50 protein-coding genes, 2 riboswitches and 2 other annotated features (1 of these 54 only partly in view) are annotated in these 57,671 nt (G+C 35.9%); of the genes, 35 read left to right on the top strand and 15 right to left on the bottom strand.

What is annotated here, in order from left to right:
* Positions 1-480, top strand: partial view of a DUF6241 domain-containing protein gene (locus HP569_RS09015; protein WP_182200843.1) — the 3' portion only. Its footprint begins 63 nt before the window's first position; 480 of the gene's 543 nt are visible here — the last part of the coding sequence; the start codon falls outside the window, past its left edge; it ends in the stop codon at positions 478-480.
* Positions 481-515: 35 nt separating this feature from the next.
* On the opposite strand, the gene HP569_RS09010 is transcribed toward HP569_RS09015, so the two are convergent.
* Entirely contained in the window at positions 516-1,736 is a 1,221-nt protein-coding gene (locus HP569_RS09010; protein ID WP_425501856.1) for an MFS transporter, read from the bottom strand.
* Positions 1,737-1,991: 255 nt separating this feature from the next.
* Here HP569_RS09010 and HP569_RS09005 point away from each other — a divergent pair, with 255 nt between their 5' ends.
* From HP569_RS09005 to HP569_RS08970, 8 genes are all read left to right on the top strand, one after another.
* Positions 1,992-2,516, top strand: coding sequence for a hypothetical protein (locus HP569_RS09005; protein WP_182200842.1), 525 nt, complete (start codon positions 1,992-1,994; stop codon positions 2,514-2,516).
* 236 nt (positions 2,517-2,752) lie between these two features.
* Positions 2,753-5,104, top strand: coding sequence for an RNA polymerase recycling motor HelD (gene helD, locus HP569_RS09000; RefSeq protein WP_182200841.1), 2,352 nt, complete (start codon positions 2,753-2,755; stop codon positions 5,102-5,104).
* A gap of 92 nt (positions 5,105-5,196) precedes the next feature.
* Positions 5,197-6,036, top strand: a complete 840-nt coding sequence (locus tag HP569_RS08995; RefSeq protein ID WP_182200840.1) for an aldo/keto reductase — start codon at positions 5,197-5,199, stop codon at positions 6,034-6,036.
* A 69-nt stretch (positions 6,037-6,105) separates the two neighbouring features.
* Positions 6,106-6,573, top strand: coding sequence for an NUDIX hydrolase (locus tag HP569_RS08990; RefSeq protein ID WP_182200839.1), 468 nt, complete (start codon positions 6,106-6,108; stop codon positions 6,571-6,573).
* A gap of 120 nt (positions 6,574-6,693) precedes the next feature.
* A complete protein-coding gene (locus tag HP569_RS08985) occupies positions 6,694-7,551 on the top strand; it encodes an HAD family hydrolase (RefSeq protein ID WP_246367047.1) in 858 nt (285 codons plus the stop codon).
* A gap of 43 nt (positions 7,552-7,594) precedes the next feature.
* Positions 7,595-7,695: riboswitch (purine riboswitch) on the top strand.
* Between the two features lie 114 nt (positions 7,696-7,809).
* Positions 7,810-9,594 (top strand): adenine deaminase, encoded by a 1,785-nt coding sequence (gene ade / locus HP569_RS08980; protein ID WP_182200837.1) that lies wholly within the window; start codon positions 7,810-7,812, stop codon positions 9,592-9,594.
* A gap of 445 nt (positions 9,595-10,039) precedes the next feature.
* Entirely contained in the window at positions 10,040-11,023 is a 984-nt protein-coding gene (locus HP569_RS08975; protein WP_182200836.1) for an aldo/keto reductase, read from the top strand.
* 129 nt (positions 11,024-11,152) lie between these two features.
* Positions 11,153-12,355, top strand: coding sequence for an ROK family transcriptional regulator (locus tag HP569_RS08970; RefSeq protein WP_182200835.1), 1,203 nt, complete (start codon positions 11,153-11,155; stop codon positions 12,353-12,355).
* Between the two features lie 54 nt (positions 12,356-12,409).
* Here the strand turns inward: HP569_RS08970 and HP569_RS08965 are convergent, their stop codons facing one another.
* Genes HP569_RS08965 through HP569_RS08950 form a run of 4 tightly spaced genes read right to left on the bottom strand, consistent with a single transcriptional unit; the run spans position 12,410 to position 17,163 of the window.
* Positions 12,410-13,459, bottom strand: coding sequence for an aldose epimerase family protein (locus HP569_RS08965; RefSeq protein WP_182200834.1), 1,050 nt, complete (start codon positions 13,457-13,459; stop codon positions 12,410-12,412).
* Between the two features lie 22 nt (positions 13,460-13,481).
* Positions 13,482-14,981, bottom strand: a complete 1,500-nt coding sequence (galT, locus tag HP569_RS08960) for a UDP-glucose--hexose-1-phosphate uridylyltransferase (RefSeq protein ID WP_182200833.1) — start codon at positions 14,979-14,981, stop codon at positions 13,482-13,484.
* A 1-nt stretch (position 14,982) separates the two neighbouring features.
* A complete protein-coding gene (gene galE, locus HP569_RS08955) occupies positions 14,983-15,978 on the bottom strand; it encodes a UDP-glucose 4-epimerase GalE (protein WP_182200832.1) in 996 nt (331 codons plus the stop codon).
* Between the two features lie 12 nt (positions 15,979-15,990).
* Positions 15,991-17,163: a galactokinase gene (locus tag HP569_RS08950; protein ID WP_425501855.1), complete on the bottom strand. Its 1,173-nt coding sequence runs from the start codon at positions 17,161-17,163 to the stop codon at positions 15,991-15,993.
* 210 nt (positions 17,164-17,373) lie between these two features.
* Here HP569_RS08950 and HP569_RS08945 point away from each other — a divergent pair, with 210 nt between their 5' ends.
* Positions 17,374-17,931: a nitroreductase family protein gene (locus HP569_RS08945; protein ID WP_182200830.1), complete on the top strand. Its 558-nt coding sequence runs from the start codon at positions 17,374-17,376 to the stop codon at positions 17,929-17,931.
* 716 nt (positions 17,932-18,647) lie between these two features.
* Positions 18,648-20,096 carry a glycoside hydrolase family 1 protein gene (locus HP569_RS08940; RefSeq protein ID WP_182200829.1) on the top strand — a complete coding sequence of 483 codons (1,449 nt, stop codon included), beginning with the start codon at positions 18,648-18,650 and terminating at the stop codon, positions 20,094-20,096.
* 55 nt (positions 20,097-20,151) lie between these two features.
* Here HP569_RS08940 and HP569_RS08935 read toward each other — a convergent pair whose 3' ends face one another.
* On the bottom strand, positions 20,152-20,883 hold the full coding sequence (locus HP569_RS08935) for a MurR/RpiR family transcriptional regulator (protein ID WP_182200828.1): 732 nt from the start codon (positions 20,881-20,883) through the stop codon (positions 20,152-20,154).
* Between the two features lie 284 nt (positions 20,884-21,167).
* On the opposite strand from HP569_RS08935, the gene HP569_RS08930 reads away from it, so the two are divergent.
* Positions 21,168-21,932 carry a LysM peptidoglycan-binding and 3D domain-containing protein gene (locus HP569_RS08930; RefSeq protein WP_182200827.1) on the top strand — a complete coding sequence of 255 codons (765 nt, stop codon included), beginning with the start codon at positions 21,168-21,170 and terminating at the stop codon, positions 21,930-21,932.
* 135 nt (positions 21,933-22,067) lie between these two features.
* Here the strand turns inward: HP569_RS08930 and HP569_RS14545 are convergent, their stop codons facing one another.
* Positions 22,068-22,196, bottom strand: a complete 129-nt coding sequence (locus HP569_RS14545) for a hypothetical protein (RefSeq protein WP_281366449.1) — start codon at positions 22,194-22,196, stop codon at positions 22,068-22,070.
* 108 nt (positions 22,197-22,304) lie between these two features.
* On the opposite strand from HP569_RS14545, the gene HP569_RS08925 reads away from it, so the two are divergent.
* The 8 genes from HP569_RS08925 (at position 22,305) to trpA (ending at position 29,884) form a co-directional block, all read left to right on the top strand.
* Positions 22,305-22,853 (top strand): 3-dehydroquinate synthase II domain-containing protein, encoded by a 549-nt coding sequence (locus tag HP569_RS08925; protein WP_182200826.1) that lies wholly within the window; start codon positions 22,305-22,307, stop codon positions 22,851-22,853.
* 94 nt (positions 22,854-22,947) lie between these two features.
* Positions 22,948-23,199: a binding site (T-box leader), on the top strand.
* 30 nt (positions 23,200-23,229) lie between these two features.
* Positions 23,230-23,452 (top strand) — a binding site (T-box leader).
* An 86-nt stretch (positions 23,453-23,538) separates the two neighbouring features.
* Entirely contained in the window at positions 23,539-24,909 is a 1,371-nt protein-coding gene (gene trpE / locus HP569_RS08920; protein WP_182200852.1) for an anthranilate synthase component I, read from the top strand.
* Between the two features lies 1 nt (position 24,910).
* On the top strand, positions 24,911-25,510 hold the full coding sequence (locus tag HP569_RS08915; RefSeq protein WP_182200825.1) for an anthranilate synthase component II: 600 nt from the start codon (positions 24,911-24,913) through the stop codon (positions 25,508-25,510).
* Positions 25,494-26,510, top strand: coding sequence for an anthranilate phosphoribosyltransferase (trpD, locus tag HP569_RS08910; RefSeq protein WP_182200824.1), 1,017 nt, complete (start codon positions 25,494-25,496; stop codon positions 26,508-26,510). Before HP569_RS08915 ends, trpD begins: the two co-directional genes overlap by 17 nt.
* A gap of 2 nt (positions 26,511-26,512) precedes the next feature.
* The gene (gene trpC, locus HP569_RS14465; protein WP_246367045.1) at positions 26,513-27,286 is read left to right on the top strand and encodes an indole-3-glycerol phosphate synthase TrpC; all 774 of its coding nucleotides are present in this window, start codon (positions 26,513-26,515) and stop codon (positions 27,284-27,286) included.
* A gap of 12 nt (positions 27,287-27,298) precedes the next feature.
* Positions 27,299-27,913 carry a phosphoribosylanthranilate isomerase gene (locus tag HP569_RS14460; RefSeq protein ID WP_246367042.1) on the top strand — a complete coding sequence of 205 codons (615 nt, stop codon included), beginning with the start codon at positions 27,299-27,301 and terminating at the stop codon, positions 27,911-27,913.
* Positions 27,913-29,115: a tryptophan synthase subunit beta gene (trpB, locus tag HP569_RS08900; protein ID WP_182200823.1), complete on the top strand. Its 1,203-nt coding sequence runs from the start codon at positions 27,913-27,915 to the stop codon at positions 29,113-29,115. Before HP569_RS14460 ends, trpB begins: the two co-directional genes overlap by 1 nt.
* The gene (trpA, locus tag HP569_RS08895) at positions 29,108-29,884 is read left to right on the top strand and encodes a tryptophan synthase subunit alpha (protein WP_182200822.1); all 777 of its coding nucleotides are present in this window, start codon (positions 29,108-29,110) and stop codon (positions 29,882-29,884) included. Before trpB ends, trpA begins: the two co-directional genes overlap by 8 nt.
* 272 nt (positions 29,885-30,156) lie before the next feature.
* On the opposite strand, the gene HP569_RS08890 is transcribed toward trpA, so the two are convergent.
* Complete coding sequence (locus tag HP569_RS08890; protein WP_182200821.1) at positions 30,157-31,497, bottom strand: FAD-dependent oxidoreductase; 1,341 nt, start codon at positions 31,495-31,497, stop codon at positions 30,157-30,159.
* A 245-nt stretch (positions 31,498-31,742) separates the two neighbouring features.
* Positions 31,743-33,362: an ABC-F family ATP-binding cassette domain-containing protein gene (locus HP569_RS08885; protein WP_182200820.1), complete on the bottom strand. Its 1,620-nt coding sequence runs from the start codon at positions 33,360-33,362 to the stop codon at positions 31,743-31,745.
* A gap of 241 nt (positions 33,363-33,603) precedes the next feature.
* On the opposite strand from HP569_RS08885, the gene HP569_RS08880 reads away from it, so the two are divergent.
* Entirely contained in the window at positions 33,604-34,887 is a 1,284-nt protein-coding gene (locus HP569_RS08880) for a helix-turn-helix domain-containing protein (RefSeq protein WP_182200819.1), read from the top strand.
* 93 nt (positions 34,888-34,980) lie between these two features.
* Here the strand turns inward: HP569_RS08880 and HP569_RS08875 are convergent, their stop codons facing one another.
* Positions 34,981-35,778 carry a TIGR00266 family protein gene (locus HP569_RS08875; RefSeq protein WP_182200818.1) on the bottom strand — a complete coding sequence of 266 codons (798 nt, stop codon included), beginning with the start codon at positions 35,776-35,778 and terminating at the stop codon, positions 34,981-34,983.
* A gap of 61 nt (positions 35,779-35,839) precedes the next feature.
* On the bottom strand, positions 35,840-37,177 hold the full coding sequence (locus HP569_RS08870) for a metallophosphoesterase (protein WP_182200817.1): 1,338 nt from the start codon (positions 37,175-37,177) through the stop codon (positions 35,840-35,842).
* A 166-nt stretch (positions 37,178-37,343) separates the two neighbouring features.
* Between HP569_RS08870 and HP569_RS08865 the strand changes: the two genes are divergently transcribed.
* The 9 genes from HP569_RS08865 to HP569_RS08825 all read left to right on the top strand — a co-directional run bounded on the left by HP569_RS08865 (position 37,344) and on the right by HP569_RS08825 (position 45,462).
* Positions 37,344-39,518, top strand: a complete 2,175-nt coding sequence (locus HP569_RS08865) for a DNA topoisomerase III (RefSeq protein WP_182200816.1) — start codon at positions 37,344-37,346, stop codon at positions 39,516-39,518.
* A gap of 296 nt (positions 39,519-39,814) precedes the next feature.
* Positions 39,815-40,402 carry a hypothetical protein gene (locus HP569_RS08860; protein WP_182200815.1) on the top strand — a complete coding sequence of 196 codons (588 nt, stop codon included), beginning with the start codon at positions 39,815-39,817 and terminating at the stop codon, positions 40,400-40,402.
* A 142-nt stretch (positions 40,403-40,544) separates the two neighbouring features.
* Complete coding sequence (locus HP569_RS08855) at positions 40,545-40,856, top strand: lmo0954 family membrane protein (RefSeq protein WP_182200814.1); 312 nt, start codon at positions 40,545-40,547, stop codon at positions 40,854-40,856.
* Between the two features lie 39 nt (positions 40,857-40,895).
* Positions 40,896-41,525 (top strand): PspA/IM30 family protein, encoded by a 630-nt coding sequence (locus tag HP569_RS08850; protein WP_182200813.1) that lies wholly within the window; start codon positions 40,896-40,898, stop codon positions 41,523-41,525.
* Positions 41,526-41,624: 99 nt separating this feature from the next.
* Complete coding sequence (gene liaF / locus HP569_RS08845; protein WP_182200812.1) at positions 41,625-42,341, top strand: cell wall-active antibiotics response protein LiaF; 717 nt, start codon at positions 41,625-41,627, stop codon at positions 42,339-42,341.
* Positions 42,338-43,390, top strand: coding sequence for a sensor histidine kinase (locus HP569_RS08840; RefSeq protein ID WP_182200811.1), 1,053 nt, complete (start codon positions 42,338-42,340; stop codon positions 43,388-43,390). The genes liaF and HP569_RS08840 overlap by 4 nt, the downstream gene beginning before the upstream one ends.
* A complete protein-coding gene (locus tag HP569_RS08835; RefSeq protein ID WP_182200810.1) occupies positions 43,383-44,021 on the top strand; it encodes a response regulator in 639 nt (212 codons plus the stop codon). The genes HP569_RS08840 and HP569_RS08835 overlap by 8 nt, the downstream gene beginning before the upstream one ends.
* A gap of 2 nt (positions 44,022-44,023) precedes the next feature.
* On the top strand, positions 44,024-44,605 hold the full coding sequence (locus HP569_RS08830) for a DUF1700 domain-containing protein (protein ID WP_182200809.1): 582 nt from the start codon (positions 44,024-44,026) through the stop codon (positions 44,603-44,605).
* Between the two features lie 5 nt (positions 44,606-44,610).
* A complete protein-coding gene (locus HP569_RS08825) occupies positions 44,611-45,462 on the top strand; it encodes a DUF4097 family beta strand repeat-containing protein (protein WP_182200808.1) in 852 nt (283 codons plus the stop codon).
* 80 nt (positions 45,463-45,542) lie between these two features.
* On the opposite strand, the gene HP569_RS08820 is transcribed toward HP569_RS08825, so the two are convergent.
* From HP569_RS08820 to HP569_RS08810, 3 genes are all read right to left on the bottom strand, one after another.
* Positions 45,543-46,148: a YpmS family protein gene (locus tag HP569_RS08820; protein WP_182200807.1), complete on the bottom strand. Its 606-nt coding sequence runs from the start codon at positions 46,146-46,148 to the stop codon at positions 45,543-45,545.
* Positions 46,149-46,178: 30 nt separating this feature from the next.
* The gene (locus tag HP569_RS08815) at positions 46,179-47,105 is read right to left on the bottom strand and encodes an SGNH/GDSL hydrolase family protein (RefSeq protein ID WP_182200806.1); all 927 of its coding nucleotides are present in this window, start codon (positions 47,103-47,105) and stop codon (positions 46,179-46,181) included.
* Between the two features lie 376 nt (positions 47,106-47,481).
* Entirely contained in the window at positions 47,482-49,131 is a 1,650-nt protein-coding gene (locus HP569_RS08810; protein WP_182200805.1) for an O-acetylhomoserine aminocarboxypropyltransferase/cysteine synthase family protein, read from the bottom strand.
* A 104-nt stretch (positions 49,132-49,235) separates the two neighbouring features.
* Positions 49,236-49,344: riboswitch (SAM riboswitch) on the bottom strand.
* Between the two features lie 156 nt (positions 49,345-49,500).
* Between HP569_RS08810 and HP569_RS08805 the strand changes: the two genes are divergently transcribed.
* From HP569_RS08805 to HP569_RS08785, 5 genes are all read left to right on the top strand, one after another.
* Positions 49,501-49,965, top strand: coding sequence for an Hsp20/alpha crystallin family protein (locus tag HP569_RS08805; protein WP_182200804.1), 465 nt, complete (start codon positions 49,501-49,503; stop codon positions 49,963-49,965).
* A gap of 103 nt (positions 49,966-50,068) precedes the next feature.
* The gene (gene cls / locus HP569_RS08800) at positions 50,069-51,508 is read left to right on the top strand and encodes a cardiolipin synthase (RefSeq protein WP_425501853.1); all 1,440 of its coding nucleotides are present in this window, start codon (positions 50,069-50,071) and stop codon (positions 51,506-51,508) included.
* 20 nt (positions 51,509-51,528) lie between these two features.
* The gene (locus tag HP569_RS08795; protein ID WP_182200803.1) at positions 51,529-52,059 is read left to right on the top strand and encodes an acyl-CoA thioesterase; all 531 of its coding nucleotides are present in this window, start codon (positions 51,529-51,531) and stop codon (positions 52,057-52,059) included.
* A gap of 106 nt (positions 52,060-52,165) precedes the next feature.
* Positions 52,166-54,058 carry an ABC-F family ATP-binding cassette domain-containing protein gene (locus tag HP569_RS08790; protein ID WP_182200802.1) on the top strand — a complete coding sequence of 631 codons (1,893 nt, stop codon included), beginning with the start codon at positions 52,166-52,168 and terminating at the stop codon, positions 54,056-54,058.
* A gap of 79 nt (positions 54,059-54,137) precedes the next feature.
* Positions 54,138-55,367 (top strand): aminopeptidase, encoded by a 1,230-nt coding sequence (locus HP569_RS08785; protein WP_182200801.1) that lies wholly within the window; start codon positions 54,138-54,140, stop codon positions 55,365-55,367.
* A 76-nt stretch (positions 55,368-55,443) separates the two neighbouring features.
* On the opposite strand, the gene recQ is transcribed toward HP569_RS08785, so the two are convergent.
* A complete protein-coding gene (gene recQ / locus HP569_RS08780; RefSeq protein ID WP_182200800.1) occupies positions 55,444-57,543 on the bottom strand; it encodes a DNA helicase RecQ in 2,100 nt (699 codons plus the stop codon).
* Positions 57,544-57,671 lie beyond the last annotated feature (128 nt).

The raw sequence follows: 57,671 nt of genomic DNA, 5'->3' as shown, positions 1-57,671 counted from the left end.
TTTGGTTTTCAAGTTTATCAGGATTTCTATCAAAATTCAGATTTGGCTAATGAAGAAGAAAGTAATAACGAAGAAGAACAACAAGTAAAGGAATTATCAGAAGAAAAATTTGAAAAGAATGATGACGAGGACTTAAACCCTTTTGGTGATAGTACGCCGCATACCAATCTTACAAATAACGATTATCAAGAATACATTCATCAAATGTCTCATCAAAAAGTAGAAGCGGAAGAAAAGTGGGGTTTTTATCTCATTACAGCAGAACGAATAAAGTGGTTATTAGATGGGTTGAATAAGGTTGATCTAGGTGAAAAAGAAACAACCTATCAATCAATTCTAGAACGATGGAATAATAATGACTACTCCCGTGTAGATAAAGATCATAATGCCATATGGCGTATGCAAGGCGGAACAATAGGAAGAGCGACAGATATATTAAGTGAATCAGAAGAAGAAGCCTTCATTAATAGTAAAGAATAAAAATTGCAGATCGCTTTGATCTGCAATTTTATTAATTAATGTGAATAAGTATTTTCTGGCTGTGGATGTCGTTTGTTTGCTAAGAACAGCGCAATTCCGCAGGCTAGTAATAATAAGCTTGTTACAATAAAAACAGCAGTGTAACCAAAGCCACCAGCTAATGTCCCGCCAAGTATTGGACCAATTATATTTCCGAAAAACCGAATGCTAGTATTATAGCCCAACACCTCTCCTTGCATGGCCAAAGGCGCCTCTTGACGAATGTATGCAATTCGAACAGGTATAATCCCACCTATAGTGATTCCAAGTAAAAACCGTAAAATAACAAGCTGCCAAATATTCGCCACAAAGCCACCTGGTAAATAAAAAACCGCAGCGAGGAATAATAACATAATCAAGATTTTGATATAACCCACACGATCAGCAATTTTGCCCCATCTTCTTGCCATCATTAAGTTACCAAGTCCAGCAGCCGAAAAAGCAATACCAGAAAAAAACGCAATATTTTCTGGTCCATGCAACTCATTAACATATAGGGAAAGAATCGGTTGAATGCTAAAATGGGCAATTTGAATAAACATAGATACGAGCATAACCATTAACAGCATAGGGTGCTTCATAATATGCAGAAGTACTTCTTTGCTTGAATAGCTTGTAGGCTGTCCCTCTTCAGTTTGTATTCTTGTTTCTTTTATACCGAAAAGTACAAGAAAACCGGAAAGAAACAAGATAATCGAAAGCCACTTAAAACTAGTTGCATAGCCGATAGTATCAGCGATGATTCCTCCGAGTAATGGTCCCATTAATGTACCAGTAACACTCCCAGTTTGCAATGTTCCGAGTACTCGCCCTGCAATGTGTTTCGGAGTTTGCGTAGAAATTAATGCTTGAGACATGGAAATAAAACCAGTGAATACTCCCATGAACAATCGCAAGAAAAAAAGCTGCCAAACGGAAGTGACAAATCCCATAAGAAACACACAAAGTCCTAAACCAAATGCAGAGAAAACGAGGATAGGTTTTCTTCCATAATGGTCACCAATTTTCCCCCATATAGGTGAAAAAATAAACGCAGCTACAAAAGTTACTCCGAATGTTAGCCCCGACCAATTTTGTACATAGGTACTTGAGAAATCGCCCAATGATTCTATATAAAGTGACAGAAATGGCAATACCATTGTTATGCTACCTGCAATAAAAAAGTTTGCAAACCACATGATATAGAGATTTTTATTGATTAAATGATTTTCATTCACGTTTACCACTACTTTCAACGCGTATATATTTCGCTACCCTAAATATATATCATAGCTTACTTACAGGGGTTTTTAAAGTGATCCGCAAAACAATAGCTATGCCGACGTTATCATAATAGCTAACAAAAAACATAAAATGTATTATGAAACGAATTACATTTATTTCCTTTAATGATAGAATGAATGTAAGGCAATAAAGAGGACTTATGAGAAGGATTTATTATTTTTTTATGAACGAGAGGAGACTTTCATCACATGAAAAAGCATACTTTAAAGATCTTAACCGTTATTTTACTTGCGGGACTTATGTTCTTTACTGGTTGTTCTGCATTCGAAGATTCAAATCAAGACAATAACATTGAAATAATTAAGAAAGTCTTAACAAATACATTTACAGGACCAAATGAAGAATTAATTAAATCGTATAAAAGCGCGGAAGATGGGAATCACGAATTATCAACAACTGAGAGTCAATCATACTATCAAGATCATTTTCAAGCATATTTTACTGAGGAATATTATGAGACTGTAGCAAAGATAGGGCTAGTATCTGAATTTCATATAAATGCATATCGTAATGATGTCCAAATGAAAATAAAGGACATACGTGTTGAACAAAATGAAGGAGCGGATACTTCATACAAATTCGTGGTAAGAGTACAAGTTGGTCAAAAAGAAAAAGATGTAACAGGAAGACTTGGTATAAATGAAGACGGTAAAATATTTAACATGATGTATCTTGATGGTTATGAGTTAGTACGAATGATGGAATTAAAGTAATAGTCTTATTAATAAAAGTAAGCTATCAATGGATGGTGTATCCCCCAAACAGTTGAAATACATGTTTATGTTATTTCAACTGTTTGTTTTTATGTTACATATATAATCGTGTAAAAAAATTGCTAAGATCCTGTTGGTTGTGGCAAGATAATAATTACTATATGATAAATGCATTGATTTAAAATGTTAAAATACACTTATAATGTTGTGTGGTTTTTTAAGTGGAGGTTGATACCATGGATGAACAAAATAAAGATTGGAAAATAGAAAAAGATCGTGTCAATAGAGTAAAGGCACTTATAGGTCGAAAAATAGAAAAACTAGGTGAACATATTAAAATATTAAAAGATCGAGTTATTGATATACGTAAAAACTTTTGGGATGACGTGACAGTGAACTTGGATGAAATGGATGATGTGATTGAAACGCAAGCCAGTTTAAAACAACAAGCAGAGTTTTTATCTGAACGAGAACGTAGTCACGGGCAATTATCAAAAGAAGCAGATACATTAGAGCGTTTGTATCAATCGCCATATTTTGGTCGCATTGATTTTTTAGAAGAAGGTGAGGCAACTGCTGAACCTATTTATGTTGGTATGGCGTCACTAATGGATGAACAAGAAGAGGACTTCCTCATCTATGATTGGCGGGCACCTATTTCAAGTATGTATTATGATTATCCTCCAGGAAAAGCGGCTTATCGAGCGATAGATGAAACCGTGCATGGAGAAATCACATTAAAACGCCAATACCTTATACGACAAGGGGAATTAAAAGGAATGTTTGATACTGGTCTGACTATAGGAGACCGTTTACTTCAATCCGTATTAGGTGGAAATGCTTCTACACAAATGAAAAGTATCGTCGCTACGATTCAGCAGGAGCAAAATCAGATTATCCGTAATGAGAAAAGTAAAGTGCTTGTGGTACAAGGTGTGGCCGGCAGTGGGAAAACATCAGCTGCATTACAACGTGTAGCTTATTTATTATATCGTTATCGTGAGGAGTTATCCTCAAAAAATATGATTCTGTTCTCTCCTAACCCTTTATTTAATAGTTATGTTTCTACGGTGCTGCCTGAGCTAGGAGAAGATAATATTAAGCAAACGACTTTTTATCAGTATATAGACGCACAATTAGGCTATCAATTTAAAGTAGAAACCCCATTTGAACAAATGGAGTATTATTTGCGGGCAAACAAAGAAGATCCACCAGTTAGGATAGAAGCAATGCGCTATAAAGCGAGTACGTCTTTTAAAAAAATAATCGATCGCTTTTTAACCGATTTATTGGATGATGGTTTGCAATTCCGTAATATTCGCTTTCGTGGAAAAATTGTTGTATCTAAAAAGCAGATGGATAAATTCTTTTATTCCTTATCATCAAGTTCATCACTCCCTCTTCGTATGGAAAAGCTAAAGGACTGGTTATTAGATAAAATCGATACGCTGGAATCAACTGAAGCGAACAAAGATTGGGTATTAGAAGAAACAGAACTGCTAGAAAAAGATGATTACTTAGAAGTTCATCAGAAATTAGAAGAACAATCCAACGATTCAGAGGCGTTGTTTATGGATCATGCAAGTGAAGAAGCCTTATTGCGTAAAAAAGTAATAAAGATGAAACTAAGAGCCTTGCGTGAAAAAATCAAGAAGTTTCATTTTATTGATATGCTCCAAACCTATATGCAACTATTTGGTGAACAAGAGACCTTAGATACATCTACTCTGCCAGAACAATGGGAAAAAATTTGTGAAGATACACAAGAAAATCTTAAAAAGAATGTTTTGACATGGGAGGATGCGACGCCATACCTGTATTTCAAAAGTTGTTTAATCGGTTTTCAGACGAATCAAGCAATAAAGCATGTCATTGTAGATGAAGCACAAGATTATACGTCTTTTCAGTTCGCTTACATCAGACGAATCTTTCCAAATAGTCGTATGACTTTATTAGGGGATATGAATCAAGCGATTTATGTTCATGCATTAGAAGAAAATATATTAGAAGATCGAAAGAGAAAAGGTTTAGAAAGAGTGGAATTAACAAGAAGCTATCGATCAACGAAACCAATTGTAGAGTTTACTAAAGCATGGATGCCTGAAGGGGATAAGATAGAAGCGTTTAATCGTGATGGCGCACTACCTGAAGTAATGGAAGTGGATGACGTACGTGTGTTAGAGAACAAAATGTTACAAATGATAGAATATTACAAAGAGAAAGGGCATCAAACGATTGCGATTATATGTAAAACATTGCATGAAAGTGAACGAGTATATGCTTATCTAAAAGATCAAGTGGACGTTAATTTACTTGATCCGAAAGCACATACCTATCAGAAAGGATTACTCGTTATTCCGGCCTATTTAGCCAAGGGAATTGAGTTTGATGCAGTAATTATTTATAATGCTTCAAAAAATAGATTTGAAAATGATCTAGAAAGAAACCTACTATACACAGCTTGTACTCGAGCAATGCATGATTTATCAGTTATATCACTTGGAGAGGTTACAACTTTCATTCAACAAGTGCCCAAACAACATTTCAAGCATTATAAAATCCATTCTGTTGGAAGCAGTGAACATTAAGTTTGCTTTTGTTTTTTAGTGAAGCAAGTTAGTTTAAAGATGGGTCAATCTATGCGAAAATAAAACTAGTTTAGAAAAGGGAGGAAATACAAATGCCAACACATTTACAAGATACCGTTACACTTCATAATGGTGTGAAAATGCCGTGGTTTGGACTAGGTGTGTATAAAGTAGAAGATGGAAATGAAGTGATTCATTCTGTTAAAACAGCGATCAAACATGGTTACAGAAGCATTGATACAGCTGCTTTTTACGAAAATGAAGCGGGAGTTGGAAAAGCAATTAAAGAATCCGGTGTTTCTCGTGATGAACTATTTATTACTTCAAAGCTGTGGAATAGTGATCAAGGATATGAATCAACACTACAAGCATTTGAAGATACGCGAAAACGACTTGACCTTGACTATCTAGACTTATTTTTGATCCATTGGCCAGTTCCAGCACAAGGTAAATTCAAAGAAACATGGAAAGCAATGGAGAAATTATATAAAGACGGAAAAATTAAAGCAATTGGAGTTAGTAATTTTAAAGAACATCATTTAGATGAGTTGATAAAAGATGCAGAGATTGTTCCCATGGTAAACCAAGTGGAATTGCATCCGCATTTATCACAAGAGCCTTTGCGTAACTATTGTAAAAAACATAACATTCAAATGGAAGCTTGGTCTCCTTTAAAACAAGGGAAACTATTAGATGACCCTACGATTACAGAAATTGCAGATAAGCATGGTAAGTCTGCTGCTCAAGTTATTTTGAGATGGGATTTACAAAGTGATGTGATTACTATTCCAAAATCAGTCAAGGAAGAGCGCATCGTTTCTAATGCTGACATATTTGATTTTGAATTATCGCAAGAAGATATGGATGCAATCAACGCACTCAATAAGGATGAACGTGTAGGTCCAGATCCAGATGAAATGAATAAAGCATAAGAGAAATGGCGCTCTGATGGGCGTCATTTTCTAGTATAATAAATGTAAAACATACAAGGGAGTATCAATATGGATTATATTAGCTATGTTCGTAATATGGTCGGTCATAACCCTCTAATAATGGTCGTCTGTGGCGCAATTGTTTTTGATACATATGATCGAATTTTATTACATTTGCGTTCTGACAATCAGACATGGGGATTTCCTGGTGGCTATATGGAGTTAGGTGAGTCAGTAGAAGATACAGCAAGAAGAGAAGTCTTTGAAGAGACGGGATTGCAGTTGGGTGAATTGACTTTATTTAGCATCTATTCAGGTGAAAATAATCAAAAAACGTTAGTCAACGGAGATCAAGTGGCTCTTGTACAACATTGGTTTACTTGTCATACATTTACAGGGGATCTGATAAAGGAAAACGAAGAATCCTTAGATGCAGCATTTTTTTCAATAGATAACTTACCTGAGAACTTGTTTCCTAGTCAATTAAAGGTTATTGAGGATTTGAAATCAAATAAAAAACGCCCAATTATTCGATAAAGTAAGAACTGTAACATGAGATTATTTGTATAAGAAGATGCCACTATCTTAAACGTAACTAAAAATAAATAGACATGCTATACTAGTCGTAACGGTGATTGGAAAAGGGAGAGCATAATGATGAGACAAACAGGACCAAAAGCTATTTTTCTTGATATGGATGGAACAATACTAGATAACTATAATCAAATAAGTGAGAAGACAAAACAAATCATTGCCCAGTTGCGAGGAGAAGGAATACTTGTTTTTATTGCAACAGGAAGATCAAAAGGGGAGGTTTCCTCGTTTCTATCTGAAGGATTAGAAGTGGATGGAGTGATCAGTTCAAATGGGATGACAACCTATCTTTCCGATGAAAAAATCGAGGAACATAGTTTACCATTTGAATTAACCAAGCAAATCATTGAGAAAGCACGCGAACACCAAGTATATTATGAGCTTTTTCCGTCGGCAGGAATGCGATTGGCTCTTAAAGAAGATTTTAATATTTTAGCCGAAGAAGTAAAGGATCCAAAGCCAGAACGCGTTGGAATTAACGAATGGCTTGAGCGTAAGGAAGTGATGGAAGGAGAAATTGATTGGAAAGAGGTCTTGCCTGAACAAAGATATTCCAAATTCTATTGCTTCAGTAAACAAGAAGAACATATTTATCAATGGAAGCAAGTGTTAGAAGAGCTAAAGCAATCTACTCCATTTACCACGTCTTCATCTTCAGATCATAATGTTGAAGTCATGGTCGCAAATGTAAATAAAGCGACAGGGATTCTGGCGATTTTACATCATGTAAAGATTGATGCGAGTGACATTTTGGTAATGGGCGATAGCCACAATGATATATCTATGTTTCAACTTGCAGGGCAATCTGTTGCGATGCAAAATGCAGTGCCAGAGATTAAAAGCTTAGCAGATGAAGTAACTGATTTCAATTGTGACGAAGAAGGTGTCTATCACTATTTAAACGCGCGCTTTTTCCAATAGAAAGCAATTGACCTTTTGAAAAAGCTATGGTAAAAAGGATAAATATAATAAAATAAAAGTTACATGTATAAGCTTAAGAATTGGCTTAAGCGTTTCTACCGGGTGACCGTAAATCACTGGACTACATGTCGGGAAAAATGACAGTATAAGTATGCCTATAGGCTATTATTCTATCGTCACCCCTTCATGTAATCACCCAAGGACAATGCGCACCTTGGGTTTTTTGTGTACTTTTTAAAAAAAGAAGGGGTTTTGAACATGAAATATTCATTACATCAAGTCAATTATCATTTAGCAAAAGTAGCATTGGGAGAAGAGAAAGCAGAGCTAGTCATTCAGAATGGCACACTTGTCAATGTGATCACAGAAGAATTACTACCAAACATCGATGTCGCTATCTCTAAAGGACGCATTGCTTATGTAGGAAAGGCAGATCATACGATTGGAGCTGCAACAACTGTCATCGATGCAACAGGAAAATATATTGCACCAGGGTTAATGGATGGGCACATGCATGTAGAAAGCACGATGCTCACTGTAACTGAATTTGCTCGCATTGCTTTAACAAAGGGGACAACTAGTATTTTTATGGATCCGCATGAAATTGCTAATGTGTTTGGTGTTGAAGGTGTAAAACAAATGCATAAAGAAGGTCAACAATTACCAATGCAAGTGTTTACGACGTTTCCATCATGTGTACCAGCAACTGATGGATTAGAAGATGCAGGGGCGACATTAGAAGTATTAGATATTAAGGAAGGCTTGACCTGGGATAATGTCGTCGGCCTTGGAGAGGTAATGAATTTTCCAGGGGTGATAACAGGAGAGCCAAAAATGCTAGGTGAGATTCAGGAAACCATGCTGGCTGATAAGACAATAACAGGTCATTTTCCTGACGGTAGTAACGAAATGCTACAAGCATACATCGCATCAGGTGTTACCTCTTGTCATGAGACAGTAAATCGTGAACAAGCACTTGAGAAATTGCGTTTAGGGATGTATGTCATGATACGTGAAGGCTCCGCATGGCAGGATGTAAAAGAAGTAATCAAAATTGTAACAGAAGATCGTGTTGCAACAGATTATTTACTACTTGTTACAGATGATGTTTATCCACAAACATTAGTAGAAAAAGGACATATTAATCATGTGGTTAGACGTGCAATAGAAGAAGGCGTAGATCCTGTTACAGCAATTAAAATGGCGACTTTAAATGTAGCAAGATATTTTAATATGGCTGCTGATTTTGGTAGTATTACGCCTAGTAAATGTGCAGATATCATGATATTAGATAGTCTGGAAAAAATGGAACCTAGTGATGTGATTGTCGATGGTGAAGTAGTTGTAGCGAAGAAACAAGTAGTAGCTAATTTACCAAACTATACGTATCCAGCTCACATGAAGCAATCCGTTCATGTCAAAAACAAACTAGTACCAGCTGACTTTAATGTAAAAGTGAATATGCCTGCTGAGCAAGTAGTCGTTAATACGATAAAAGTCATCGAGAATAGTGCAAGAACAGAGAAAATGGAAACGAAATTGCGTGTAGAAAATCAATTTGTACTTCCGGATCTTACACAAGATGTCATTAAATTAGCTTGTATAGATAGACATCACCAATCAGGAGACATTTCTGTTGCTTTTGTGCATGGTTTTCAATTAAAACGTGGCGCAGTGGCATCAACAGTTGCGCATGATAGTCATAATTTATTAGTTATGGGTGTTAGTGAAGCTGACATGGCCTTTGCTGCTAATGTATTAATTGATTTAGGTGGAGGAATGGTTGTAGTGGAAGATGGTAAAGTACTTGCTCAAGTTCCAATGCCAATTGCAGGCTTAATGTCAGATGCAAGTGCGGAACAAGTGGTAACACAGGTGAAAGAATTAGAGAAAGGTTGGAATGCACTTGGTTGTCCGATTCACGCACCATTTATGACATTCTCGCTTATTGCTTTACCTGTCATTCCTGAAGTGAGAATTTCTAACCGAGGGCTAGTTGATGTCACAACTTTTTCTTTTATTGATGTTGTGAAAAATAATTAATATATTTTGATAGGAATTAAATACTGGGACATAATAACATTTTTTTTGGTAAAAATTACGAACTTTTATTTTAGTTAAGAAGAACAAACACCGCTGTGGAAATATACTCTCTTTCCGCAGGCACGGCTTCAGCTAACTCATTAAAGCAAAAAACGCTTTAATGAGTGGATCTTCAGCTCGCGCTGTTCCTGCAGGAGTATCGTATATTTCTACAGCTAATTTATTCGCTCAAAAACAAAATGGATTATGATCCTTAAACAGGTTATTATCATCTTTTTTCTGCTAATCTTTATTTAGTATTGTCCCAGTCTCTTCATTTCATTTAGCAAAAAGAAATTTGTTATAGTCGTAAACTTGAAGCTGGTTTGATGCAAAGGACTTTCAACGATATGATGTCTATTGTAAACTATATATGAAAGCGAATACAAAAAGGAGGGCTATATGAATGCATTATCGTCAATTGGGCAATACAGATCTTAAAATAAGTGAATTAAGCTTTGGTACATGGGCTATCGGAGGTTCGTGGGGAAAAACAAATGATAAAGAATCACTTCGAGCACTTGAGCGTGCGATGGACAAAGGAGTTAATTTTTTTGATACGGCAGATGTCTATGGAGATGGACATAGTGAAGCATTGATAGCGAAAGCAACCAAAGGAAAAGAATCAGAGATACATGTAGCATCTAAGTTTTGCCGTGCCGGTGATATTCATGATCCAGAAACGTACACAGAAAGTTCGGTGCGTACTTATTTAGAAGGGACATTAAAGAGGTTAAATCGAGATCAATTAGATTTATACCAAATACATTGTCCGCCAATAGAAATATTAAAAGATGGTCGTGTCTTTGAAGTATTAGACAAATTAAAACAAGAAGGAAAAATACGCTATTATGGTGTAAGCGTGGAAACAGTAGAAGAAGGGCTGTTATGTTTAGAGAATGATAATGTTAGCACCTTACAAGTTATTTTCAACATGCTTCGTCAAAAGCCCTTGGATCTACTATTTCCAAGGGCAAAAGAAAAGGGAGTAGGGATATTAGCTAGAGTCCCTCTTGCAAGTGGGCTTTTAACTGGAAAATTTTCTACCGATCATACATTTGAAGCTAGTGATCACCGCTCTTTTAACAAAAATGGCGAATCATTTAATGTTGGAGAAACCTTTGGCGGAATTCCGTTTTCTAAAGGTGTTGAGTTAAGTAATCAGTTGAAGTGGGTAGCGAATGGAAGAGGCAATATGACTCGTGCTGCGTTGAAATGGATCTTACAACAAGAGGGTGTTTCAACTGTTATTCCAGGGTTTAAAAATGTAGAACAAGTAGAAGATAACTTAGGGGCGGTTTCTATCACAGGTTTTACAAATGAAGAGCTAGAGGAAATTGAAATGTTCTATAAGAATCAAGTAGCACAACATATTCGGGGAGCATACTAATACTGATTCTTTTAATGCATATCGTCATACTGAATTGGTTTTTTTTGGGATTAAGTCCTTCTTTAATTAAATTAATTAATATGATACGATAACTCTAATTAGATAGTTTAGTACTCGGAGGATTACAATATGCAAACCGGTAGCTTTAGATGGATGAAATCATTAAATAAATCAATTATTTTAAATAAAATATTAAATAGTGGGCCGATTTCTCGTGCTCAAATTGCAAAAGAAACCAACCTAACCCCACCTACAGTAGGAAGTATAGTTAAAGAATTAATTGAGCAAGGCATTGTAAAGGAAAGTACACTTGGAATATCACGGGGTGGAAGAAAACCAACCATGCTAGTTATTGATTATCAAGGCTTTTATGTTGTTGGTGTGGACGCAGGCCCAACAGAAGTTGAGACGATACTAACTGACTTATCTGGTAAAGTTATCGAGCGTTATAGCTTACCAATTAGCGAAAAAGTAACAGAAGCTTCTTTTTTAGGTATATTAGAAACTGGAATCGAAACAGTGCTACAAAATTATAATCAAAATAAGGACAAAATTATAGGCATAGGTATAGCGATGCATGGTGTAGTGGATGTGGAAACAGGCACATCGCTTTACGCTCCTAACTTAGATCTAAGGGATGTTCCGATAAAAAAAACATTAGAAGACAAATTTAATTTAATGGTAATAGTAGAAAATGATGCCCGTGCACTTGCTTTAGGCGAGGTTTGGTTTGGTCAAGGCAGAGATTCAGAGAGTATGGTAGCAGTCAACATTGGTAATGGTGTAGGTGCCGGCATCACAGTTAACGGTAAACTATATCATGGAGATAGTAGTATTGCTGGTGAAATCGGCCATATGACTGTAGATATTAATGGAAGAACATGTTCATGTGGAAACAAAGGGTGTCTCCAGACGATCATTTCAGGACCTGCAATAGCAGAACGAGCTGTTCAACAATTATATCAAGCGCCACAATCTGTGCTTAAACAAATTTCATCCATCACTGGAGAAAGTATTTTTCAAGCTGCTGAAGCAGGAGATAGTTATGCAGTGAAGCTATTAGAGGAAACGGGAGAGTATATTGGAATAGGATTAACAAATCTGATTCATATCATGAACCCATCAAAGATTATTATTAGTGGTGGAGTAACAGGTGCACGCACATATATTTCAGACAAGATTTTAAAAACAATTAGCAAAAGTGCACTTACACTAAAAGCAAAGCAAACGGAAGTAGCGTTTTCAGACTTAGGTGAACAAGCGACAGCTTTAGGTGCAGTAGCGTTATTGTTGGCTGAGTTGTTTGAGCGAAACGGAGAAGTAACGATATAGAAAAGTCATGCAGTGCGTATAACGCTGCATGACTTTTTTGTCATTTCATTTGATTTAATCATTTAAGGTGCGAAAAGCAAATGTTGTTGTCTTGTGATATGTTTCATCTTTTCCTAAATATATACTAGGAAAACCTTCATGCTTTAAAGATCCAGGCGATCCTTGTGTTTCTAGGCATACACCTAAATATTTTGTCGAGTTACGTTCTTTTAACTGAATAGAGTCATCTAAACCATTAGCAGTATACATGACCATTCCTGGTTGATCGGTTAGTACTTCTAATTTTCTTCCGCTTTCACCGTCTGTTACGGTAACATTTGGCTGATTACTATGATCAAAAATAAAGTAATGATCAAATCCGTTAGAAGCTACTAAATTTTGTTGATCAATAGAGTGGACTCCATCAATAATAGGATGTGCTTTACGAAAATCAAATACAGTATCATCAACGGATAAAAGTTCACCTGTTGGAATTAATTCATGGTCTAACTCGATGAATTGACTCGCGTTTATTTGTACGTCGTGTTGTAAAATATCTCTTTTTAGGTCACCACTTAAATTAAAATAAGAATGGTTCGTTGTTGTTAAAATCGTATCTTGATCTGATGTAGCCTGATAAGTAATTTCAAAATTATTTTCATTAGTCAACGTATACATGATTGAAACGTCCAATTCTCCTGGATATCCACCATCTCCATCAGGAAAAGTATGAGTGAAGTGAACACCCACTTGGGTATCTGTTTCAAAAGATGTTGTTTCCCACAAAATTTGATGAAAACCAGTTGATCCACCGTGCAAATGATGATCTCCTTCATTGGCAGGAAGCAGATGCTTCTTATCATTAATTGAAAAGGAGGATCCTTCGATACGACCAGCTACTCTACCAACTAGCGCACCAAAAAAGTTAGGGTTATCTAGATAATCTTCATAGTTTGCAAGACTTAAAACAACATTTTCTAATTTTCCATTACGATCTGGCACTGTTATATTTGTAATAATTCCACCATAGTTCAGAAAGCTGACTGACATTCCATGGTCATTTTCCAACGTATACACTTTCCAGCTTTGTCCGGCTACAGTTTGTTCTTTTTCTTGAACATGCATGAAAATATCCTCCTATATTTTTTTAATTATGATTCACTGATTCAATAAAACGTTTAAAAGCTTGCCTTCCTTCATCGGTTGATTTAAACACTCCTGCATCTTCCAACACACGAGTAAACTTGTTTCCTAATGCTTGGTGAAGAATTCCTTTAACATTGGAAGCATCAATCAGATCATTTTGTTGTTTGATCTGTTCCATCCAAGCTTGATGGTAATCAGCAACAGTTGTTTTATGATCAATTAAATGTGCTTCAATCGCATCTAATTCTTGTTTTAGACGTGGTGGTAATACCGCTAGTCCCATTACCTCGATTAGACCAATATTCTCCTTTTTAATATGGTGTACATCTTCATGTGGATGGAAAATCCCAAAAGGATACTCCTCAGTTGTGCGGTTATTCCGTAGAACAAGGTCAAATTCAAATAATCCATTACGCTTACGAGCAATTGGTGTAATCGTGTTATGAGGTGTGTCGCCTGTGTATGCGATAACATCTACACTAGGATCACTATAGCTTTGCCATTTCTCTAACAGATGAGCAGCTGCATCTACTAACTCATTTTTATTTTTACCGCGCAATCGAATGACAGACATAGGCCATTCAACAACAGATGCAACAACCTTAGGGGATTTTTCTAATGAAAATTGGAATGCATCTTTTGCTTCGGTCATCGCAAAGGTATAACGTCCGCCTTGATAATGATCATGAGAAAGAATGCTACCACCGACAATAGGAAGATCCGCATTAGACCCCATAAAGTAATGAGGAAATTGCTCGACAAAAGCAGTTAGTCGTTCAAAAGTAGAACGTGAAATTTGCATTGGTCGATGTTCACCTGCAAGAAGAATACTATGCTCGTTGTAATAGACATACGGTGAATACTGTAAATACCATGTCTCTTCTTCTAAAGGTACTTCTATGACACGATGGTTTGATCTTGCTGGATATCCTGTTCTGCCAACATATCCTTCATTTTCTTTACATAATAAACACTTTGGATAACTGACTTGTTGTTTCATTGTGCGTTCGCGTTTGATCTGTTCCGGGTCTTTTTCTGGTTTAGATAGATTAATGGTAATATCTAATTTTCCATAAGGACTGTCTGTTTTATAATGGATATTTTTAGCGATTCGTTTCATTTGAATGTAATTACTGTCTTTACTCAATTTGTAAAAGTAATCCGTTGCAGCTTCAGGAGATACAGCATATTTATCATAAAATGTATCATTAATTTCTGTCGGTTTGGCTAAAAAACAATTCATTATTTTCGCACTTAACATTTCTTTGTCATCTAATACATCTTCTATTATTTCTGTTTGGATGGCATAATCAATTAGGTTTTCTAAAAGGTCTGGAATGTCTAAAGTAGACTTCTCCAAAGTAGGAGGAATAAATCCTTCTACTTTGAGAAGTCCGAGAATTTGATTTCGGACATACACTTCATCTTTTGGAGTAATTAATGTCTGCTCAGTTCCTTTTTTCACTAACTGTTCAATCGTTTGGAATAGTTGGTCTGACATCTTATACTTCCTTTCGGTAGCCTTGTGGGTGGTTTTTGTGCCAATTCCAAGCATCTTCAATGATCTGATTAATATTTGTTCGTTTTGGATTCCAATCAAGTATTTCTTTCGCCTTCGCAGATGAAGCTATTAATGTACTAGGATCTCCTGCTCGTCGCTCACCAACTTTAGCTGGTATCGCATGATTCGTAACGGACCTTGCTGCATCAATCATTTCTTTTACAGAAAAGCCTTGGCTACTTCCTAAATTAAAAATGTTACTTTCTCCACCATCTTGCAAGTATTCTAAAGCAAGAATGTGTGCGTTGATTAAGTCTTCAACATGTACATAATCTCGAATACAAGTGCCATCAGGTGTGTCGTAATCTTCGCCGAAAATAGTAATAGCCTCTCTTTGCCCTAGTGCTACTTGTAAAATGATTGGAATCAAATGAGTCTCTGGTCGATGATCTTCACCGATTTCTCCAGTCGGACGAGCTCCAGCTACATTAAAATAACGTAAGGAAACATAGCGTGTTCCATATGCAGCTTCACACCATTTCATTATTTTTTCCATTGTTAATTTTGTTTCGCCATATGTGCTCGTTGGATTAGTTGGCATCTCTTCGGTAATTGGTACCTGCTCTGGTTCTCCGTAAGTTGCAGCGGTGGAAGAGAAAACAATTTTATCAATCGAGAATTCTTTCATCGCTTCTAGTAATACTTGTGTGCCATACACATTATTATCGAAATATTTTAGTGGCTTTTCCATTGATTCTCCTACTAATGAATTAGCTGCGAAGTGTAAGACTGCATCAATTTTTTCATTAGTAAATACTTCGCGTAAGAAGGTAATATTACGAATATCTCCTCTATAAAAAGTTGCTTTATCATGAATAGCAGCTTCATGTCCTGTTTCTAAATTATCAATAACAATGACATCATGCCCTTTATCAATTAATTGATAAACAGCGTGTGAACCAATATAACCTGCTCCTCCTAATACTAAAACGTGCATAGATAACACTCCTTAAAGTTTAATTTCCTTTGCTCCATCACCAATAGTTGCGACATAAAATGTAGCGTCATAGCCGACAACCTTTTTGTAATGTGCATTTACATTTGTTTTAAATTGATCTATTTCATCGGATTTTACAAGTGCAATCGCACATCCACCAAAACCTGCACCTGTCATTCGAGCACCTAAGACTCCGGGTTGTTCCCAAGCAGCTTCAACAATAGTATCAAGCTCTAAACCTGTAACTTCATAATCGTGTTGCAAGGAAAGGTGGGATTGATCAACTAATTTACCAAACGCTTGTAGATCGCCACTCTCTAACTTTTTCAATGCTTGCTTCGTACGTTCATTTTCATAAACTGCATGTTTTGCTCGCTTACGATCAGTCGCGTTGTGAATGAGATGCTTATTCGCTTCAAAAGCTTCGATAGTAAGTTCTCCTAAACTATGAATGTCTAAAGTTGATTGAATATCTTTTAGTGCACGTTCACACTCACTTCTGCGTTCATTATATTTTGAATCAGCTAATTCTCTACGTTTGTTTGTGTTCATAATCATAATGACATAATCATCTAAAGCGATGGGTGCATAGGTATAGTCTAGTGTGTTGCAATCAAGTAAAATTGCATGGTCTTTCTTTCCCATTCCAATAGCAAACTGGTCCATAATTCCACTGTTAACACCAATATAATTATTCTCTACTTGCTGACCTAATTGAACCATGCGAATGCGATCAATGGAAAGGTCGAATAGCTGCTCAACCATTACTCCAGTAGCAAGTTCGATCGAAGCAGATGATGATAACCCAGCTCCATTTGGAATGTTACCATAGTATAACACATCGAATCCTGAAGTAATTTCATGTCCATCTTCTATCATTGTTTTTAGCATCCCTTTAGGATAGTTTGCCCAATCATGTGATTTATTGTATGAAAGATCATCTAATGATACCTCGATGACACCGCTTTCTTCAAAGTTTTTAGAATAAAAACGAATTTTTTTGTCCGTACGTTTCGTTGCAATAGCATAAGTACCAAATGAGATGGATGCAGGGAAGACATAACCACCGTTGTAATCTGTATGTTCACCAATCAAATTAATTCTTCCTGGAGCAAAAAAAACACGTGGCTTTAAAGTGTTATCCAATATAGTCTGAAACTCGTTTGTTAATGAAGCAATCATCATTCATCCTCCTAAATGTAAACTTAATTAAATTAATTTATAAACTAATTATAGAATAGCATTTTTTTATAATCAAAACAATAGTACAATAAAAAAATTGTGCAAAACATTGAGCGCTTTTGTCATAGGCAAGTATGTTGTAATTGAAGTGAACATTTACTATGGTATACTTAGATGAAAATTATTCTCAATTATTATAGGGGTGATGGGGAAATGAAGTTAGAAGAGCTTATTAAGGGGAGACGCTCTATTCAATTGTACGAAAACAAAGAGGTGGATATTCCATTATTAAAGGAGTTACTGGAGACAGCCATATGGGTACCCAATCATAAAATGACACAACCTTGGCGTTTTGTTTTTGTGCATGGTAAAGGTAAAGAAAAGATTGCTGAATTAAACAAAAGATTATCGGCAAAAGGTACGACGGAAGAAGAAAAGAACCGTAGTGGTGAAAAGGCGTATCAAAAAATGATTGATGTCCCAATGTATTTGATGGTGTTAATGGAAGAAAGTCCTGATCTGAAATTAAGACAAGAGGATTATGCAGCGACAAGCTGTGTCATTCAAAACTTTAGTTTACTTGCATGGGAACAAGGTATTGGTATGATATGGAAAACAGGTCCAATGACAACAACGGAAGCATTTAGAAGTATTATTGGTGCTCAAAATGGTGAAAAAGTGGTAGGTATGTTACAAATTGGCTACCCAGCTAAAGTCACGAAGCCTAGACCAAGAATAGATATTCAAAATCGAATCGAAGAAATCTACTAAAACCTTCCGATGCACAATTGCTTTTATTAATTAGATTACCAGATGTATCAGCAGAAATAGATGTAAAAAATGATGCTCTCCATGATATGGGGAGCATCTTCAATTGGGGCTATTACTTAATGAGAATGTTAATCGTTAGCAAATGTTTGTCTAACAATTATAGTATATCTTTTTTCTGTAAACTCAATATAAATTTGATGTAAAGAAAAGGTAAAGTTTTTTTGTGCAAAATACATTAGCATTGCATCAATATAGTTTTAAACAGCTTAATCAAGAAAATAATATTTGATTTAGTTAAAGAAATTAAAAAAGAGAATCGTATCATAAAAAAGACGATTATTCCTTTTTTGTAAATAAATATAGCTTATATGCTTGTTTGAATTTATGCACTTAAGTAGAGGGAATATGCGAGACTCCTCGAAAATAAAGAGCAATTTTCTTCGTGCGATGTATCGCTGCCGAAGCGTTTCTTGTCCCGCGGAAAGCGAGTGTATTCCTTCTACGTTTCTAGTATAATTATTTGATTTGATAACAATTATTCGGATTAATGTAAATTAATTGTACTGATGGGAAGCTAGTAGGTGGAAACATCTTGTTACGCAACTGTTACAAATGACAAAAGGAAAAACGAGATACAGATTATTATAATTTGTTTTTTAATGATGCTTAATCAGCTATGATGAATAGAGAAGGTCAATATAAAAGGAGGGTTTGCGATGGAGCATAAGCAATTAAAGCCATTTCCTGAAACATTCATGTGGGGTTCCGCATCAGCAGCGTATCAAGTAGAGGGAGCATGGGATCAGGATGGAAAAGGTCCATCTGTTTGGGATGTGTATACAAAGAAAGAAGGAACCACCTTCAAAGGAACAAATGGCGACGTAGCTGTAGATCATTACAATCGCTATAAAGAAGACGTGCAATTAATGGCAGAGCAAGGGTTAAAAGCATACCGTTTTTCGATAGCTTGGAGTAGAATTTACCCTGAAGGTAGTGGTCAACTAAATGAAGCGGGTCTTGCGTTCTATGATCGTTTAATTGACGAGTTAATTAAACATAATATTGAGCCAATTATTACGGTTTATCATTGGGATGTGCCTCAAGAACTAATGAATAAATATGGTGCATGGGAGTCTCGAGATATTATCGAAGACTTTGATAAGTATTGTCGGACACTATTTACACGTTACGGTGATCGTGTAAAGTATTGGGTAAGTTTAAACGAACAAAATGTGTTTGTTGGTTTAGGTTATCGTTCCGGTATACATCCGCCAGGGGTAAAGAATTTAAAGCGTATGTATCAAGCAAACCACATTGCAAACCTTGCTAATGCTAAAGTAATTAATTCTTTTCATGAAATTGTAAAAGACGGTAAGATTGGGCCGAGCTTTGCTTATTCACCAGCTTATTCGAGTGACTCTCATCCTAAAAATATATTAGCTGCGGAGAACGCGGAGGAATTTAATAGTCATTGGTGGATGGATATTTACGCATGGGGTACCTACCCACAAGCTGCTTGGAGCTATTTAGAGGAGAATGGTTTAGCTCCAACGATTGAAAAAGGAGATATGGAGTTGTTAAAGAGCGCCAAGCCTGATTTCATGGGGTTAAATTATTATCAGACGATGACAGTTGAACATAATCCATTAGATGGTGTCGGTTTAGGTAAGATAAATACGTCGGGTAAAAAAGGAACAACAGAATCAACGGGTGTACCCGGATTGTTTAAAACAACAAATAATCCATTTTTAGATGCAACAGATTGGGATTGGGCAATTGATCCGATTGGTTTAAGAATTGGATTACGCCGAATCGTAAATCGATATCAATTACCTGTACTAATTACAGAGAATGGATTAGGTGCATTTGATACCTTAGAAGAAAACGATGAAGTTAATGATGATTACAGGATAGATTATCTAGAGAGCCACATTAAACAGATACAAGGTGCAATTAGTGACGGTGTTAAGGTTCTTGGTTATTGCACATGGTCATATACAGATTTACTTAGCTGGCTGAATGGCTATCAGAAGCGATATGGATTTGTCTATGTAGACCGTGATGAAGATGGACCAAAAGACTTGCGTAGAATCAAGAAAAAAAGTTATTTCTGGTATAAAGATGTAATGATAGCAAATGGATTGGTTGATCGTAACAATCACTAATACCATTTGTTTAAACCAAAAAAGAAGCGCTCTGTTGAACGCTTTTTTTTTATGATTAAGTATGCATGATGCCATATGTTGTTTTGGCTAAGCTTTCTAATAAATAGATAACAGGAATTTGCGTTGTCACATTTGTATCACCTAAAAATTCCTGATTTACATAGTAAGATAAGTTATAATCTGAAATTTTTGCTATAGAACTATCTGCTTTATTTGTAATACTAACAATGGTGCTTCCTTCTTGCTTAAACTGGTTTACTTGTGATAATGTCGCGCTTGCTTCTCCTGATACAGACAATACAATAGTAATACTATCTTTTAAATATTGCCCATGAATAGGTAGATAAGGATCCTTAATATATAAGGAGAATTTTTTTAATCCAGAAAAATAGCGTGAACCATATTCAGCTAATATACCGGAACTGCCTACCCCGATAAAAACAACATGCTTTGCATCAGCAACTACGTGTGCAATTCTCATCATTTTTTGCTGATAATCATGTGTTAGTGTGCGTTCCAAGAATTCAATTATTGTACTCTTTCCATCTATAATAGAAGAACTAGCTTCTTGTTGATCCAAAAACATCTTTACTTTTATCTTAAATTCAGAAAAACCTTCACAACCTATTTTTCTACAAAAGCGTAATATAGATGTGGTAGATACATGCGTTTCTAGTGCTAGATCTCGAATGCGCATATATTGAACTTTATCAAGGTTGTTCACAATGTAATTATATAGACTATATTCTAGATCCGAAAAAGCAGCTATGTGTTCACTAGTAAACATAGAATTACTCCTTTTTATTGTGTTAATTCCATTATAATCGCAACAAGTAAATTCTCCAATGTTAGTAGTCTAGCTCCTAAAAAAATCCTCATCAATAAAGAAAAAATTCAGAAAAATTTCATTTATATGTATAAAATATTGCAAAACTGCCCCAAAATGACGAATATGACAAGTAAAACCTTAAAACGTAAACATTGAAATCATTTCTTAACTATATTGTAACCACAACGCACTCGTGGGTATGTTAGGATAGGGCTTGTCACATTTTGAAGGAGGGAAAACAGATGAAGAAGAAGATTGTAGCTATGGCTACAGGTTTAATTATTGTAGGCACTGCTTCAACCCAAACATCTGCAGAAGAGTACCAAGTGGAAAAAGGAGATACGCTTTGGGAAATTGCCCGTGAAAATCAGATCGAAGTAGATGATTTAAAAGAAGCTAATAACTTAGCAACAAATATCATTTTACCGAGACAGTTATTACAAATAGATAAAGAGATTGTATATACCGTCGAAGCGGGCGATACACTAACTGAAATAGCAGAAAAACATCACGTGTCTATAGAAGATTTAAAAGAATGGAATGAATTATCTTCTGATTTAATTCTAGTAGATCAAGAGTTGGTTGTAACAGAAACTAGAAAATCAAACGATGACACAAAACAGAAGGCTGAGAAGGCAACAACGCAACCTCAGCCAAAATCAACACCAACACCAACACAAACGAAATCTACACCGAAAGAAACAAAGTCTACACAACAAAAAACATTAACAGTTACTGCAACAGCGTATACAGCAGACTGTGCTGGTTGCTCAGGAATTACAGCAACAGGAATTGATCTTAGAAATGATCGTGACAAAAAAGTAATTGCTGTAGATCCTAATGTTATTCCTTTAGGAACAAGAGTCTATGTAGAAGGCTATGGTGAAGCAATTGCTGGGGATACTGGTGGAGCAATCAAAGGTAATAAGATAGATCTCCACGTACCAACAAAAGATGAAGCCTATCAATGGGGAGTTAGAAAAGTTAACGTAACCATTTTAGGTTAATAATTAAACCGGATGTGATAGAATCGCATCCGGTTTTTATTTACAAAATATTAAATTTAAAATGGGGGTAGGAAGGTTTCAGCTCACGCATAAGATAGAATTTTGTTTGAATAAAATTGTGTACTATCTTATCATTTAATTATCAATAGAAATTTCTGAATTATCCTCTACCTCTATTCCTCGTGTAGATCCACTTTGTATTAATCCTAACGTTCCAACTGTCACAATTAAAAGAAGAAATAAAAACATTAACCATTTCCTCATCTTTCATCCTCCTGTTTGTAAACCTAGCATATATTGTATATCATAATGACATGACTTGGCTATAAGAACGTATTGTAAATCAAAATTTTTAAGATAAAGGAGATTAAAATGACAAATACAGCAATAGCAGAGGTGATGTCTATCACATCTATTGGTCTAGGATCCAGAGTGTGCATTGATGTGGTTGATGTATTAGATTCGTTAGAAGGAATAGCGGTAGGAAATACAGGGAGTGGTTACTTGTTTGTACTATCTGAGAATCGCACAACCGAAACTTATCCTCCACGGGTGTTTCGAGTAAATGGTGGTGCGCTCCATCAGTATATTTATTTAGGAGAAGGTAAAACAACATACTTGTCTGAGATGAAACCAGGTCAAGTTATTCCGGTTTGGAGTGAGGATGGAGAGCGAAAGATCGCAATCGGCAGGGTAAAGGTGGAGAAAAGGCCTTTTTTACGTGTTGTGTGTAAAGTGGAAGGAACAAATCAAGAAATTTCTGCTACATTACAAGAAGCAGATAGTGTTCATGTTCGAATGGTGAATGGAGAAGCAAAAGCTGTCTTAAATCTACAAGTTGGTGATCAACTTGCTTGTATACCCGATGAACCAGGGAGACATTTAGGAGAAAAGATTGAAGAAGAGATACGCGAATACTAACCTTTTAAAACTTTAAAAGAAAATTTAGAAAATTCAAATCTTTTTGTTGACAACAAAATGAAAAGATTATAGTATAATAAACAACAAAAGAAACGGAAAAGCGTTGACGAAGAGTAGTAGCTTAATTTTTTTATTCAGAGAGCTAGTGGTAGGTGTGAACTAGTATAAAATATTAAGTGAATGGACTTCTTAGCTTTCAAACCGAACCCTTTATGATTAAAAGAGGAAGTAGGCTTTGACGATTTTGTCTTATCGTTATCTGAGACAGCTATTCGAGTGTATACTCTGATAGTAAAGTGAGCTTTTAGCTAACTAAGGTGGTACCACGGGTTTCCTCGTCCTTATTGGATGGGGAAGCTCTTTTTATTTTTATAAACACAAATTGCAGATGAAGAATAGTAGGTCTGAATATATCCGCTTCATAACAGAGAGCCGGGTAGCTGGAAACCGGTATGAAGAACAGACTGAATGGACTTCGGAGAGCTCCTCTGAAAAATAACTCTTAGGAGGAGCCGTTTAATCAACGTTACATGATTCAAAGTGGAAAAGTAGAAATGCTTTTCAATAGTGGTGGCACCGCGGTTCAGACCGTCCCCTATACAAATATAGACTTGTTTGTATAGGGGACTTTTTTTAACAAAAGGTTTAATACTGTTAAACAAAGGAGTGGGATGAAATGGGGAAAATGCAGGTAAGGAAAAAAGAAATAAATGGCGATACATTAACACCGATTACTATTTTTAATCGCATAAAAGGTAGAAAAAAATTTTTATTGGAAAGCTCTAAGGGGCATGGAGAAAAAGGGAGATATTCCTTTATTGGTAAAAATCCATTTAAAGAAATTATCGGTAGTGAAAACCAAACGAATATTTATAATTCTTACGGGGAGCTGACAAATCAGTTTTCACAAAATGCTCTAGAAATAGTTAAAAAACATGTGTCTCACGAATCATTGGATTTACCATTTGCCTTTTATGGTGGTGCTGTTGGATTTATTGGCTACGATATCATTCGACAGTATGAGGACATCGGAGAGAAATTAGAAGATGAATTAAAGATGCCGGATGTACACTTAATGTTCTATCAACAAGTTATCGTTTTTGATCATAAGGAGCAAACAGTAACGATTATTGCATTGAATTTAGATGGAAAGCAAACAGAGAAGGAATTAGATGCTGCAGTAGAAGCATTAGAACACGAAATAATCCAGCAATCAGATCAGCATCAAATGAAGAAAATAAACGTATCTTTTAAACCTTCCATTGATCAAGCGACATTTGTTGAAATGGTAAAAACAGCAAAAGAACATATCGTAAATGGTGATGTGTTCCAAGTAGTACTATCACAACGTATGAAAGCTAGTTTCGATGCCGATCCTTTTGAATTCTATCGACGATTACGAATAGCTAATCCTTCACCATATATGTTTTTTGTGGATTTTGAAAGTTATATTACGTTAGGAGCGTCACCAGAAAGTTTAATCAAAACAAAAGAGAAACAAGTGATAACTAATCCAATTGCAGGCACCCGACCTAGAGGTAAGACAGATGTTGAAGATGAATCATTAGCGAAAGAATTAAGAACCGATAAGAAAGAATGTGCAGAGCATAAAATGTTAGTTGATTTAGGGCGGAATGATCTTGGGCGCGTATGCGAAGTGGGGAGCATTTCAATACCAAAATTTATGATGATCGAACGTTATCAACATGTTATGCACATTGTTTCTGAAGTGCATGGAGAATTAAAAGCGTCATACACAGGAATCGATGCTTTAATTGCTACATTACCAGCGGGAACGGTTTCTGGAGCCCCAAAAATTAGAGCGATGCAAATCATTAATCAATTAGAAAAACAAAGCAGAGGTGTTTATGCAGGGGCAGTTGGATACTTGAATATGAATGGTGACATCGATTTGGCTTTAGCTATTCGCACGATGATTATTAAAGAAGATCAAGCTTATGTGCAAGCAGGAGCTGGAATTGTCTTTGACTCAGATCCAGAGTCCGAGTATCAAGAAACTTTAAATAAAGCCAAATCATTATTGGAGGTTGAGTGAGATGATTTTGTTAATAGATAATTATGATTCATTTACCTATAACTTATATCAATATATTTCGGAACTAGGTAAGGATGTAACTGTCATACGAAATGACAAAATAACAATTAGTGAGATTAAGAGTCTTCGTCCGGAAGCTATAATCTTGTCACCTGGACCTGGCACACCAGAGCAAGCGGGAATCTGTATGGAAGTAGTAAAACAATTAGATACGACATTTCCGATATTAGGCATTTGCTTAGGACATCAAGCAATTGGAGCGGCTTATGGAGCAACAATTACACACGCCAAACAAATCAAACATGGCAAAACATCAAAAATAAAGCATGAAAAGGATGAAATTTTCAGGTATTTAGAACAACCACTGCAAGTCATGCGTTATCACTCTCTTGTTATTCAACCGGACACATTACCTCATGTGTTACAAGTAACCGCAACAGCAATCGATGATCAAGAAATTATGGCTATAAAACACACGTATTTACCTATATACGGACTTCAATTTCATCCAGAATCAATTGGAACAAGTACAGGGAAGGACATATTAGCAAACTTTTTTAAAGCAATTAAAAAGGAGCGATTGGATGAAACGATTTATTGAGAAAGTCTCAAACAAACAGGATCTAACTCAATTTGAGATGGAACAAGCAACAAAATTACTTTTTTCTGAAACATCAGAGGAAAACGAAATAGCATCTTTTTTAAAAGGATTGAAGGAAAAAGGAGAAACGACAGAAGAGATTGCAGGTATTGTTAACGTTATTCGTGAGAAGTCTTTTTGTCTGAACGAGCACATACCAAATGTAATGGATAACTGTGGAACAGGTGGTGATGGTTCACAAAGCTTTAATATTAGTACGACTGCTGCATTTGTTATTGCTGGTGCGGGTATTACAGTGGCAAAACACGGAAATCGTAGTATCTCTAGTAAAACAGGAAGTGCAGATGTACTAGAAGCATTAGGAGTATCGTTAACAATGGATAAAGGTCATATGCAACATTTATTGGAACAGAATGGAATTGCATTTTTATTTGCACAACATGTACATCCATCCCTGAAAAGAGTAATGAAAATACGCAAAAAGTTAAATACACCAACCATTTTTAATTTGATTGGTCCACTAACTAATCCAATACAGTTATCCACACAATTGATGGGGATCTATCGCAGAGATATGCTTGTTCAAATGGCAGAGGTACTAAATCAATTGGGACGCAAGCGAGCAATTGTGGTAAACGGAGCTGGTTATATGGATGAAGCATCATTAGCGGGTGAAAATGCTTTAGTTTTATTAGATAGTGGCAAATTGCATACTTTTACACTTTCGCCTGAGGATGTTGATCTACCGCGATATGACAACGAAGCAATTAAGGGTGGAGACGCAATAGAGAACGCGAAAATCCTTCAAGCTGTATTAGAAGGTGAGAAAGGTGCACATCGCGACACAGTTTTACTAAATGCTGGCCTTGGTATATTTGCTCACGGAAAAGTCGATTCCATTCAAGCAGGTATAAAGCTTGCAAAAGAAAGTATTGATTCAGGTGAGGCGCTCAAGAAGTTAGAAAACTTAATTCAATATAGTGTAACTAGTGAGGTGTGAGAATGACAATCTTAAACGATATTTTAATAGAAAAAGCTAAAGAAGTAGAAGTTTTAAAAAAGTTTTATTTGAGAAATGAGAAGGCCTATAATTTTTCCAAATACTCACTATACGAACGTTTTATGGAAAGCACCCATATGAATGTCATTGCCGAAATCAAACGTGCTTCTCCATCTAAAGGGATGATCAATGCAGATGTCATTCCAAGTGAACAGGCAGAACAATATCAATATCATGGTGCAGGAGCAATTTCTGTTCTAACAGATGAACCTTTTTTTAAAGGGACGATGGATGATTTGCGTGCAGTAAGAGAACAAGTCGATGTACCAGTTTTAAACAAGGACTTTATCATTGATGAAATACAAATTGATCGTGCTAGAGAAGCAGGAGCAAATGTGATTCTATTAATCGCGGCAGCTTTACCTGCTCAAAGGTTGCAACAATTATTTGATTATGCCATACAATCCGAACTAGAAGTATTGTTTGAAGTACACAATGAAGCAGAATTAGCGGTCGCTCAATCGATTGGCGTTTCAATTATCGGTGTGAACAATCGTAATTTAAAAACATTTGATGTTGATTTAGCAACGACAGAACGGTTAGCAAAACAAATAGATACATCTAAAACCCTTTTAATTAGTGAAAGCGGGATAAAAACCACTGCTGACGTGGAACGATTGAAAAACGCAGGTGCAAAAGGAATATTAGTTGGTGAAACAATGATGCGTTCACAAGCACTTGATCAAACCTTCGCTCAGCTTCAGATCAAATTATAAAGGTGGGATGGCATGTTAGTTAAAATATGTGGGATTACATCACTAGAAATTGCAAATCAGGCGATAGAAGCTGGGGCAGACTTTATTGGATTTGTTTTTGCAAAAAGTAAACGACAAATTAATATGACGGATGCAGCGGAAATTTCCCGGGAAATACCGAAGCATGTCAAAAAAGTTGGGGTATTTGTTAACGAGTCTATTGAAAATATTCATACGATCGCCACAACTGTTGGTTTAGACTATGTTCAATTACACGGAGATGAATCACCTTCATTTTGCGATCAAGTTGAGGTGCCAGTTATTAAAGCAATAAAAGTAAAGGAAAAGCAGGATGTTGAAGAAATAGCAAAATACAATTCAGTTTACTTTTTGCTAGATAGCCCACCCGGGAAATATCAAGGTGGAAATGGTGAAACATTTGATTGGGAGTTAGTCAAAGATATGTCGAAGGATAAGCACAAAATCATTTTAGCTGGCGGATTGACCCCATCGAATGTTGTTCAGGCTATTCAACAAGTTCAACCAATTGGTGTGGACGTGTCAAGTGGTGTCGAATCGAATGGCAAGAAAGATCAAAAGAAGATGTTTGCTTTTGTAAAGGAAGCAAAAAAGAAAGGTGATAAATAGTGAAGCAATATAATCAACCAAATAACACTGGTCACTTTGGAGCGTTTGGTGGACGGTTTGTACCAGAAACTCTTATGCCAGCAATACTTGAATTGGAACAGGCATATAAAGATGCAAAAGAAGATCCTATTTTTCATGAACAATTAAATGATTATCTGAAGCAGTACGTCGGAAGGGAAACCCCCCTTTATTATGCAGAGCGACTTACCAAAAAACTAGGCGGACCAAAAATCTATTTAAAACGTGAAGATTTGAATCATACAGGAGCACATAAAATCAATAATGCAATTGGCCAGGCGCTGTTAACTGTTCGAATGGGAAAAAAGAAAGTCGTGGCGGAAACAGGCGCAGGACAGCATGGTGTTGCAACAGCGACTGTTTGTGCGTTACTAGGTTTAGAATGTATTATTTTTATGGGGAAAGAAGATATACGTAGACAAAAGTTAAATGTGTTTCGAATGGAACTTCTTGGTGCACGTGTAGAAAGTGTGGATCAAGGAAATGGCACATTAAAAGACGCCGTTAACGAAGCGTTGCGCTATTGGGTTAGTCATGTAGAAGATACACATTATATTATTGGCTCTGTAGTAGGACCTCATCCATTTCCTCAAATTGTCCGCGACTTTCAAAGTGTGATTGGAACGGAAACAAAACAGCAGATACAAATGCAGGTAGGAGAATTACCAGATGCTATTGTTGCTTGTATCGGTGGTGGTAGTAACGCAATGGGAATGTTTTATCCATTCATAGACGAAGCGGTCGAATTGTATGGAGTAGAGGCTGGCGGAGAAGGGCTAGACACAGGAAAGCATGCCGCGACATTATCTGATGGTCAACGTGGTGTGCTACACGGGACAATGACCTATTTATTACAGGATCAGGCTGGCCAAATCTTAGAGCCACACTCCATTTCGGCTGGACTTGATTATCCAGGTGTTGGTCCGGAACATAGTTATTTAAAAGATGCTGGTCGTGTGAATTACTGTTCGATTACTGATCGAGAGGCGTTGGAAGGTTTACAATTACTAACTAGAACTGAAGGTATTATTCCAGCTTTAGAAAGTGCACATGCGATTGCTTATGTGACGAAGCTGGCTAAGCAAATGAGTACAGATCAATCCGTTGTTATATGTTTATCTGGAAGAGGAGATAAAGACGTCGCAACCGTGAAAGAAAGATTAGGAGGTGTGGATAATGCCTAAAGAAAAGTTAGATGTTGCATTTGAACAAGTGCTACAGAATGGCGATAAAGCCTTTGTTCCGTATATTATGGCCGGTGATGGTGGACTAGATCAATTAAATGAACAAATTTCTTTTCTGGAAGTATGTGGAGCAACAGCTGTAGAAGTGGGTATCCCTTTTTCTGATCCGGTTGCTGACGGACCAACCATTCAGAAGGCAGGAATCCGAGCTTTGCAACAAGGTGTTACATTAAAAAAAGTATTAGAGACGTTAAAGCTGGTTAAAGAGGAAAGGACAATTCCTATTGTTGTTATGACTTACTTTAATCCGATTTATGCAATCGGGATCGAAGTATTTGCCGCGTTGTGCAACCATGCCGGTGTAGACGGATTAATCATACCAGATGTTCCTTTAGAAGAAGAAGGAATCATCACAGAATATTTAACTAAAAATGACATTGCATTCGTTCGATTAGCTACGTTGACAAGTACAGCTGATCGAGTAGAAGAGATTATTAACAGAACAGAAGGCTTTCTTTATGCGGTAACTGTGACTGGTACGACAGGACAACGTGCAACCTTCAAAGATAATTTAGCAGAACATTTGCAGTTGTTACAAAAGAAAAGTACTGTTCCAGTTTTAGCTGGTTTTGGCGTGTCGACCCCTGAACAAGTGAAGGAGTTATCAGCTCATTGTGATGGTGTAGTGGTAGGGAGTCGTATTGTCGATCTCCTACATGAAAAAAATCATGACGAGATCCGTAAATTAATTCATGCCGCGAAAAAATAATGCATTCGTTTAATCCTAAATATAAAAAAGACCTAAACATAACCAAGACATATAGAATAAGAAACAAACAATTTCAAAATAATGAATCTATGGTTCGTTTTTTTATTTGAAAGTAAACTAGCTGTGGAAATATACGATACTCCTGCAGGAACAGCGCGAGCTGAAGATCCACTCATTAAAGCGTTCTTTGCTTTAATGAGTTAGCTGAAGCCGTGCCTGCGGAAAGAGAGTGTATTTCCACAGCGGTGTTTGTACTTCATATCCATGAACTTTTATTTTGATTCTTGATTCATTGCGTTTAATGCTACTTGATTCAAAAAGTTAACCGGCTTGTTAAAGTGAGGCTGGAAGAAAAAGTCTGTTAAAGCAAGCTGCTCAATCGTCATATCATTTGCAATAGCCACACTTACTGTATTGATAGCTTGAGTAAAATCAGCATCTGCAATTAATTGTGCCCCAACAATGCGATGACTATCCACCTCATATACTAATTTAATTTTCACGACATCATTTTTAGGCATAAACTCAGGACGATACGTATCTTCCATGTATGCACTACGGACGTTTATTCCTGAATCTATCGCTGCTGACTCTGTTAAGCCAGTAGAAGCAATATGATGCTGATAAATTTTAAGTCCAGAAGTACCTTGTGTGCCTGGGTATGCAAGTTTTGGCTCTACTAAATTATGTGCTACTAATGTACCCATTCGAACAGCATTTGTTGCAAGAGGAATATATGCAGGCTCTTTTGTAGGATTATAGCTCACTGCACAGCAGTCACCAGCCGCATAAACATCTTTAACACTTGTTTGCATATAAGGATCAACAACAATTGCTCCGTTTTCAAGTGTATTTAGTTGATCACGAATTAAAGCAGTGTTTGGTCTGAAGCCAATACACATAACAACTAGATCTGCGTTATATTCTCCTTTATCTGTAATAACCTTTTCAACTGTATTTGATCCCTCGAATCCAGAGACGGTTTGATCTAGTGCTAAAACTATTCCCTTTTCTTCAAAAGATTGTTCCACAGGAGTAGTGAATGTCTCATCTAAATAACGATTTAATATACGCTTTTCAGCATCAATTAGTGTAACGTTTTTTCCGTTTTCTTGGAAAGCCTCGACTAATTCTACACCAATATAACCTGCACCAACGACAACAACATTATCGACTTTTTCAGAACGACGAATGATTTCTTTTGCGTGATCGTAATTTTTACACAATACAACATTGTTTAAATCTGAACCTGGAATTGGTGGAGTAACAGGCCATGATCCAGTAGTAACAATTAGTTTATCATAAGCATAAGATGTTGCTTCGCCAGTTTCTAAATCTTTAGCTTCTAAGGTTTTATTTTGAACATCACAGCTAGTAACTTCATGCTGCATATGCATACGTACACCGTTTTTTTCGAATTGTTCAACAGATGCGTAAAACAAACCACTTGCGTCCTCAACAACACCACCAACGTATAAAGCAATACCACAAGATAAAAATGACACATTATCATTTTTTTCGAAAACATCTATTTGTGCATCAGGATATAGATTTAAAACATTAGTAATTGCAGCAGTTCCAGCATGTGTACAACCAATTACAGCTACTTTCATTTGTATCATCCTCCATTTAAGTTCATTTTTTCACAAAACTATATAAAATATGCATGTATTTGTTTATAAACTTATTATACTTTTATGTGTAATAAATCACAATGATTTGATCAATAATTCACAAAAAAGTCAAAATTGAGTCTACTCATCAATATCTTAGTTCAAGCAGGTATTTTACATTGATCTTTTTTATAAAATAAAAAAGCAGAAGCACCTCATTAAGGGGCTTCTGCCGTAACTTTAGATTAAACGTACATTGCTTCAATTTCTTTTTGTAATTTCTTATCAGCTACATACTCATCATAGCTAATCTCTTTGTCAATAATTCCTTTAGGTGTAATCTCAATTAAACGATTAGCAATACTATTAATAAATTGCTGGTCATGAGAAGTGAACAGGATTGATCCTTTAAACTTAATCAGTCCGTTATTTAAAGAAGTAATCGACTCTAAATCTAAGTGGTTAGTAGGCTCATCTAAAACAAGCACATTGGCGTGACTAAGCATCATTTTTGAAAGCATACAGCGCACCTTTTCACCACCGGATAGTACATTGGCTTTTTTCAGTGCTTCTTCACCAGAGAAAAGCATTCTACCTAAGAAACCACGAAGGAATGTTTCCGTTTGGTCTTCAGGTGAATATTGACGCAACCATTCAACTAGCGTCATATTACTGTCCTCAAAATATTTACTGTTATCTTTGGGGAAATAGGATTGAGACGTAGTTACTCCCCAAGCGAAAGAACCTTCATCTGGCTCTATTTCTCCCATTAATATTTGAAGTAATGTCGTTTTAGCTATTTCATTTCTGCCAACAAAAGCAACTTTGTCTTCACGATTTAATGTGAAGCTGACATTATCTAATACTTTTTCTCCATCAATTGTCTTAGATATTCCTTCTACACGAAGCAAGTCATTTCCAATTTCACGTCCAGGAGTAAACGCAACATAAGGATAACGTCTTGATGAAGGTTTAATATCATCTAATGTGATGTTATCCAACATTTTCTTACGAGAAGTAGCTTGCTTGGATTTAGAAGCATTCGCACTAAATCGAGCAATAAAGTTCTGTAATTCCTTGATTTTCTCTTCCTTCTTTTTGTTTGCATCTTGTGCCATCTGAACTGCTAATTGGCTAGATTCATACCAAAAATCATAGTTTCCTACATATAATTCAATTTTCCCGAAATCCACATCGGCAATGTGTGTACATACTTTATTTAAAAAGTGTCTGTCGTGTGAAACGACGATAACGGTATTTTCAAAATTAATTAGGAATTCTTCTAACCATTGAATTGCTTGAATGTCTAAGTGGTTAGTAGGCTCATCTAATAACAGAATATCTGGTGAACCAAATAATGCTTGCGCTAATAGTACTTTTACTTTTTCAGCACCACCGAGCTCGGCCATCTTCTTATCATGAGATGATTCTTCAATCCCTAGACCTTTAAGTAAAACGGCAGCATCTGATTCGGCTTCCCAACCGTTCATTTCTGCAAATTCTCCTTCTAATTCAGCAGCACGCATTCCATCTTCTTCGGAAAAATCACTCTTCATATAAATAGCGTCTTTTTCTTGCATTACTTCATAAAGTCTTGTGTGTCCCATGATAACTGTTTGTAATACAGGATATTCTTCATAAGCAAAATGATCTTGCTTTAATACAGCTAGGCGTTCTCCTTTTCCTAAAGATACATGTCCAGATTGAGGTTCGATTTCTCCGGATAGAATTTTCAGGAACGTTGATTTTCCTGCTCCGTTCGCACCGATCAGTCCGTAACAGTTTCCAGGTGTAAATTTTATATTTACATCTTCAAACAATTTCTTATCACCATAACGTAATCCAACATTTGTAGCTTGTAACATAAGTTTATTATTCCTCCACAAAATTCGTAATCAAAGCTAGCTTAAGCGATAAAGTCACATTAGTCAATCTAACAAGTTTCCTATATAAAGAAAGTAGCTATTTCTATACAATGAATATACAATAAAATTATAACAATTTTATTAAAATCGGGAACGTTTAATACAAATCATACGTCTTAATGAATGATTATAAAAAATATCATAACTTATCAACAGTAGAAATACTAGGAGAGTGACTGCGTTGACGACTGGAATTGGTAACAAAATAAAATATTATCGTATGAAAGCAAAAATGACTCAAGAAGAATTAGCATCCGGTGTAGTATCTGTATCTTATTTATCAAAAATTGAGCATGATAGTGCAGAAGCAAATCCTGAAGCGATTGAACAATTATGCCAGAAGTTGAACATTAAACCTATTCGAACGCATGATGAAATGATTTATCATCTAAGTGATCAATGGCACAAACAATTGTTATTTGATGATATCGAAAAAGCATACGAGACGTACCAGTTATTAAATAAAGATATGGAAAAAGTTATCGATGCTGATCTATATTGGTTAACTGATTTACATCGTCTTTATTATTATGTTATAACAAAGCAATATAATAAGGCTAAGGATGTGTATCAAACCCTTAAACAATATCATCATACATTTAATGATGTGGAAAAGTATTATTGGTACAAGTTTTCAGGCTGTTATTATTATGACGTAGAATTGTCTTTTCTAAAAGCTTATGGACAATTAAGACGTGCAGAAGGGATCATTAGCTTGCAATTGAAAAATTACAATGAAGAAATTCATGATCTGTATTTTAAAATTGCTAAGCTGTCCACTAAGGTTTATTTTACGTATCATACAATGGTTTATGTGGAAAAAGCGTTAGAATTTTATCGTAATACATACCAATTAAGACGTTGTGCAGAATGTCAGATGATCAAAGGAATGGCATACACACGTATGAATGAATTAGAAAAAGCAAAGCATAGCTTCCAATTAGCTTTTTCCATCTTGGAGAGATATGAAGACAATGAGGTTTTGGCAGCAACCAATCGTGAGCTAGGTGAGCTATATAATCGAAATAATGAATCAATCGAGGCTATAAAGTATTTTGAAAAGGCCTATCACGTTGCAAAAGATAATGAACCTGTTGAGCAATTTAGAGCGATGTTATGTTTAATGAAGATTTATGTGGAGCAACAAGCACTTGATCAGGCGAAAGAATGGTATCAAGAGGCAGCGGCTTTCTATCCAATAGTAGATTATATACCTGTCAATTATGTCTATGAATTAAAGACGTATTATTATCTTATACATGGATTTGATCGATCATTTGAAGTGTTGATGGAAAAAACGGTTCTTCCATTTTTAAAAGAAAAAGAACAGCACAAACAATACAGTAGGTATCTATTGCTAATGGGTGACTATTATTACGAAAACAGAAAATATAAGTTATCATCTACCTGTTATAAACTAGCACATGAATCAGTCAATCATATTAAGATGAAGGACAATTTATAATAAGAAACAAAGCTTTATAAAATGTAACTAAGAGTTGTAAATAATAAAAAGTGATCATCAACAGTAGTGATATTTGATGATCACTTTTTCTAATTAATTTCGATCTCCACCTAGAATATCGAATAGACCTCCTGCAATACTACCTTCTCCTTTAGAACCACCTTGTTTCGGCATTGCAGAGAAGACGCGGCTAGCTAAACGGCTAAATGGTAACGATTGCACCCAAACCGTACCTGGGCCACGGAGTGTAGCAAAAAACAGACCTTCCCCGCCAAATAGTGCGGTTTTTATTCCGCCAACAAATTCAATGTTATAATCAATATTACCAGTCATGGCAACTAAACAACCTGTATCTACACGAATGCTTTCACCGACTTCCAAAGTACGCTTGTGAATAGTTCCACCCGCATGAACAAATGACATGCCATCGCCTTCTAATTTCTGCATAATAAAACCTTCGCCACCGAAAAAGCCAGTACCCATTTTCTTCTGGAATTCGATACCAACGGAAACACCTTTAGCTGCTGCTAAGAAAGCATCTTTTTGACAAATTAACTTTCCATCAATTTCACTTAGATCCATTGGAATAATCTTACCAGGATAAGGAGAAGCAAAAGATACACACCTTTTTCCAACCGATTCATTGGTAAAAGCAGTCATGAACAAGCTTTCTCCAGTGATGACACGCTTACCAGCTCCAAGTAATTTTCCCATTAGTCCTGACCCTTGAGAAGAAGATCCGTCCCCAAAAATGGTTTCCATCTGAATGCCGTCGTCCATCATCATTAAACTTCCAGCTTCGGCAACGACAGTCTCATTTGGATCTAGTTCTACCTCAACAAATTGCATGTCATCTCCGTGTAGCTTGTAATCAATCTCGTGATTATTCATTTAATGCACCATCTCCTCTCATTGTTATATCCATTGTACATAAAAAAAGATACAAATAGCCTTATTTTTTTGAAAAATCAATAAAAAGTTTGTTATCCAGTTGATTATTGTCTGTTTTAATACTTTTCATATAACGATGCAAAAAAGTGTCTTTTATTTTTTCCCACTCTTTCTCCTCTTGATCGAGCTCAAGGTCTGATTGATTTAAATATTCTGTTCCAGAGAAGAACCGCTGATTCATTACAATCATCCTGTTTGCTAATTCTTCTTTTTGTTTAAGCGAAAGAGAGGTTTCTTTTAAGCTGTTATAAGCTAAATGATATGCAAATTTACTAAAATAAGAAGCAGAATAGGAGTCGAATGCTAATAATTTCTTTTCCTTTTTATCATTTTTCTTTGCCCATGATTCAATATCTAACCTTTTAGTCTCATAAGTTAAATTTTGCCTAGTAGCATGATAATTGACCACTCCATATTGTTGGGGATAAACAGATAATCCACTAGTGGCAATATCATAAATATCTTTTGTCTTGTGGATATTCTGTGCATGGATATGCCCAGATAACACAATTGGTGTAGCATATTGATGAAATAATTCTGTTGCTTGTTCTTTATTGTCTAATGTATAACCATCATGAAATGCTTGATTATGTTCGGCTAGGTTATGATGCATAACAGGAATAACTTGAGCGTTATTTTTTTCTGCATAATTATAGCAAGCCTTAACCCATTCGATTGTTTGAGTAGACAGAGAGCCATTTAATTCTGGAACCCCTGTATTTTTATTATTTTTGTAATGATTCGTATCAAGCATGAGTAGCCAAACGTTTTCAGAAGGTGCCGTTAAATAACTTAACGAGATTGGGTCTTTAGAAATAGCTTTTTTATACCCAAATTCATGATAAATGGAAGAAAAATCACTAGCTTTAATACTGTCTACTTTAATCTGCTCAGATCCGCTAAATTTCCGTGCCCACGGGTTATTGATGTCATGGTTTCCGGGAATAACATAAACATTTGTTCCGTTATTTTCTAAGCTGGCTAATCGTTTAGCAATAGCTTCGTGACTAGCTTTCTCGCCATTATTGGTTAGGTCGCCACTTATAATCACTGCATCAGGTTTCATTTGATTTACTTCAAAAGCAAATGTATCTAAAATAGCATTCATATCTTGTAATTGTTTGCCGTCTCCAGACTCGAGATATTTCTGAAATGCTCTTCCGTTGTCGGTTAAGGAATCAGCTAAGTAATGCCAATCTGTTGTAACGAACAAGCTCAAGTCTTTTTCCTTTGTAATGTAACTTGATGAGGGATCTTTAAATGAAAATGAAGCTTCATCCTTTTCCACATCACAACCTATAAGCAAAATACTTATCAAAATAATATTAACAAAACGCATGAATACACCACCTTATTGTTCCTAACCTTAGTATAGACTACCAAAATAAGTTCATTCTAGCGCTTTTGATCTCATTAAATCAGATGTTTGAAGTAAATATCTATTTCAACTTTCAACACGAATTGTGTTAAAGTTAGAGAAGTATCACTCGAAAGGGATGGAACAAATGGGTAAAACAGTTGTATTAGCAGAAAAGCCTTCAGTAGGTCGTGATATTGCACAAGTATTGAAATGCAATAAAAAAGCGAACGGTTATTTTGAAGGATCAACATATATTGTAACGTGGGCGCTAGGTCATTTAGTTACGCTAGCAGATCCAGAGGCATATGACGCAAAGTATAAAACATGGAAGTTAGAGGAGTTACCAATGCTTCCGGATAATCTCAAGCTTGTCGTGATGAAAAAAACAAATAAGCAATTTCAAACAGTGAAAGCACAATTGCAGCGTAAAGATGTAGACGAAATTGTCATTGCAACAGATGCGGGAAGAGAAGGCGAATTAGTTGCACGTTGGATTTTATCTAAAGCTCGTGTGAATAAGCGTGTGAAGAGATTGTGGATTTCTTCTGTAACAGATAAAGCCATTCAAGACGGATTTCAAAAATTAAAGCCAGGAAAAGCATACGAAAATTTATATGCAGCTGCTGTTGCAAGAGCGGAAGCGGATTGGTATGTCGGCTTGAATGCGACAAGAGCATTAACAACAAAGTTTAATGCGCAGCTTTCAAGTGGTCGTGTACAAACCCCGACCCTAGCGATGATTGCTAAGCGTGAAGAAGAAATCAAGCGATTTAAGCCAAGTGATTTCTATGGGCTAGAAGCACAAACACAACAAGGCTTCAAATTAACATGGAGAAATGCAAACAATGAAACGCGTATTTTTTCAAAAGAGAAGGCAGAAAAACTGGCTGATCAATTAAAAAATAAACAAGCGAAAATTACACAAATTGATAAAAAAGAGAAACGATCCTATGCCCCGCCTTTATACGATTTAACGAGTTTGCAACAAGAGGCTAACAAAGCATTTGGTTTTTCTGGTAAGCAAACCCTATCGATCATGCAAAAGCTATATGAGCAGCACAAAGTGTTAACCTATCCGAGAACCGATTCTCGTTATCTTACATCTGACATTGTTCCGACCCTGAAGGATCGTGTGGAAGCATGTGGGGTGCAGCAATATGCCAAAGCTGCTGCAATTGTATTGAAACATGGCATAAAAGAAAACAAATCATTTGTGGATAATAAAAAAGTGTCTGACCATCACGCGATTATTCCAACAGAACAACCGGTTAGCTTGTCTGATTTGGATGATAAAGAACGCAAAATTTATGATTTAGTTGTAAAACGTTTCTTAGCAGTGCTATCTCAAGCATATATATATGAACAAACCGCTTTGGAAGTAAAGATAGATACAGAACGTTTTACTGCAAAAGGGAAGAAAGTAAAACAATTGGGTTGGAAAGAAGTATATCAAAATCGTTTCCAAGATGATCGTGAAGAGCAAGACGAACAAACATTACCTGATTTGCAACAGAACGACCTGCTGACGGGAGTTAAAATTCGTCAAACAAATGGTCAAACAAAGCCACCAGAGCGATTTACAGAAGGAACATTATTACATGCAATGGAAAATCCGGTCAAATATATGGACCAAAATGATAAGCAATTAGTTAAAACAATAAATCAATCAGGCGGATTAGGTACGGTAGCTACTCGTGCGGATATTATCGAAAAATTGTTTGCTACACATTATATTGAAAGTAAAGGGAAGTTCTTGCATACAACCTCAAAAGGGCGACAATTGCTAGAATTAGTGCCAGCTGAACTCCAATCTCCTTTACTAACAGCGGAATGGGAAGAGAAATTAACCGCTATTGCAAACGGAAAATTAAATAAAGATCAGTTTATTAAAGAAATGAAAGATTATGCAAATACGGTTGTACAAGAGATCAAGCAAAGCAAGGAAAATTATAAGCATGACAATATAACAGGAACCAAGTGTCCTAGCTGTGGTAAGTTAATGCTTGAGGTTAATGGTAAAAAAGGGCGTATGCTTGTCTGTCAAGATCGCTCTTGTGGCGACAAAAAGCATATTGCTCGGAAAACAAATGCTCGTTGCCCGAATTGCCATAAAAAAATGGAAATGCGTGGTCAAGGTGATTCCCAAACGTTTACTTGTAGCTGTGGTTATCGTGAAAAATTATCTGCATTTCAAAAAAGAAAGCAAAAACAGACAAATCAAAAAGCAAATAAACGTGATGTGAACAAATATATGAAGAAACAAGATGATGATTTAAGTAACCCTGCATTAGCAGAAGCATTAGCTAAATGGAAAAAATAAATGATGAAGCAACAAATGAAATAGCGTTTCCTATCCAATCTTAAGAAAGTCTTAAGATTTATCATGATTGAATCTTAAGATTTTCTTTATAAGGTATTAGTAGTCTCTTTAGATTGAATAAATGTTGTATTTGTCATATAATTAACCAATTATTGTTAGGTTTTTGCTAGATCTCAAGTCTTACAAAAATCTATCACTTCCGTCCATTGTTTATTTCACAAAGGTTGTTATGATAGAATAATACCTAATCATTAATCAAAAAGATAAAAGCAATGGCAAGAGAAGGGGGAGGGCGTTTGGAGCAGAAAACGATTTATTTATTGTTTTTAGATACTGGTACAGTTTTAACCAAAATGATTAATTTATTTACGAATTCAACATTAAACCATGCCTCAATTGCGTTGGATCAATCATTAAGCCAAGTATATAGTTTTGGTAGGAAAAGACCTAGAAACCCGTTTATTGGGGGGTTCGTCAGAGAAAACCTCCAATTACCATTTTTTAAAAAGGCCGAATGTGCGGTTTATCGCTTGCAAATATCTGAACTAGAGTATGAACTATTAGAACAACGAATGAATATGATGGAAGCGGAAAAACACTTATACCGATATAATATGTTAGGATTGTTTGGCGTAATGTTGAATAAAGAACTACCAAGAGATAATGCCTATTTTTGTTCTCAATTTGTAGCGACAATGCTATCAGAATGCGGTGTTTATGAATATGACAAACCGGCATGTCTAATCCGTCCACAGGATTTAAAAGAGTGGCACGAGCTGCAATTAATTTATCAAGGAAGTCTTAGCAATTATCCATACTTTTATAATGCGAATCAGAATGTTTATACACATAAATGGAATTCTTCAAACATAAAGCTTGGCTAAATGCCGGGCTTTTTTTTGTGTGTAAATCATGCTTCTCATTCCGCAAATTAAGCCTTAGGTCTTATATGAAAATATACCGCCAGTCCATTATGAATAAAGGGGACAAAGGATATGATAGATACATGGAAGGAGGATATGGAACGTGAAAACAATCTTATTTATATTCGTTGCAGGAATTGCAGCTATTGTATTACTTATTGCGCTTGGACCAATGATCTTATTAGGGATTAGTTTAGCCATTACCTACTATGCTGTTCGAAGGTTTATTCTATCAGATTCTATAGGCGGGAAAATTGGTTGGACAATTGTAGGACTGATTGCACTTTCTGTCTCACTATCTAATACAGCCGCATTTGTCGGAGCACTAGCACTAGTTGTTCTGTATTATACCTATAAGAGCTGGAAAGAGACAAAACGAAAAAAAGAAGAAGAACAATGGATATTTGAATCCTAACGAATTAGATCAATCATTTTATATAAGGAGTGTACACACATGGCAAATATTTTTACTAGAGTGAAAGAAACAATCGTAGCTGATTTTCATGAACTATTAGATCAAAAAGAACAGAAGCACCCAATGACAAAATTAAACCAGTATATTCGCAATTGTGAAGAAGAAGTAAAGCGGTTAAAAAAATTAATTAATAAACAATATACGATTAAGCAGGAATATCAGAATGAATGTCAAAAAGCGAAATCAATGATTGAAAAAAGAAAAGCACAAGTAGTTTTAGCAGAAGAAATGGGAGAAGCTGAACTGAAAAGAGAAGCGGAAGAGGAACTGCTACAATATCAATCAAGAGCAGATCAATTAGAAGAAATGCTTGAACAGAATAGTCAAGGACTTGATCAGATCGAAGCAAAGTACGTACAAATGAATCACAAGTTAAAAGATCTATACGTTAAACGCTTGGAGTTGAAAGGAAGAGAAAATATAGCACGTGTGCATAAAGGAATAAATAAAGTTCTTCATACAGAACTAGTAGAAAAGAGTGAATCAGCGTTTCAAGAAGTAGAAAATTATATTAGTCGACTAGAGCAACAAGTGACATCGGATTATCGATTACACACATTAGATGCAAGATTCGCAGCATTAGAAAAAAAGGTTTCTACTTCTAAATAAGTTCATGGTACGCTATAGATAGTAGGCCAAGGTATCGATGTTTATGTCGGTGCCTTGTCTCTAACTAAACTTTGTATCATAAGAAATTGAGGGAAGCCTATGTTTAATCGAAAAAACATGCATATTGCAGAGTATGTATTAATTGGAATCATTATATTTTTTATTTTTGAAGCAATCTTTATTCATACAGAATCATTAGTCTGGATCGGGATATGGCTTGTGATCATTTTTCTTGCACGCCAACATTATTATCGTCCCATTGGTCGAATGTTTTTTTGGATTGGTTTAGTTGCGCTTGGAATTACAGTCATTAATACGATCACCTTTCAGTTTGTACTATTTATAACGCTAGTTCTATTCCTTTTATATTGGTATCAAAAAAAGGAACGCACAAATGATTACCAACCCCAATTCCCAATAAATCAACAGTTAAATGAAGAGAAAGTATTGTTTACTAATCAATGGTTTGGTAAGCAACAAACAGAACAATCGGCTTATGAATGGAATGACATTAACATTCAAACCATTGTAGGAGAAACAAATATCGATTTAACCTATACGGTATTACCAAAGGGTGAACCGCTTATTATTGTTCGTCATTTATTTGGTACAATGAAAATCGTTGTACCATTTGATGTGGAAGTATCGATTCATCATTCTGTCCTGTTTGGATCTGTAGATATTCTGAATCATCGAGATGACACGATCACCAATCGAGTGATTCATTTACAAACAGAAGCATATAATCAAGCGAACCAGAAGGTGAAAATAGTTACATCAATGATTGCTGGTAAAATTGAGGTGACACGAGAATGAAAGCAATAATTACTCGTTCCATTCTTACTGGCATGCTTCTGTCGGTGTTGCTAACTGTGCTGTTATTTATGATTTTCACCTATATGTTTCCACTACAAAGCTGGCTAGATTTGATCGGGGCGACTATTTTGAAAATACCGTTCATTCTTTTTGTTCTAATAGTCAGCTTGGTATTTGGTGCTAGTGCTGGATTCATGATTGGGGTTTTTGAGAAAAATCAATTAGAAGTGATTGAAAAAGGTTTAAATGGATTAGCTAATGCAAATACGGATACGAACATGCAATATGATGGTTCGTTAGATGAGCTTGATCAAATAATGGATAAAATGAAAGAAGTCAAACGTCATATACAAGAACAGACGATAAGAACACAGAATTTAGTTAGCGAACGAGTAGAAAATCAACAGGAACAAATAGAAAAAGTAATTACAGAAGAGCGTAATCGATTGGCAAGAGAACTACATGATTCCGTTAGTCAGGAGCTTTTTGCAGCGTCTATGCTTGTTTCCGCTATCAATGAAAGTTCTATTTCAAAAACAGATGCCGTTGCTACTCCTTTGCAACAAATAGAAACGATGATTCAACAGGCGCAATTAGAAATGCGCGCATTGTTACTTCATTTAAGACCAATTGCGCTTAAAGATAATTCATTGAAGGAAGGGATGGATCAGTTATTGCGAGAACTTGATCAAAAAATTCCCATTGCTATTCATTGGAAAGTGGAAGAGGTATCTTTAAGTGCTGGAGTAGAGGATCACTTGTTTAGAATACTACAAGAGGCATTATCTAACGCATTGCGCCACGCAAAGGCAAGTACAATGGATATCGTATTCATTCATCGTGATCAAACTGTCATTTTACGCGTATTAGATGATGGCATCGGCTTTAATTTAGAAGAAAAGCAGTCTAGCTCATATGGTTTGGCGAATATGTCAGAACGCGCAGCAGAAATAGGTGGTAAATTACGTATTGTTAGTGTGCCAAATAAAGGAACAAGATTAGAAGTTAGAGTTCCGATTATAAACGCAGAAGGTGATGAAAATGATTAAAGTATTATTTGTAGATGATCATGAAATGGTTCGTATTGGAGTTAGTGCTTATTTGGCCACACAAACAGACATTGAAGTAATAGCTGAAGCTGATAATGGAAAAAAAGCAGTAGAATTAGCACTTCAACTTCGACCAGATGTTATTTTAATGGATATTGTTATGGATGAAATGGATGGTATTCAAGCGACAAAAGAGATTATTCAAGCATGGCCAGAAGCAAAGGTATTAATGGTCACAAGCTTTATTGATGATGACAAAGTATATCCTGCATTAGAGGCTGGAGCCACAAGCTATGTCTTGAAAACATCTAAAGCTAGTGAAATCGCAAAAGCAATACGAAACACGCATCAAGGAGAATCGGTTTTTGAAGCTGAAGTAACAAGTAAAGTATTAACACGTATGCGTATGAAGAAAGAAGCCGAACTTCATGACGCATTAACAGCCAGAGAACAGGAAATATTGTTACTCATTGCTAAGGGGAAGACAAATCAAGACATTGCCGACCAACTTTTTATTGCGCTGAAGACGACAAAAGTTCATGTGAGCAATATCTTAAGTAAATTAGAGGTGCAAGATAGGACACAAGCAGCAATCTATGCCTATCAACATAAATTAGTTGAGGGGGAATAGGAATGAATAAGCAACACTTTATGAAAGAACTAGCTTATCACTTGAAAGGGTTATCCAGTGAGGATCGGAATAATATATTACAAGACTATGAAGATCATTTTAAAATTGCTCAAATAGAAGGAAGAGATGAACAATCTGTTATTCTTGAGCTTGACTCACCACGTTTGATTGCGCAAAAACGATTAACTGATTTTAATGTGAGCCAGGTAGTCCGTGAAGAGAAACAAACTGAACTCACGCCAGCCAACAAAAGTCGTAGTCCGATGCAGTCATTGATTCTTGCACTTGTACTAATTATTTTTAACGTAGTAATTGTATTCGTGCCAGCAATTATCCTATTTTTCGTTTGGTTTGCAGTTTGGGGGATAGCAATTGGTTTTTCGTTAACGCCTATTGTTTGGGTACTTTCTTTATTCTGGCGTTCAGTATCTACTATATTAACTGCACTTCCAGAATTCTTTGTTGTACTAACATTAGTTAGTGTCGGTGTTTTACTTATCATTTTGATGATTTACGTCACCAAGATCCTATTCTTTGTTTTAAAAGGCTACTTAAAATGGAATGTAGAAGTCATTAGGGGGTGAATAGCTTGAGAAAGATTGCGGGTATTGCACTTATAACGGGATTGATAGGTCTCATTGGTATGTTTGTATTTCGAGATCAAATATTTTCTATTGGAAAACAAGAGCAGTTTACAAGCTTTGCAGATTTGCAGGCAGATGCAATTAATCAATTAGATATAGAGGTAGATATTGCGGATTTTCAAATCGAAAAGAGCCCGGATAATAACATACATGTTGCGCTAAATGGACAGCTAAATCAATATCAAGAAGAAAAAATGACGTATGAGGTTTACGATGAAGACAATACGTTATTTATAAAATTAGATCAGCAAAATAGTTGGTGGTTTTCCTTCGCTATCCTACCATTTCAATGGAACGATCCGTTAGAGCTAGTACTTCAATTGCCAGAAAAACAATTTAAACAACTGCGAGTAGACGCCAATGTTGCAGATTTAGCAATACGTGCTGGTAATTACTCTGCTATTGAAGTATCAAGTGATGTAGGCGATTTGAAGATAGCTAACATAAAATCAAATCGGACTTCGGTAGAAACAAATGTGGGGGATATAGCTATTGAAACAGGATCAGGTAGCTATCAATTGATTAGTGATGTAGGCGAGATATCACTTAGTTTAATAGAATGGAACAATGATATTACAATTGAATCAGATGTAGGTGATATTGACGTGACAATGGAGAAAATGCCACAAGCTTATCAAATGGATTTATCCAGCGATGTAGGTGGTGTGCACACTTCAGGAATAAGGCTAGATCGAGCAGAAAATGATGACGGGAATATTTATATAGAAGTAGGCACGGACGGTCCACGAATGGATCTCAGTAGCGATGTCGGGGAAATTGAAGTAATCGCTAAATAGTGCTGTATTGATTTATTAAGTTTATAAAGAGAGTCAGGTTTATCTTGCTTACAGATAAACCTGACTCTCTTTATAGTGCATTAAAATCCTAATGATTCTGTGGGAACTTTAATTCGAAATGATAATCGGTCATTCTCTAAATCAAACTGCTGTATGCGAATTTTAAAATTACTCTTAATATCAATTTCTGTTACGGCAACATAAATTTGCTCTTTTTTTGGATTAATCCTGATCCATTCAGGCAAACCGACCTGCTTCTCCACGTATTCTAAGATTTTATTTTTTGGTAATAATAACAATCCTAATGACATTTCTTTTTGTTGTAAAATCAGATCGCCATTCTCTTGTACAATTGGCTCCATACTGATCGACACAGGAATATCCTTACTGAACGCTTGAACCGATCCGTTGAATTGTACATCTTCTTCAAATTGAACCGAATATTTCCCTTTCTTATCATTTAATGCTTCATCCAAATAACCATTAACAAGCTGGCTTAGGTTCTTCTTGCTAGATTGAACCGTAAATTGCGCACCAGCTTTTTCCTCCGTTATTTGTTTTTCCTCTACCGGCAGATCTGGAGCAGGTGAGAATATCAAAATAAATATAATTGTAATTACGAGTAAATTTAAGCTTAGTAAACCAATGAAAAGCTTTTTCCAATGACGTTGTGCTGTTTGCTTCATTATTAAAATTAAACACCTTTCTTAAACGAATTATTCTTGTGTTAATTCGTTTTGTTGCTCCGTTTCTTTTTGTGCAGCTTCAATAGTAGGGCGAATATAAGTAAGGATGCGTTCTCCCATTAATGTATATCCGGTTGTGTTTGGATGGAAATTATCTTCCGCTAATAAGTTCACATCTTTTAACTGAAATAAGTCTTTCGTTGGAATGTAATGTAATTGTGAGCTATTTTGTGTCAGCTCTTGCCCAGTTTGATTCCAATTAGTCAGAATAGATTCCAGTTCTTCAATATCATCAAAATAGCCTTCAAACGGATTGAAAAAACCAATTAAATAAATATCTGCATCTGGGCTCAACTGTAACATTTTATCAAAAATCTCTTGAAGTCGTAAGCGATATTCTTTCCTCGCTTGCTCAAATGGCTCTTCCTGAAGATTCATAACATTTGATTTAACAACCTTCATAATATCATTTGCACCAATAGTTAATAAAATCATATCTGCCTTTTTGATGGATGATTGAATCTGTTTATCCTCCAACCTTTTCAGCAACTGATCAGATCGGTTTCCTCGTTTTCCATAATTCTCAATGGTAATCGGTTTGGATTTATCTGACAAGCTATCTTCAATCACGCCAACATAACCACCATTATTTGTTAAATCTCCAACACCTTGTGTTAGAGAGTCCCCAATTGCTACAATGTTGTAATGGTCACGAACAAATAAACCAATCGTACTTTCCACTGCACTTCTAATACTTGAAGATAAGTTGTTTTCTTCCTGTTCCACTTCTTCATCTTTTTCGTTAACTTGTTCAATTACTTCTTGTATAGTTTCTTTCGGTTCTATAGTCGCTGTCTCATTTGAATGATCTTTTTTTAACCAGATAAATAAAACAGTAATGATTAAAAATATTATGGCTACTAACCCAATACTAATCCATAACTTTTTTTTGTTCATTTTGCTCACACCTATTTTTAAAAATGAATGCTAGACTATTCCCGATTGTTTGATTTTTAAACAATACACCTACAATAGTCATTCGTAAAGCATTGTTTATTTATTATATGGTAGAAAATGAACATTTAGCAATAGTTAACACAATTTGATTGGTTCAAATCAATATTTAAGGTTGGGCTAACTTCACATAAAACAGTCACTTAGTTCAGTTCTAAGTTTCCGTAATAGAGCAATCCATGCCTAAACGGTCACTTAGCCCCGTTTTAATCGCCTTTTGTTAAAAAGAAAAGATGCCAGTACTCGCATTTTTAAATCGACAACGAATGTCTCATTAAAAAAGGATGCACTGACACCGAATCATTTATTTAAAAAAGGTTTATTGATTAAGTCGGATCTTGTCTGCTGCTTCAAATGGGCAATGATTCTCAATAACAAATGCTGACCCGTGTTCTGTTAAGGTAGCTGATTTTTCATACCACACAATCGATGTGTCAGCTGGAATTTCTTCAATTACTCCGTCCGCTGGTATATATAATACATCGATTGGTTCTGTGTTTTCCGCCAAAGCTACGATATTATAACCCAATCGCTGTAATCTCGTTAATGATTCATTGTTTTCAATTTTTCCAGCAACGACGATGTTTTTTAGGCGTGGACCTGCTTCTTCTCTTGCAAATGGAGATGAGAAAGCCCATTTAATAATATCCGCTACTTTTAATTGAATCGTTGGATCTGTGTTCGTTGCTTTTGCAATGGCTTGATCTAAATCTTGCAAAATATCTTCAATTGACTCTAAACCTACTGAAAGTCGAATTAATTCTTCTGTTACACCACTCGTTTTTAACTGCTCTTCACTTAATTGCTGATGCGTAGTAGAAGCAGGATGTATGATCAATGATTTTGCATCACCTACGTTGGCGACGTGTGACCATAACGAAATGTTATCAATCACTTTTCTACCTGCATCACGACCACCTTTAATTCCGAAAGTAATAACAGAACCATACGTTCCAGAAAGATATTTATGTGCCAATTCATGAGAAGGATGAGAAGAAAGACCTGGGTAGCTAACCCATTCTACTTGCGGGTGTGCATCTAAGTACGCCGCTACCTTCTCCGTGTTTTCAGAATGCTTTTCGATACGTAGATTCAGTGTTTCTAAACCTTGTAGGAAGTAAAATGCATTCTGAGGACTTAACGCTGGTCCGATATCTCTTAATAATTGTACGCGTAATTTAATAGCAAAAGCTGGTGCACCAATATCGATACCAAAACGAATGCCGTTGTAACTAGCATCAGGCTCTGTAAACCCTGGGAATTTGTCTTGATTCCAGTTGAAGCGACCACCGTCAACAACTACACCACCAATGGTAGTACCATGACCACCAATCCATTTGGTTGCTGAATGGATAACAATATCAGCGCCCCAAGTAATCGGTTTGCATCCATATGGACTAGCAAAGGTATTATCAATAATTAAAGGAATATCATGCTCGTGAGCAATATCAGCTACTGTTTCAATATCAAAAACATTTAATGAAGGATTAGTAATGACCTCGCCAAAAATCGCTTTCGTTTTATCGGTAATAGCAGAACGGAAATTTTCTGGATCAGTTCCATCCACAAATTTTACGTTAATACCGTATTTAGGTAGCGTGTTAGAGAATAAATTAAACGTTCCTCCATACAAATTACTATCCGTAATGATCTCATCACCAGCTTGAGCTAAATTTAAGATTGCTAACGTAATTGCAGAAGCTCCTGATGCTGTAGCCACGGCAGCTACACCATCTTCAAGCAAAGCAACACGTTGTTCGAAAGCGTCTACGGTTGGATTCATAATGCGTGAATAAATATTACCTAGCTCCGCTAAGGCAAATAAGTTTTGTGCATGTTCTGTATCACGGAACACATATGATGTTGTTTGATAAATCGGTACTGCCCTTGAGCCAGTAGTTGGATCTACTTGCTGTCCACCATGTAATAAAGTTGTCTCTGTTCCTTGTACTTGAAAACGTTCTGTCATTTTAAATCCCCCTAGAAATGATTTAGAACATATCCTTATGGAGCTGGAGAAGAAACAAAAAGCCCTCTTCAGTTAAGAAGAGGGCTAAACGTCCGTTTTTCCTCCTCTTATCTATCAGGTTTTTCCTACCTGTAGGATTTGGCACCTTTTCAAGTAAACTTGCTGGTTGCCGGGCTTCGTCGGGCCTATTCCCTCTGCCACTCTTGATAAGAGATATGTACATGTTAGTAAGGATTATAAGGGAACAAAAAAGATATGTCAACATATTTTTTGAAAAGTCTGTTTATTATAAAAATAACTATAATCATTAACTCTTACAGGAAAAGAAACATATAGTAGTGGTAGTTAAAAGTTAGGAGTGTGAGACAAATGGATGAACAGGATAGAAAATCGGAGTTTGTAGAAGCAGGGCAGGATTTTATACGAAAGATGGACCAACTGTTTCATGACCGACCAAAAAACAACTTGCTACAAACGATGGATTCTTTTTTTCAACAAAATGGTTTTTCGTCACGCTTAGCTGTTGACGTATTTGAAACAGAAACAGAGTGGGTTGTTCAAGCCGATTTACCAGGAGTCAAGAAAAATGCAATTCACATTGATATTTTTGGAGATCGTCTAAAAATAAGGGTAGAATATAAAGAAGAGACAGAGAAGAGTAACACAAGCAAAAACTATGTGCAACGAGAGAGAAAATATAAATATGCAGAGCGTACTGTACAACTCCCATATGTAATTGATAAAAAAACAACACATGCATCGTTTCAAAATGGGGTATTAGACATACGAGGTCCCAAACAGACAAAAACAAATAATAACCTTGAAATAAATTAGCAAAGGAGGGAAATAACCTCCTTTTTTAATGGGAAGCATAAAGATAAATATATTTTGACCATAATGGTATAATGATGTCACAAGTATATGAGGGGGGATGTAAGTGGACATGGCAACGGTTATCTTATGGTTTATTCTTGTATTTAATATATTCTTAGCATTTGCTATTGTTTTTTTAGAACGTAAGAATGCGACGTCTGCTTGGGCTTGGCTTTTGGTATTAATGTTTATACCTGTATTTGGTTTTTTCTTGTATTTAATCTTTGGAAGGAAATTAAGCAACAAAAAACTTTTTATTTGGGATAATAAAAGTAAATTAGGCGTGCAAAATGCAGTGAAAGTTCAATTGGATCTAATAAAAGAAGGTAGTTTTCCAATACCTAAAGGGTTAGAAGAATACGAGGACTTATTATTTTTACATTTAAGAAATGATGATGCAATCTATACGCAAGACAATGATGTAGAAATATTTACAGATGGAAATGAAAAATTCAATGCTTTAATTGCAGACATGGAACAAGCGAAAGATCATATTCATTTGATTTATTACATTATTAGAAATGATAATCTTGGTCAGAGAATTGCTGATACATTAGTTAAGAAAGCAAAAGAAGGCGTAAAGGTGCGCTTTTTATATGATGATATGGGTTCAAGGGGTTTAGGAAAAAAATACATTACAAGACTAAAAGATGCTGGAGTAGAAGTGGAGTCGTTCTTCCCGCCGCTCATACCAAAAGTTAACTTTAAGATTAATCATCGTAACCATAGAAAATTAGCGATCATTGATGGAAACATTGGGTATATTGGTGGATTTAATATTGGCGATGAGTATTTAGGTGAGAGTGAAAAATTTGGTTATTGGCGTGATACACATTTAAGAGTTATTGGTGAATCTGTTCGAAACATGCAAATTCGCTACATACTTGATTGGAACCAGGCGTCACGAAATACAATCTTATATGAGGATAGATATTTTGAATCAAATCCAAAAGGTGATGTTGGTATTCAAATTGTATCAAGTGGACCTGACTCGGATTGGGAACAAATAAAAATTGGTTATATAAAAATGATTATGGAAGCAAGAGAATATGTATATATCCAAACGCCATATTTTATTCCGGATGAGAGCTTAGCAGATGCGGTAAGGATTGCGGTATTATCTGGAGTCGACGTTAGAATTATGATTCCGAATAAACCGGATCATCCATTTGTGTATTGGGCAACCTATTCTTATGTAGGGGAATTATTAGAAGCAGGAGCAAAAATTTATGTTTATCAACCAGGTTTCTTACACGCAAAAACCATTGTCGTTGATGGAAAAATTGCATCAGTAGGTACGGCTAACATCGATGTTCGAAGCTTCCGTTTAAACTTTGAAGTAAATGCGTTTCTATACAGTGAAAAAATTGCAAGAAAATTAGTTAGTGAATATCATAAAGACATAGCTAATTCTAATGAATTAACTTGGGACGTTTATAAGCAACGTTCACTTTGGATTCGATTTAAAGAGTCTGTTGCTAGATTAATCGCACCAATTCTTTAACATAGAAAGAGGAATATATAATGGAACCAAAACCATCTGTTGCTTCATTAAGTGTAAAAAATTCACATGTACTACCTTCTGATACGAATGGGCATGGTACATTATTCGGTGGACAGTTAATGGCTTATATTGATGACATTGCAGCAATTAGTGCAACTCGGCATGCAAGGAAGTTAGTTGTAACGGCATCGATTGATTCTGTTGATTTTTTACATCCAGTTAAAGAAGGAGATACCATCTGTTTAGAGGCTTTTGTAACTTATGCACACCGCACTTCAATGGAAGTTTTTGTTAAAGCTGTAACGGAAAACTTACTTACAGGGGAACGGAAAGTTTGCGCAAATGCATTTATTACGATGGTAGCCATTGATGAAAATAGCCAACCAACAACGGTTCCAGAGGTGTATCCAGAATCTGAAGAAGAGAAATGGTTATACCGTGAAGCCGAGGAAAGAATGAAGATGCGTAGAGAGAGAAGAAAAGTAGCAAAAGAAATGTCAGAACGATTTGGTACTGCATTTCCTTGGAATGAAACAAGTCGTTTTAATTAAAAGTAAAGTATAGAATAATAACTGTGATAACCGTTAAACTCGGTACAAATGGATATTATTCTATACTTTTTTGAATAAGTGTTTTGTACGGTGAAAGGTGATTAAAATGGAAATATTAGCAGTTGAAAATATAGTGAAAACTTATGGGGACAAGCAGTTGTTCGACCATGTTTCTTTTTCTATATCAAAAAAGGAACGAATAGGTCTCATTGGTGTCAATGGAACAGGAAAGTCAACTTTATTAAAAATAATAGCGGGTTTAGAAGATGCAGATCAAGGTCAAATGCATCACGCAAAGGATTTTCGAGTGACCTATTTGAAGCAAGATCCAGAACTAAACGAAAATGCGACCGTGCTAGAAGAAGTGTTTGCAGGTGAAGCCGAAATCATGGTATTGATGAGGCAATATGAAAAAGTGAGAATCCAGCTAGAAAGTAATCCAAATGAGCAAGCATTTCAAAATCAATTAATGGCATTACAACAACAGATGGATACGTTAGATGCTTGGGATGCAAACACTACAGCAAAAATGATTTTAACCAAGCTAGGAATAACGGTATTTAACCAACCTATTAAAGAGCTTTCTGGTGGGCAGAAGAAGCGTGTAGCAATGGCTAAAGCGCTTATTCAGCCAGCAGACTTACTTTTATTAGATGAGCCAACTAACCATTTAGACAATCAATCGATAGAATGGCTAGAATCGTATTTGAATCAATATCAAGGTTCCATTGTTTTAATCACCCACGATCGTTACTTCCTAAATAGAATTACGAATCGGATTATAGAATTAGATAAAGGGAACTCGTATCAGTATCAAGGTAATTATGAAACTTTTTTAGAAAAGAAAGCAGAAAGAGAAGTGCTAGAGAAACAAAATGAACAAAAGCATGCCAATACGTTAAGAAGAGAATTAGCATGGTTAAAACGTGGAGCAAAAGCCCGTTCGACAAAACAGAAAGCAAGAATTGATCGAGTGGAAGAAATGAAAGAGGAAACATTTGATACGTCAGATACATCAATTGATTTCCAAGTCGGCACAAAACGTTTAGGCAAAAAAGTATTAGAGTTACATGATGTATCTAAATCCTATAATGACATAAATTATGTAAACAGGTTTAGTTTACTTGTTACTCCTGATGATCGGATTGGTATTATTGGTGCAAATGGTAGTGGTAAAACAACCTTACTCCAACTTATTGCAGATCAAATCAAGCCAGATAGCGGGGAAATAGAGGTTGGTAGCACAGTACATATTGGTTACTATACACAAGATAACCGTGAGATGGATGAGAATTTACGAATTATTGATTATATTCGTCAAACAGCAGAAGTCATTCATACGAAAAACGGAGAAACCATTACAGCAGAGCAAATGCTAGAGCGTTTCTTATTTCCACGTGCCCAACAATGGACATACATTCGACGTTTGTCCGGTGGTGAACGAAGACGTCTATATTTACTGCAAGTCTTGATGCAAGAGCCCAATGTGCTTCTACTAGATGAGCCTACAAATGACTTAGATGTGCAAACATTAAGCGTATTAGAAGACTATTTAGATAGCTTCCCTGGTGTCGTGATCACTGTCTCACACGATCGATATTTTCTTGACCGAGTAGTAAACCAATTAATTACTTTTACCGCACCAGGAACAATCTCGACATTTTACGGTAATTATACAGAATATATGGAAGATCAAGAACTTAAACAAGCAACTAAGACGAAGGATGTAGCTAAGAAAGTAGCTCAACAGCCCAAACCCAAACGTAAAAAACTGTCTTACAATGACCAAAGAGAATGGGAAGGCATTGAAGAAGAGATTGTAGCTTTAGAAGAACAAATAAATGATGTGCAAGAAGCGATTATTGATTCTGGAAGTGACTCAGAAAAGGTTCAATCTTTATATGAAAAACAAACCGAACTAGAAGCGGTATTAGAGCAGAAGATGGAACGTTGGGAAGAGCTATCTCTATTAGTCGAAGAAATAGAACAACAAACGTAATTTAGTTAAAGTATTTCACTAATCGAAATAAATATGGAATAATAGAGAAAGATACAATTATTTATTGGAGGTATGTATAGTGGCAGACAAGCAAATGCAAGAAAAATATGCAGAATTAGCTTTGCGTACAGGTGTTAATTTACAAAAGGGACAAGCGCTAATGATTAATTCTTCTATTGAAGGTGCGGATTTCACACGAATCGTCGTACGTAAAGCGTATGAATTAGGAGCGAAAGATGTATTAGTGAATTGGCAAGATGATACGATCACTTTATTAAAGTATCAGCATGCACCAGAAGAAGTGTTAACTGAGATCCCTGAGTGGCAAGTGGAGAAACATTTAGCATTTGCAAAAGACGGAGCGGCTTTATTGTCAATTCGCTCAACGAATCCAGATTTATTAAAAGATGTAGACCCTGCAAAAGTAGCTAAAGCACAAAAAGCATCAAGTGAAGCAATGAAAGAATTCCGTAAATATACGATGAACGATCGAATTGCATGGTCAATTATTTCTATTCCAACAGGCGATTGGTCTCAAAAAATCTTCCCAGGCAAATCAAAGGAAGAAGCAAAAGAAGCTTTATGGGAACAAATTTTTAAAATTGTGCGTGTTGACCAAGAGGATCCAATTGCTGCTTGGGATAAACACAATCAAAATCTAAAAGACGCGCGTGAAGTTCTAAATAAAAAACAATATCAAGCACTTATTTTTAAAGCACCAGGCACAGATATTCGCTTCGATTTACCAGAAGGACATATTTGGAAGGGTGGAGCAGCAGAAACTACTGCTGGTAATGCATTTAACCCGAATATGCCAACAGAAGAAGTATTCACATTACCACATAAATATGGTGTAAATGGAACAGTAACAAGTACAAAGCCTTTAATTTACGGTGGAAACATGATTGATAATTTCTCTTTAACTTTTAAAGATGGAAAAGTAACTGATTTCAAAGCAGAGCAAGGCTATGAAACATTGAAGCATCTTTTAGAAACGGATGAGGGAGCGAGTCGTTTAGGTGAACTTGCATTAGTTCCACATGCATCGCCAATTTCTCAGTCAGGTTTGATCTTCTATAATACGTTGTTTGATGAAAACGCATCTTGTCATATTGCCCTTGGAAAAGCTTACCCGACAAATATTGTTGGCGGATCAGACATGGATGATGAACAATTGGATAAGCATGGAGTAAACGATAGCCTAACACACGTAGACTTCATGATTGGTTCAGGAGAGTTAGATATTGATGGAGTAACAGCCGATGGTAGCACAGAAGCCGTATTCCGCAAAGGCGCCTGGGCATTTTAATAAAATTACATGACTTAAAAATGACGTTGATGAGTTTTTATTCATCAACGTCATATATTGTATAATCGTTTTTTTATTAAGAAAGCAATCCATTTTTTATTAATACGCCACGAATCATCGCGTAACTATATGCTTCACCTAACTTTTCCTTTAACGCTTTAAGCTTAGGCTCAGGTAACTCAGCTTGAGCTTTTAATACGTCTTTTTCTTCCGCTTCGGAAAAGAACACATTCCACTCTAACTGATATCCTTCTTGAAAACATTGATATAAATGATTAATTATAGTTTGATCTTTGACTTCTCTCATTTGTGCAATTTCCTCAAGTGTGTATCCAGCTTGATAAAATTCGTAACTTACCAAATGACTAGGCTTTTTCTCACTTTCATCAGTTCCGTTAGCTGCGGTCCACGTGCAAATTTCGTCCATAAAAGCTTCTCCATATTGTTCATACTTTTTCTCGCCAACTCCTTTAATACGGAGCATGTCCTGCTTTGTCTTTGGAAAATAAATACTCATTTCCTTTAGAGCGACATCTGAAAATAAAATATACGGTGGTACACCTTGTTGATCAGCAATTTTCTTACGCAATATTCTTAATGCTTCAAACAACCCTGTATCATAGTCGTCTGATTGTTGTTGCTGTTGAACATTGGTCTGCTTCATCCATATCTTTTGCTTTCCTTTTAAAATTGCCTCAGCTTCCTTTGTCAATTGTAAGGTAGGAAAGCGTTGATCGCCGGTTGATAAATAACCTTCTGCTACTAAGTAATGAATAAAGCTAGTGATCGTTTTCTCTGTTTCCTTGGCCATTAATCCATAAGTAGACAAGCTTTCAAAGCCAAATTGTTTTATTTTCTTATCCTTTGACCCCTTCAGCACTTTTGCGGTTAGGCCTGCACCAAATCGTTCTCCCATTCGTTTTACACAGGACAATATCATTTGTGCCTCACGCGTTTTGTCAGTTTGTTCACCGCTTTGTTGACAGTTGCTGCAATTAGCACAACCATCTTGTAAAGAATCATCTTGAAAATATCTAAGCATAAATTGTTGTAAGCAAGTAGCTGTGTGACAATAATTAATCATAGACTGTAATTTCTTATATTCATTAACTTTTTTCTCTTCATCCATTAAGGATTGCTCGATTAGGAATTTTTGCAAATGAATGTCTTGACCTGAAAATAGTAAAATACAATCGCTTGGCTCCCCATCACGCCCCGCACGTCCAGCCTCTTGGTAGTAGGATTCAATATTCATTGGTAATGCGTAATGAATGACATAACGAACATTTGATTTATCAATGCCCATACCAAAAGCATTGGTTGCAACCATAATTGTTGCTTCTTCTTGAATAAAACGATTTTGCTCTTGTTGACGAAACTGCTCACTTAGTCCTGCGTGGTAACTAGCCACAGCATATCCTTTTTGCTTAAGCAAAGTAGATAAAGAATCCACTTGCTTTCGTGTTGGAGCATAAATAATACCTGATTCATTGTTATGTTCAGCTATATATTTCTTTAGAAAGCTTTGCTTATCTTGTCCTTTGATTACGTGGAAAGAGAGGTTTTTTCTCGCAAAACCTGTATTTACTACTGTTTGATCATCTATATTTAGTAGTGTTTGAATGTCTTGAATGACTTCCTTTGTTGCAGTTGCAGTTAACCCCATTACAAAAGGAAGATTAGATAACGTTCCTATCGTTGAAACAATGGAACGATAACTTGGCCGAAAATCATGTCCCCATTGTGAGATGCAATGTGCCTCATCGAACGCTAGAAAAGATAATTTAATATGTTTAATGATTGCTAAAAACTGTGGGTGGTCAAAACGCTCTGGTGCAACATAAATAAATTGGTACTTCCCGTTTTGAAGAGAAATAAGTCGCTCTCGTTGTTCAGTGGTTGATAATGAGCTATTTATGTATGTAGCGCTGATTCCGAGGTTTTCTAACGCATCTACTTGATCTTTCATAAGTGAAATTAAAGGAGAAACAATAATAGCTGTCCCTTCTAGCATTAATCCTGGAATTTGATAACAGATTGATTTTCCTCCACCTGTGGGCATAATAGCTAATGTGTTTTTTTTATCTAATATATGTGAAATAACTTCTTTTTGACCAGGACGAAAAGAATCAAAACCATAATATTCTTTAAGTACTTTCTCTGCTTGCTCTAACATAAATATTCATCCTTTTTCAGTGCATACTATCTAACTAATCATAACGCATTGTAGAGTATGTCGAAAGGCTTGTTTTTTAAAATTTTACAAAAGAATCAAGACTTCTGAATTTACATGAGAGCGAACTA

This window comes from Paraliobacillus salinarum (assembly GCF_014083865.1).
GTDB lineage: Bacteria > Bacillota > Bacilli > Bacillales > Amphibacillaceae > Paraliobacillus > Paraliobacillus salinarum.
Note: the sequence above shows the minus strand (reverse complement) of the source record. Positions and strands in the feature narration are given on the sequence as shown.

Excerpts from the sequence above, each read along its gene's own strand:
- HP569_RS09005 (WP_182200842.1), top strand. The coding sequence starts at position 1,992 with ATGAAAAAGCATACTTTAAAGATCTTAACCGTTATTTTACTTGCGGGA.
- helD (WP_182200841.1), top strand. The coding sequence starts at position 2,753 with ATGGATGAACAAAATAAAGATTGGAAAATAGAAAAAGATCGTGTCAAT.
- HP569_RS08995 (WP_182200840.1), top strand. The coding sequence starts at position 5,197 with ATGCCAACACATTTACAAGATACCGTTACACTTCATAATGGTGTGAAA.
- HP569_RS08990 (WP_182200839.1), top strand. The coding sequence starts at position 6,106 with ATGGATTATATTAGCTATGTTCGTAATATGGTCGGTCATAACCCTCTA.
- HP569_RS08985 (WP_246367047.1), top strand. The coding sequence starts at position 6,694 with ATGAGACAAACAGGACCAAAAGCTATTTTTCTTGATATGGATGGAACA.
- ade (WP_182200837.1), top strand. The coding sequence starts at position 7,810 with ATGAAATATTCATTACATCAAGTCAATTATCATTTAGCAAAAGTAGCA.
- HP569_RS08975 (WP_182200836.1), top strand. The coding sequence starts at position 10,040 with ATGCATTATCGTCAATTGGGCAATACAGATCTTAAAATAAGTGAATTA.
- HP569_RS08970 (WP_182200835.1), top strand. The coding sequence starts at position 11,153 with ATGCAAACCGGTAGCTTTAGATGGATGAAATCATTAAATAAATCAATT.
- HP569_RS08965 (WP_182200834.1), bottom strand. The coding sequence starts at position 13,459 with ATGCATGTTCAAGAAAAAGAACAAACTGTAGCCGGACAAAGCTGGAAA.
- galT (WP_182200833.1), bottom strand. The coding sequence starts at position 14,981 with ATGTCAGACCAACTATTCCAAACGATTGAACAGTTAGTGAAAAAAGGA.
- galE (WP_182200832.1), bottom strand. The coding sequence starts at position 15,978 with ATGCACGTTTTAGTATTAGGAGGAGCAGGTTATATTGGTTCACACGCT.
- HP569_RS08950 (WP_425501855.1), bottom strand. The coding sequence starts at position 17,163 with ATGATGATTGCTTCATTAACAAACGAGTTTCAGACTATATTGGATAAC.
- HP569_RS08945 (WP_182200830.1), top strand. The coding sequence starts at position 17,374 with ATGAAGTTAGAAGAGCTTATTAAGGGGAGACGCTCTATTCAATTGTAC.
- HP569_RS08940 (WP_182200829.1), top strand. The coding sequence starts at position 18,648 with ATGGAGCATAAGCAATTAAAGCCATTTCCTGAAACATTCATGTGGGGT.
- HP569_RS08935 (WP_182200828.1), bottom strand. The coding sequence starts at position 20,883 with ATGTTTACTAGTGAACACATAGCTGCTTTTTCGGATCTAGAATATAGT.
- HP569_RS08930 (WP_182200827.1), top strand. The coding sequence starts at position 21,168 with ATGAAGAAGAAGATTGTAGCTATGGCTACAGGTTTAATTATTGTAGGC.
- HP569_RS14545 (WP_281366449.1), bottom strand. The coding sequence starts at position 22,196 with ATGAGGAAATGGTTAATGTTTTTATTTCTTCTTTTAATTGTGACAGTT.
- HP569_RS08925 (WP_182200826.1), top strand. The coding sequence starts at position 22,305 with ATGACAAATACAGCAATAGCAGAGGTGATGTCTATCACATCTATTGGT.
- trpE (WP_182200852.1), top strand. The coding sequence starts at position 23,539 with ATGCAGGTAAGGAAAAAAGAAATAAATGGCGATACATTAACACCGATT.
- HP569_RS08915 (WP_182200825.1), top strand. The coding sequence starts at position 24,911 with ATGATTTTGTTAATAGATAATTATGATTCATTTACCTATAACTTATAT.
- trpD (WP_182200824.1), top strand. The coding sequence starts at position 25,494 with ATGAAACGATTTATTGAGAAAGTCTCAAACAAACAGGATCTAACTCAA.
- trpC (WP_246367045.1), top strand. The coding sequence starts at position 26,513 with ATGACAATCTTAAACGATATTTTAATAGAAAAAGCTAAAGAAGTAGAA.
- HP569_RS14460 (WP_246367042.1), top strand. The coding sequence starts at position 27,299 with ATGTTAGTTAAAATATGTGGGATTACATCACTAGAAATTGCAAATCAG.
- trpA (WP_182200822.1), top strand. The coding sequence starts at position 29,108 with ATGCCTAAAGAAAAGTTAGATGTTGCATTTGAACAAGTGCTACAGAAT.
- HP569_RS08890 (WP_182200821.1), bottom strand. The coding sequence starts at position 31,497 with ATGAAAGTAGCTGTAATTGGTTGTACACATGCTGGAACTGCTGCAATT.
- HP569_RS08885 (WP_182200820.1), bottom strand. The coding sequence starts at position 33,362 with ATGTTACAAGCTACAAATGTTGGATTACGTTATGGTGATAAGAAATTG.
- HP569_RS08875 (WP_182200818.1), bottom strand. The coding sequence starts at position 35,778 with ATGAATAATCACGAGATTGATTACAAGCTACACGGAGATGACATGCAA.
- HP569_RS08870 (WP_182200817.1), bottom strand. The coding sequence starts at position 37,177 with ATGCGTTTTGTTAATATTATTTTGATAAGTATTTTGCTTATAGGTTGT.
- HP569_RS08865 (WP_182200816.1), top strand. The coding sequence starts at position 37,344 with ATGGGTAAAACAGTTGTATTAGCAGAAAAGCCTTCAGTAGGTCGTGAT.
- HP569_RS08850 (WP_182200813.1), top strand. The coding sequence starts at position 40,896 with ATGGCAAATATTTTTACTAGAGTGAAAGAAACAATCGTAGCTGATTTT.
- liaF (WP_182200812.1), top strand. The coding sequence starts at position 41,625 with ATGTTTAATCGAAAAAACATGCATATTGCAGAGTATGTATTAATTGGA.
- HP569_RS08840 (WP_182200811.1), top strand. The coding sequence starts at position 42,338 with ATGAAAGCAATAATTACTCGTTCCATTCTTACTGGCATGCTTCTGTCG.
- HP569_RS08835 (WP_182200810.1), top strand. The coding sequence starts at position 43,383 with ATGATTAAAGTATTATTTGTAGATGATCATGAAATGGTTCGTATTGGA.
- HP569_RS08830 (WP_182200809.1), top strand. The coding sequence starts at position 44,024 with ATGAATAAGCAACACTTTATGAAAGAACTAGCTTATCACTTGAAAGGG.
- HP569_RS08820 (WP_182200807.1), bottom strand. The coding sequence starts at position 46,148 with ATGAAGCAAACAGCACAACGTCATTGGAAAAAGCTTTTCATTGGTTTA.
- HP569_RS08815 (WP_182200806.1), bottom strand. The coding sequence starts at position 47,105 with ATGAACAAAAAAAAGTTATGGATTAGTATTGGGTTAGTAGCCATAATA.
- HP569_RS08810 (WP_182200805.1), bottom strand. The coding sequence starts at position 49,131 with ATGACAGAACGTTTTCAAGTACAAGGAACAGAGACAACTTTATTACAT.
- HP569_RS08805 (WP_182200804.1), top strand. The coding sequence starts at position 49,501 with ATGGATGAACAGGATAGAAAATCGGAGTTTGTAGAAGCAGGGCAGGAT.
- HP569_RS08795 (WP_182200803.1), top strand. The coding sequence starts at position 51,529 with ATGGAACCAAAACCATCTGTTGCTTCATTAAGTGTAAAAAATTCACAT.
- HP569_RS08790 (WP_182200802.1), top strand. The coding sequence starts at position 52,166 with ATGGAAATATTAGCAGTTGAAAATATAGTGAAAACTTATGGGGACAAG.
- recQ (WP_182200800.1), bottom strand. The coding sequence starts at position 57,543 with ATGTTAGAGCAAGCAGAGAAAGTACTTAAAGAATATTATGGTTTTGAT.